We start from the raw sequence: 55,959 nt of genomic DNA on the forward strand, positions 1-55,959 counted from the left end.
GCCGATACCGCAACGCCCAATGTGATCCGCCGCGCCGATTACGCGCCGCCCGCCTTCCTGATCGACACCGTCGCGCTGGAGTTCGATCTGGTCCCCGAACGCACGGTCGTCAGGAACACGATGCGAGTTCGCCGCAACCCGGATGCGTCGCGCGCCGCGCATCTCGAACTGATGGGCGAGCAACTGGAGTTCGTCAGCGCCGCGATCGACGGCAAGCCATTCCCGAACGCGCAGCCCCACGAGCACGGCCTGCTGCTCGACGACGTGCCGGACAGCTTCGAGCTGACCCTCACCAGCATCTGCAATCCCGCGGAAAACACCACGCTGTCGGGGCTGTATGTGTCGAGCGGCAACTTCTTCACGCAGTGCGAGGCCGAGGGCTTTCGCCGCATCACCTATTTCCTCGACCGCCCCGACGTGATGGCGAGCTTCACGGTCACGCTGCGCGCGAGCAAGGCCGACTATCCGGTGCTGCTGTCGAACGGCAATCTTCTCGAACAAGGCGAGTTGCCCGACGGCCGCCATTTCGCGCGCTGGGAAGACCCGTTCAGGAAGCCGAGCTATCTGTTCGCGCTCGTCGCGGGCAAGCTCGTCGCGCTCGAAGAACGCGTGAAGACCGGCTCAGGCAAGGAAAAGCTGCTGCAGGTCTGGGTCGAGCCGCACGATCTCGACAAGACCCGTCACGCGATGGATTCGCTGATCCACTCGATCCGCTGGGACGAACAGCGCTTCGGGCTCGAACTCGATCTGGACCGCTTCATGATCGTCGCGGTCAGCGACTTCAACATGGGCGCGATGGAGAACAAGGGGCTCAACATCTTCAACACGAAGTATGTGCTCGCGAACCCCGAAACGGCCTCCGACACCGACTTCTCGAACATCGAGGCGGTGGTCGGCCACGAGTACTTCCACAACTGGACCGGCAACCGCGTGACCTGCCGCGACTGGTTCCAGCTGAGCCTGAAGGAAGGCCTGACGGTGTTTCGCGATCAGGAGTTCTCGGCCGACATGGCGGGCGGCGCCACCGACGAAGCCGCGCGCGCGACCAAGCGCATCGAGGACGTGCGGGTGCTGCGCCAGATGCAGTTCGCCGAGGACGCCGGCCCGATGGCGCATCCGGTGCGCCCGGAAAGCTACGTCGAGATCAACAACTTCTACACGATGACCGTCTACGAGAAAGGCTCGGAAGTCGTGCGGATGTATCAGACGCTGTTCGGCCGCGACGGCTTTCGCAACGGCATGGACCTGTACTTCAAGCGTCACGACGGCCAGGCCGTGACCTGCGACGACTTCCGTCACGCGCTCGCCGACGCGAACGGCCGCGACCTCGCGCAGTTCGAGCGCTGGTATAGCCAGGCCGGCACGCCGCGCGTGTCGGTGCGCACGCGCTACGACGCCGCGCAGCAGCGCTACAGCGTGACACTGCGCCAGGGCTACGGCGATGCCGTGCCGGCCGCCGCGCGCGAAACGCAGAAGGGGCCGCTGCTGATTCCGTTCGCGATCGGTCTGATCGGCAAGGACGGCCGCGATCTGCCGCTGCAGCTCGACGGCGAGGCGAAGGCGTCGGAGTCGACCACGCGCGTGCTCGAATTCACGCAGACCGAGCAGACCTTCACGTTCGTCAACGTCGGACAGGAACCGCTGCCGTCGCTGCTACGCAATTTCTCGGCTCCGGTGATCGTCGAATACGACTACACGGGCGAACAGCTCGCGTTCCTGCTCGCGCACGACAGCGATCCGTTCAACCGCTGGGAAGCCGGCCAGCGGCTTGCCACGCGCGAGTTGCTCGCGCTGGCCGCGCGCGCGGCCACGGGCGCGGCGCTGCAGTTCGACGACTCGGTCGTCGCCGCATTCGCGCGCGTTTTGACCGACGAGACGCTGTCGCCGGCGTTCCGCGAGCTCGCACTGATGCTGCCGTCCGAAGCGTATCTGGCCGAGCAGATGGCCGAATCGAATCCGGCCGCGGTGCACGCGGCACGGCAGTTCGTGCGCAAGCGCCTCGCGAATGCGCTGCGTGACGACTGGCTGAAGGTCTACGAGCAGCATCGCACGCCGGGCGCCTATGAAACGACGCCCGAGGCCGCCGGTCAGCGCGCGCTGAAGAATCTGGCGCTGTCGTATCTGACCGAACTCGACGACTCCGCGGACGCCGTGCGTCTCGCGGCCGCGCAATATGAAACCGCGAACAACATGACCGACCGCGCGGCCGCGCTGTCGGCCCTGCTCAACGCGGCCGCGCCGCAAGGCGGCAGCCCCGAGGCGCAGCACGCGCTCGACGACTTCTATCGACGCTTCGAGAAGGAGCCGCTCGTCATCGACAAATGGTTCGCGTTGCAGGCCACCCAGCGCGGCGGCGCACGACATCCGGTGATCGATACGGTGCGCAAGCTGATGACGCATCCGGCCTTCAACCTGAAGAATCCGAACCGGGCGCGTTCGCTGATTTTCAGCTTCTGCGCGGCGAACCCCGCGCAGTTCCACGCGGCAGATGGCTCCGGCTACGCATTCTGGGCCGAGCAGGTGATCGCGCTCGACGCGCTCAATCCGCAGGTGGCCGCGCGCCTCGCGCGCTCGCTCGAACTGTGGCGACGCTTCACGCCGGCGCTGCGCGACAGCATGCGCGCGGCGCTCGAGAAAGTGGCCGCCCAGGTCAAGTCGCGCGACGTGCGCGAGATCGTCGAGAAGGCGTTGGCGTGATGCCTCTCTGAGTTCTCGAGTCACATCGGAAAGCCGGCACGCGTTGCCGGCTTTTTTTCGCGTTGTTTTCAACTGCGTTCACGCGCTCGTGTCGCGCCGTTAGCCGTTTGGCCGACTGTTCATCGGACCTCGCCGGGCAGAAAGTATACGTCCAGGTTTGATGGTTTACATTTAACGCGGTACGTTATACGATTCGACGATCACGACATTCGCAGACAAGGCCACCGCAAGAATTTGCCAGGGCAGGTTCGTGCATTCGTTGCCACGCTCGATCCAGGCGCTAGCGCATCGCTAGTTGCTGATGATCGACGCCGCGAGCTCCGTCCCGAATTTGCACGCGCCGCCCGGAAACCGGCTCGAAGCCTTGCAAGGCCAGCGCAGCGGGCAATGGAGCATTCGCATCAATGCGCAGTGGCGCCTCTGTTTTCACTTCGTCGGCGAGGACGCGCTGAATGTCGAGATCATCGACTATCACTGACTACTGGGAGACCGACATGGTCATCAAACGCTCCGCGCTCAACAGCATCGATTTCTTTGACATCGATACGGGCGTGGCCATTGCCGAGATCCATCCGGGCGAAATTCTGCGCAGCGAGTTCCTCGAGCCGCTCGGCATGTCCGTCAACGCGCTCGCGCTCGCGCTGCGGGTGCCGGCACCGCGCATCAACGACGTCGTGCGCGGCCGCCGCGCAATCTCCGCCGATACCGCGCTGCGGCTCGAGCGCTACTTCGGCGCCAGCGCGCAGTTCTGGCTCAATCTGCAAATCGCCTACGACCTGCGCGTCGCCACCACCGCCGCCGGCGAGCAGATCGAACGGGCAATCGAACCGATGCCGCGCGCCGAGCGCCCGAAACTGCCCCGCGTGCCGGCCGGACACGCCCGGGCCGCAGCCCTCGCGGCCAGCGTCAGCGGCACCGTCTCGGCCAAGGCGCGCCGCAAGACCTGAAGCCGGCCGTGCGACCAAAAGCACGGAGCCGACACAAACGAGCGGTTAAAATGCCATCATTCTTCTAGCCTTCCGGAGTACAGCAATGTCTTTGCAACGTCGTACCACTCTCACGAAGTACCTGATCGAGCAGCAGCGCGAAACCAACAACCTGCCCGCCGACCTGCGCCTGCTGATCGAAGTCGTCGCGCGCGCGTGCAAGGCGATCAGCTACCACGTCAGCAAGGGCGCGCTCGGCGATGCGCTCGGCTCGGCGGGCAGCGAAAACGTCCAGGGCGAAGTGCAGAAGAAGCTCGACATCCTCTCGAACGAAATTCTGCTCGAGGCGAACGAATGGGGCGGCAACCTCGCGGGCATGGCCTCCGAGGAAATGGAACAATTCTTCCCGATTCCGGCAAACTATCCGAAGGGCGAATATCTGCTCGTGTTCGATCCGCTCGACGGCTCGTCGAACATCGACGTGAACGTGTCGATCGGTACGATCTTCTCGGTGCTGCGCTGCCCGGACGGCCATCAGGCCACCGAGCAATCGTTCCTGCAGCCGGGCACGCAGCAGGTCGCGGCGGGCTATGCGGTGTACGGCCCGCAAACGGTGCTCGTGCTGACCACGGGTAACGGCGTGAACTGCTTCACGCTCGATCGCGAGCTCGGCTCGTGGGTGCTCACGCAAAGCGACATGCGCATTCCCGTCGAAACGCGCGAGTACGCGATCAACGCGTCGAACGAACGCCACTGGTATCCGCCGGTTCAGCAATACATCGGCGAGCTGAAGGCGGGTAAGGACGGCTCGCGTCAGGCCGACTTCAACATGCGCTGGATCGCGTCGATGGTCTCCGACGTGCATCGCATCCTGAGTCGCGGCGGCATCTTCATGTACCCGGCCGACAAGCGCACGCCGGACAAGCCGGGCAAGCTGCGTCTGATGTACGAAGCCAATCCGATGGCATTCATCGTCGAGCAGGCGGGCGGCGCCGCAACCAACGGCGACAAGCGCATTCTCGACATCCAGCCGAAGAGCCTGCACGAGCGCGTCGCGGTGTTCCTCGGCTCGAAGAACGAGGTCGATCGCGTGACCCGCTATCACCTCGAAGCGAAGAAGTGATCTCGAAAGAAAAAAATGCCTCAAGGGGCTTGCCAAGGCACTAAAGTAGTCCCTATAATTTCGTTTTTCCTGATGCCGGAATAGCTCAGACGGTAGAGCAGCGCATTCGTAATGCGAAGGTCGGGGGTTCGATTCCTCTTTCCGGCACCAACAGATTCAAGCACTTAGCCCAGTCCTCACGACTGGGCTTTTTGCTTTCTGCGATCCGTGTAAGCGCTGGTGTAAGCAATTTTTGTCAATGCGCAGTGCCGATAGTGCCGTTCGCAATGTCACGGAAATTGAAGGTAGCCCATCCCGCCACTCACGCTGCCGCCGTCTAAGCGGGTACAGACGGGGGCGTTGGCATTGCGGACGCGGTTACTCATCGGATAGCGGGGTCGCCTCCCTGTGGGTCGGGCGCTCGCGCCCGTATTCGGCCAGGACGTTCCTGACAATGGCGCGGGCGTTCTCTTCGGTGCCGACCATCTCCGACCCGTTGCCCTGCTGATTGGCCGGTGTCGAGTCATTGGCATACCTCCAGCCCGCCTTGGTGCGCAGCCAGAAAATCGCCGCCTGCACGGTAGGCGACGATTCGTTGTTCGCGGTTGCGATTCGGAAGAGGTTGGCGGCCACTTCTGCATTGGTCGCCTGCAGCGCGGTTGCGATCTCTGTGTAAAACGCCGCCGCGGAAGTCTTGTATGTGACCGCCCGGCGAGTCGTCGGATTGATGACGTGCGCAAGGCAGCGGGCTATTGGCACACCGCACAGAAGCAGCGCCCTGACTGTTGCCCGGTCCTATGGCGTCGGCTCAAATCTCGGTCTTGCCACGATGCCCCCGCTAAGAGCTGCGTTGCGGTTCGATATTTCCAATCAATCTCGACCCATATATAAGGTTGGAAAAACCTCGCCAGCCCTCATAGGGGTGTCTAAAGACTCGGCCAATTGCCAATGTTAGGCTGCTGAACGCAATTCGAAGGCCGCGCAGCCTACCTCGCAAATATAGTTGCGAACGCTTGGTACCGACCCTGAGCGGTCGACTGAATTTCTACAAAGCGGTCACTCGATCGTGTCTCGGGTAAGTCCGATCCGCACATACACGTGGCGTTTCCCGAGACTTGCCGCGTTGCGATCTACGTAGTTTGTCTCGATTCGGGCACCGCAGATGCTTTGAATGCCTGGGGATATTCGTGACGAAACCAATCTTTCACCTGATCGTGGTTGAGCGCAAAGAATTCGCGCGATCGCGGAATCAGGACAAAACCAAAAGCGAGCAAACAAGTGGCAAAGCCGAAGCATGTATAGACCTCGCCCACCGCCCAATGCGTGAGCGCAGCGCCTGCGATCATTGGTCCAAGAATGCCCGCAATCTGCGTGGTCATCATGCTGGCAGCGAGAATGCGAACGCGGAAGTTCTGCGGGATAGCCAATGAACGGTGCGTCGCGCCGACGAGCCCCATCGATGCATTGGCGAAACCCACACATGTAAACGCCAGTACGAGAACGATGGGTGAGTGCGCCCAGCCCGAAGCAGCAAGCGCCAGCCCTTCGCACATGGCGGCCCCTACCCTGACATTGAATCGGCCGAAACGACTGACCAGCGCATCAGAACCACGAAAGCTGCCGAGAAGCAAACCTAAGGATAAGGCCGCTTCGCTAGCACCTAGCCAGAGACCCGATAGCCCAAGTGATTGAACTTTGAGCGGGATCAGCATGCCGACTGCAGGGCCCTGGAATATCCAAACGAAGAAATTGACAAGCGTCCAGCCGCGCTCCAACGGGACGATCCATTTAGCATGCAGTCCGGCGCGCAGGTCTTCCCACCAACGGGCTAAACCGCGATGGCGTTCGTTAGGCTGAGTATGCGATGGAAGCTGCCAGGTCACGTAGGCAGCGACGCCGAGCAAAATGCCGTTCATCCAAAGTGTTGCGGCGATACCGCCCAACGCCAGAGTCGCGCCAGCCAATGTGGGTCCTAAGGCACGGCCAGCCGCCTGCGTCGATTTACGAAGACGAAGCACTTTGGCCAAACGATCCGCCGGAACAAGTTCAGCCGAAATGGTGGAGCTAGCCGGATCGATGAAAGCTTTCGCGATAACCGTCACCATGCCTATGCAGACGATCAGCATAAGCCGGTAGTCGGACAGGGACGCGAGCGTAGCTAGGGTAAAGGCGACGACCATCAGGGCGCACAGACCCCATGCAATCTGCGGCCTCTTTGCGTAGCGGTCCCCAAGCGGCGAAAGTAGTGGCATTGCAAAAATCGTGGTGACGGCAATGCTTACGCTGTAGATCGCCAAGTCATGTGCTCCGCCCAGATGAACGATCCACCAAGGGAGCGTGATGTAGCCAACCATTTCTGCCAAGATCCTCAGCAGATCGCTGAGAAGCAGACGGGCTAGAGGGACGCCAATTGCGTTTATGTGAGACTTGATTCCCCGAAACACCGTCTTCCCCCCGTTGAGTTCGATGATGCTACCTCAACATCTTTTGCCGAAATTTAGATGCACGCCTCCAGACGCTGGCGTTTCGCTAGTGGACGACATACATGTCCGATTCGCGACTGGCGACGCTTCAGATAGCGATTGTCAGCAATTCACGGAGGTATGCCGCTTGGCCGTATATGGCCGAAGAGGGCTCGACGGGTTCGTCAGTGGCCTAGTTCAATGCGGTCGCGAAGAGACTCAGCGAGTCCATAGGCCGCCGTCTTTCGGAAGCGCTCGATCAAGACACCATTGCATGCTCCGATAACCCGCTGCGAAGCTATATTTTCGGGGTCAACCGTTAGCTCGACGTAGGACAAACCCTGTCGCCTCGCTTCGCCGAGCATCAAATTGAGCGCCTGCCTGGCGTAGCCGTTGCCTCTCTTCCACGGCACGAAAGAGAAGCCGATATGTCCGAGCACATTCGGCGGCAATTCGGTAGTCCCGGCCTGCCAACGAAATCCGATTGCGCCGCTAACATCGCCGTCCCAAATCCATCGGACAATGCTTGGTAGACAGGCGACGGTCGAGCCTCGGGCAAAGGAATCGGACCGCCCGATGCGGTTGGATCGTCCAGGCCGTCGACAAATGCCTCCGCGCTCACTTCGATAGCGTGCAATTGTTCGCGCGCAGCGACCTCTTTACGAACATTGTCAGGTGACCATCCCGTCTCAAGAGCCGAAACGTAGCTCGGCAGCAACGCGGTCGTAGGTCTCAACAGTTCAATTGCGCTCATTTTGTTCGGTGCGTGTCAGGGAGCAATGATTGTCAACAGTTTAAGCGTTGCCGTCGAACGTCCCAAATTGGCCGGAAAGAGCCCGCACGCGGTGATGGGTCAATATCGACTGGCAAGGGCCCCGGATATGGCAGCCAGGGGACTTGCAATGGTGATGGTCCTGCTATCACTATTGCGTGTACTGGGCTACAGATGCTTTTTGAGCTTCGGATTAGGACGGACGCCGTGAGTATTCTCTGCCGAGTTCAGATTGCCGTAACGATTTCCGGGGTTGTCACCGGATGCGTGTCGCAGCCAATTGGGCCGGCGGTAGCTGTGAAGCCGGGGCGCGACAAGCCATTCACCGTCTTTCTGCGGGACGATGCGCAGTGCAAACAGTATGCGAGAGAGCAGCTGGCGCGCGGCGTGGACACCCGCGATCAGCGCGATGCCAACGTGTCACGGGCACAACTGAATGTGCAGCAAAGATACTATCTCGCGTACCTGGAATGCATGCGCGCGAAGGGAAATGAGGTGTCGGACGGTGCAGCGCCAACTACGCAGTTTGAATAGGCGATCTTCAATGTGTTGTACTTTCCCAGATGCATCGGTTACGAGCCCATGCAATTTTTCTGGGAAGACTTCCTGAATTCGCTTCCCCGACTAACTGTCAGGTCCGGTCCAGGCTAATACACATAAGGCGACTTGGCGGCCGAAATACAGCCATTGAGATAAGAAGAGAATCTTTATAGCCATGTCCCTGCGACCGTGTAACCTGGACCCAGCGCGTTAGCAGCGCGGCGACAAGCGGCACAACGAGCATGGGAGCAGACAGCACGAGCCTCAGCAAGCCGGCGTCGATCTCGCTGTAGCCGTCGGCGCCGATGAAACGCAGTGGCAGCACGACGAGCAGCACGATGTAGCAGTAGCAGGTTGCGATCGGCAGCACTTGCACGCCAACGAAACACGGATAGCGGAACAACGACAAATCGAGCATTGGTCGCGCGACTCGCGTTTCGATCACCGCGAACGCGGCGACCAGCAGTGCTCAATGCCTACACGATCGCGTTCGCCTGCCTTCTGCTCAGCGCAGGCGCGCTCGGTGACCGGCTGGGGGCACGGCGCGTGTTCGTCAGTGGCTTTGCATTATTTACTTTGGCGTCGGTGGGATACGGCTTCGCAACCGGCGCGGCCATGCTGGTCATGGCGCGGGTGGCGCAGGGCGTCGGGGCTGCGTTGTGCGTGCCGTCGCCGCTATCGCTGCTCAACGCGAGCTTTCCCGACCCTCGGGCGCGAGCCGAGGCCGTGAGTATCTGGGCCGGAACGGCCGCGCTCGCGCTCGGGGCCGGTCCGATCGTGGGAGGGGGGCCGGTCGACTGTTTCGGCTGGCCGAGCATCTTTCTGATCAACGTGCCGTTCGGTGTTGCCGGCATCTGGCTGACGCCAGCCCATGCGCCCGATACTGTCCGTGACGCAGCGCGCCGCTTCGATCTGCCGGGGCAGATGTTGGCGGTGGTTGCGCTCGCCGCGCTGATGTTCGGCGTCGTCGAAAGCGGAAGCCTGGGTTGGGGAAGTCCGGCTGTGCGGACGGGTATCGCTTGTTCCGTCGTGTTCGGCCTACTGTTTGTGCTGGTGGAAAAGCGGCAACGGCATCCGATGCTGCCGCTTTCACTATTCCAGATACCCACCATCAATGTGAGTTCGGCGATAGGGCTGTCGCTCAACTTCGGCTATTACGGGCTGATGTTCGCGATGAGCCTCTTCTTCCAGAGCGTGCGGCACTATATGCCGCTCGACCGGCGTTGTGACCGTGGCGAACCTCGCGTCTGGCGCCCTCACGGCACGGTTCGGCTACCGTCTTCCGATGGCGGTCGGGCAGGCTCTGGCGGCGGCCGGCTTCCTGTCGCTCGGACTGATCGAGGTCAGCAGCAGTTACCTGGCGATTACGGCGCCATTGCTGGCGATCGGTGTCGGTGTCGCGCTAGCGGTTCCGTCGATCAATACTGCGGTTCTTGCGAATATCGATCCGCGATCCGTCGGTATTGCTTCAGGCGTGCTGAACACGGCGCGTCAAATTGGAGGCGCACTCGGAGTAGGTGTCTTCGGATCGCTCGCCATCGGAACGGCCGGCAACCTGGTCAGCGGCCTGCACGCGGCCGTCATGATGGCTGGGGCTTTCATGGCGGAGGATCGGTGGAGCGGCCGGGAGCGGCTTGCCAGGGCGTTCGACGGTGCGACCGTTGTGGATGTGATCGGCTCTAAGCGACCCTGCTCTGCCGTTTGCTTGTCCGTCGGCCGAATGGCCGCCTTGAGATGGGGATGCGACACAGCGTCCTGCCGGCATAATCAGGAAATCTGCCAGTGCCGACAAGTGGGGCCAAGCCGATTCTATCGAGCATGCACGCTGCTCGCTCGAGGCTATCGTTGACGCGTCCGCGCATTGAAGTCATTGATTAATCGGCTGATCCAGTCGTGCAGTAGTGAGCAAACTGTTCTGCGGAGAGCGCGAAACCCTTCTGCTTGGCGAGTTCCCAAGGACGTTCGCATTGGTGCGTGGATTCACACCAGGAATACCCAGCCGAACCAATACAACCATGTGCATCGCGATCTGCACCGACAACGGGTGACGGGCTGCTGGGCGGCGAGGCCGCGCAAGCGCCTAGCAAGCATGTCATCGTGACAGTGGCCAGGCAAAGAGAAAAGTAGTCTCGGCGCATAAAATGAGTCCCGGATTTGTGTGACGTCGGATTTTAGTCTTGTTGCCGTTTGCGAGTCGCGCAATAGCGCTTGTGGGCTAACCGGCAGCGAGCCGCTGCCGGTTCCGACCGCGCTCAATGCTAACGGCCAATCTGCTGTATCCCCGCCAGTCGCCAGGCCTGGTCGCCATGCCCGTGGCCCACGATGTTCCAGACCTCCTCAAACGGTTGCGCCGTCTGCGCGTCCTCGTCTTCCCGCATCTGGCCGTGAAAGCGAAGGCTAACCAGCGTTTCGCTGCCATTGTGTTCCGTGGTCAACAATTCCACGTCCAGCTGCGTGAATTCCGTATGGCTCGGCTGGTTGCCCCGATCTTCCAGGTCCCGCTTGATCACCGCGAACATTTCCGGGGTTGTCAGCTCGAAAAGGTCGCCTTGTTCGTTCTGGTCCCAGGCGCGTTGCAGACGCAGAAACAAGGTCTTGGCCGATGCCAGCAAGACCGCCTGATCGAGCCCGACAGGCAGCCCCGGCACTGTCGTTGTTTGTGCCGCTGCGGCGGGATTCATCGCTGTGCGCGGCCAGGCACCGAAATTCGTCTCAGGCGCCGCCTGCCCGCTCTGATTCATGAGCAAGGAGCCGTTCATGCGCTGCCCGTTCGCCGCGTCGTGCCCATAAGCGAGATCCGGACGGCGCCGGTTGGCAATGAAGCGGAACAGCATGATGCCGGCGACAATCACGAGGCCGATCACCACTACGCTCGACAGCATCTGGGCCAGCCCTTCACCCAGCCCCAACGACGACATCAGCGCGGCAATGCCAAGTCCTGCGGCCAGGCCGGCGAGCGGGCCCATCCAGCGGTTGGCTGGCTTCGCGGCAGCGGCCGCCGGCGCGGCCTGCTGCGCCGGTTGAGCTTGCTGGCTCCGTTGGCCTTGCCCGGACGGCGACGCCGTCTGCGACTGGCGGCCGACGCTACTGCCACCGCCAATACGCTTCGCTTCGGCATGGTTGGATGCGACAGTGCCCGCGACGAGCACTAGCGCCATGGCCAGTACAGCGGTACCGCGCGTCACGACACGCGCAAGGCGTCGCAACTGATTGATTGTTTGTGAATACATAAGAACCGCTCCTGTGTAGGGCTGAAACTCGCGAAGGTCGCCCGAATGCGTCTTCCATCGCGGACCGCAAATTGCGAGCAATACCGCTCGTACGATGCCACCGTAGCCGTGCAAGCATGGCTTGCTTAGACGGCATCAGGCTCAGCGCTCCAGGTGCACTCGCGTTGACTCGCGCGGCGCTTCGCGAGGCGCGCCTGGCGCCTCCGGACGATCGAAGAAACGGCGCGGGCAAGCGCGAGATCGAGGGCGCCGCGCCAGTCTTTCGCAATCGACGTCACCACGACCGGATTCGCACCGGGCACCTGCACCTGCACCTGGCAACGCTTATCGAGTCCGCGGCGCGGGCCGTTGACGTCGGAGAGATTGACGGTGGCCCGGGAAACCAGCCAGGCCATCCGGCGGAACACAAACTCGGTGCGTTGGCGCGCGAAGCTGCGCAAGCGTGCAGCTTCAATGTCGCAGGACTTGAACAGGACTTGCATGAGACCTCCATCAGAAACAGAAAGAAAAGACTGGTTAGCGAAACAACGACCGCCGGGGCGGAAGCCTGTGTGCTTAGTCGTTGAAGCCAGTTTATCGGTTTAACGCACCATTACAATCCCCTTTCACCCAATTGATACTTGTCGCGTCTGCAACGTCACCCCAGTGGGCGCAAAGCAATTACAAACGACAAAACGCCGGAGCGAATGACGAATTCGCGCCGGCGCAAAAGTGCAATGAAACGCTAATACTGGAAGGGGATGGAATGCCAGTCTGCGCGGCCAAGTGCAGGCTGCCGTCACGCGCGTTCGTCATGCCGCTGGCCGCGACCTGCGCAGTCGTGGTGGTCTCGTGCAAAATCCAGGCCGGTGTTGGTTATCGCCGCAAGACGTTATTCATCCTGGCCCGGCGTCCTGCGACTGCGCGCCATCGAATCGCAGCCAGTTGGGCGCACTGCCGGACAGCGGTGCGGCAACCTACAGCAAAAGCAGCGTTGCCGAGACGACGCACGTCGGCACGATGGCAGCGATCAACAGGCCGAGCAGGCTGACTGACTCATCATGGAATCCCTTGTGCACGATAGCGAGTCCTGCGGGATTCGGCGCGTTGGCGATCACTGTGAGACCGCCTCCAGCGACTGCGCCGGCCAGCAGCATGTACTTCGCCTGGTCCGGAAGGCCCGCGATCAGCGAGCCGAGATAGGTAATCGCCGCGTTGTCCATGATCGCCGTCAGGCCAAGCGCGCCGGCATAAAGTGCGTAAGCATCGAGCGATGCGACGACCGGCTGCAGCCACCATCGCTGCAAACCCCCGAGCACGACCAGGCCTCCGAGAAAGAATGCTACCAGCAGGCTCTCGCGCAACATCAGCGGCGACTGGTACTGCTCGTATGCCTGCGTGAAGCCCAAAAAGAAAAGCAGGAGACCGATGAAGATAACCGGGTGATGGGCCGACAGCACCACCGCGACGAGAAAGCCGGTGTGTATCAGCGTGACGCCCGTCGGAACAGGAACCGCGGCGGCGGGCGCGTCGTTGCGCTCTGCGTGCTTCGGGAGCTTGCGGTGCATGAATAGCAGCAGGCCTGTTGCGTTGACCAGCACCGCGATGGCCGCCTTCCAGCCAAACTGCGCCGCCATAAACGCGCTGTCCCATCCCCAGGCGGCGGCAACCATCAGCACCGGAGGCGCGGCGTAGGCGGTCAGCATGCCGCCGACCGACACGTTGACAAACAGCACCGCGAGCGTGAGATATTTCCAGTGTTCGGCGATCGGCGACCTGAAAAGCCGGTCTCGCAGGATCAGCGCTGCCAGCGTCATTGCGGCCGGCTCCGTGATGAACGAGCCGAGCAACGGAACGAGGGTCAGGGAAAGCCAGATGACGCCTGTTTCCGTCTTGACGGGAAGGACACGCGCGATGTGCGACACGAGCGCCGTGACCGCGTCGAGAATGGGCCGGCTCGCGGCGATCACCATGATCACGAAGACAAACAGGGCTTCGGTGAAGGAGCGCGATTCAGCATAGGCCACGGCCTGCGCAGAACCGGCCAGCGCGACGATAGCCAGACACAGGATCAGGGCCCAGAGGCCGAAGACGACTTCCACTTCGCCGAGAAAGTGAAACAGGCCCGCGTGGTGCGGGTGCCGGTGGGCCAGAACCTCGAAGCGTTTCGCGAGGAGCGTATGGAGCAGGGCCAGTCCGAAGATGACTGTGCCGGCGATTTCAACTGAATGTGGCATGTGTTCGCTTTGAATGGCGATGGAACGGACTCTGGAACTCACGCGGTTGGTGTTGCCGCCGGCCGGATCGCTGGCCTCGCTTTTAGGCAGCTCTCAGCGTAGCCACGACATCGTGCCGCGTATCGGTATCGACGCGGGCAAGCAGCCTGACCGTGTGGAGGCCGATCCTGAGCGCGTCGACTTCGAGAAAGTTTCCGGAGGCCGCCATGAGGTTTGTAGTGCAAATTAATTGTGTCAATCCAGAATTCTGGCGGCAGGGCCGAGCGGCGCTTGGAATTCGTTGAACTTGAATTCTTATCGAGGGGCTAGCCGGACTCAATCTCCAGTTGACAGCTTTCATTTGATCTATGACGGTTGGCGGCCGAAATTCCCCTCGATTCTGCGCGTGAAGCATGCGCGGTTGTTCAATGGAGTGTTACTCCGGCATCGTCGACGAATGGTGATTGAGGATCTTCCACTCCCCATCAACCTTCTTGTACACGAATGTATAGCGCGCATGCACCTTCTGATGCTTGCCGTTCTTCACCAAGTCGAACGTATAGACGCCCGTGTCCAGCGCCGAATCGTCGCTCAGCAAGCGGATCTCGCGGAGGTTGATCGTACCGTGCGGTTTCAGCTTCAGAAACTTCACGAAATAGTCTTTGATGCTGGCGGGAGTCGTGCGGATTTCATTGGAAACCGTTGGCTCCAGTACGGCATCGGGTGCGTACAGCCGGGCAACGGAGTCGGCGTCGCCCGTTGCGAGCGCCTCATTCCACCGATCGAACAGCGACGCGATTTCAGCTTCGCGCTGATTCGTCGGCGCCACGGCGATTTCGCGATAGACCTTCGGTACGAGGGCTTCGCCTGCAAACACGCTAGTGCTGAAAACAACTGCGGCGGCGATCAATATCTTCTTCATTTTTGCGTTCAATCCATTTAAATGAGAACCAACGAGGAGTCGGGAAACTACAGCCACCAGGCGCCTTAGGCTACAAGGGAACCTTTCAGGTATCGCCGCCTGCCAACGGCCAGCCAGCTATGTCGTCAGTCGACCTGTCCGGGACGGATTGTGATATTACACCCAATATTGATGTATTCGTCAACTATGACGTTAGAGGAAAGTTTTAGCCTCGTTGTTCGCAAACGCTTCGCGCGAACAGACGCCTGATGACGTTGCAAGCGCGGAAACTCACGCGTCGACGCGCACGACGCAACGCTACGACCAACATTCGAGCGCGATCCAGTTTGAAGAGGTTGAGCGGATTTCTTTATAGAAGTGGACAGATATTCAGCGTCAAATCCACGCCGGACTTCCGCCATTCGATCGGGCAAATCGAATGTCTCTTGATGGCCGGACGCGGCTGATGTGACAGGCCGCGCCCCGAAGCTAACGCGGCCAGTTACCGAAGGCTGGCGCAGGAACGTATCAACGGACCACCGCTAACAAGCTTCCAATCCTGTGGGGTCTCCGATGAGCTTTGAAGAATTCCTCGAAAGGTCGCGAAACAAGCCCTCTACGACATTACAGACCGCGCTTCTCATTCGGATCGCCGATGCTCTTCGAGAATCGCCTGAATGCGCCGGTGCGGTGGTTGTGGGGTCCTTTGCAAAGGACAGCGCAGACCGTCTCTCTGATATCGACCTGGTAGTCTTTTGTCTGGAAGGCGCAGGACATTCGTTACTTCAAACGATAATCAAGCAATTCGCGCCGTCAAAAATTCTTTTCACGTTCGACGGCATGCACGATTTGGACAGCCCATTCCAAAAGCTCATCTTCGAGGACTTGTCTTCTATCGAGTTTCACGTGGTGAACCGCCCCGGATTTGGTCTCAGGATTACCCATAAGTCGCTCGCGACTGTGCGATTGAAGGGCGATGGCTTGTAAACGGTGACGACCGATGTTAACTTTGATCCGGTTCGTGATCTGTGATGCCGGGCATTGTCGGACACCTCTGACCTTGATGATTGGGCAAATGAAGAGTTTGGCGCCGCCGAGCTCGGCGACGCTCGCCTGACCAGACGGCTAGTGACGCTGGCACGCAAGCTTTCGTTGGGCCCACATTGCTCTTTTCCGCAGTCGTTCAATGGTTCGGAGCTGAAGGCGGCATATCGTTTTTTCGACAACCCGCACGTGGATGTCGATGGCGTGCTGGGTGGGCACATCGGTCAAACGCTGTGTCGTATGCAACAGGTGCCAGTCGTCCTTGCTGTTCAGGACACCACCGAGTTCAATTTGTCTCATCTGCGGGCAACCGAAGGTCTGGGATATGGCTCCGATCCACATGTGCGTGGTTTCCTGATACACAGTCTGCTTGCGCTCACGCCAGAGGGTCTGCCGCTCGGGGTGATCGGGATGAAGACCTGGATACGCAGGCACGAGGAGTTGGGCAAGAAACATCTGCGCGGGCAACGAACCGTACAACAGAAAGAGAGCGCGAAATGGCTCGAAGGCATCGAGCAACTGGGCGTACTCAAGACGCACTGTCCGTGCACGCATGTCATCGGCGTGAGCGACCGTGAAGGCGACGTCTATGATGTGTTCCTGGCGCAGCGGCCTGCCGGTGTCGACTGGTTGGTGCGCGCGTCGTGGAACCGACGCGTTGCTCACCCCGATCGATATTTGTGGGAAACCGTGCTGGCCTCGCCAGCGCTTGGAGAGGCGCAACTGCAGGTGCCTGCACGCGAAAACCGCCAGGCACGCACCGCACGGCTGGTTGTGCGCTGCATGCCCGTCCGCCTTCGTCCGCCGCAAAATCGTCGTCGCGAGAAGCTTCCCGAAATTGAAGTGTTTGCAATTCATGCACAGGAAACGAACTTAGACGAAGGAGCAGAGCCATTGGAATGGCTTCTACTGACTTCGGTGCCTACGCAAACACACGCAGAGGCCCTCGAGCGTCTGGCATGGTATGCGCGCCGATGGACGATTGAATCGTGGCATCGTGTGCTTAAAAGTGGCTGTCGCATTGAAGCCCGCCAATTTGGCAATCTCGATCGATTCGTCCGCGCCACCGCATTGTTCGCCGTCGTAAGCTGGAGGATCCTGTACTCCATGTTGCTTGCCAGGCTTGATGGCAACCTGCCATGCGAAGTATTGCTGCAGCCAATCGAGTGGCGAGCCCTCTACTGTCGTACGCATGGCAGTACTGAAATACCTGATAAACCGCCATCACTGGCGCAGGTCATCTTGTGGATCGCCAGACTCGGCGGATATCTCGCTCGAAAGCATGATCGTCCACCTGGTCCTACCGTCATCTGGCGTGGATTTCTTGTCCTCCACGAAATCACGATGATGTACCGAATATTCAGGCAAAACGAATAGCACCATCACATTACTTGTGGGTAATCCTGAGGGATTTGGTGGAGGCTCCAACTCTTGATTGAATCGGATTGCCCCAACGAGCATTTGGTGATCTCCGAAAGCGCGAGAATCGGACTCTCATAGCTCTTTGTTGAACGACCCAAACTGGGCCGAAACCAGAAGCTCCTCTCCCTGCTCGCGCGAGGCCACGCAAGTACTAGTGCATGGTATGCGTGACGTGGAAATAGATTTCAGGCGCCTCATCGCGCCCCGTCCTGCGCTTCGCTGTCCGACGCATCAATGCACGCATATGCGACCCACGTACGAGATTTGCCGAAACCGCCGCATTGGTATCGCGGAGCGCAATGGCCAGTTCGTGCGCAAATACGCGTTGAACCACCGCCAGCGCTCCTTCATTTCCTCTACCACCCGTCGCGAATAGCCAGCGAGCGAGTCACGACAACCATTTGCGGTATCGCGCTCGAACAACTCATCCGCTATCCGCTGCGCCGCCGTTTGCCAGTTATCCCGATTCGCCGGTTCACCAGCCTCGGTGGGTAGTTTCGCATCGCACACTGGGAGCGCCATTTCGTCGGGCAAGTCATCCTAGATGTCCCGCGCCACGCCTGCAACACGATCCGTAGCACACCGAACGTGGTCAGCCCGACATCGCCGTCGTTATAGAGGAAGCAGTACACGCACAACGTCAGCCAGCACACCAGCACGATCACACCGAAAGTCACGCGCGACAGCCGGCTCAGCACTCTCGCGCACAGGGAAAACAGAAACAGAACGGCGAACCATTCGGCGCTGATCGACCACGACACGAAGTTCCAGCTCGCTTCGCGACGAAACATCGGCCGACGAACACCAGAAACGTCACCAGATAAAGCGGATACACGCGCGCAAACCGCTTGACGATAAACGATCGATAGTCGACCCAGCCGAACGCGGTCGCTCGCGAAAGAAGATGCGTATAGGCAAGGATGAAGCCGCGCAGCATGAAAAAGATGTCGACACCCCAGACCCAGTTATCGATGAGTTGCACAATGCCGAGTGGCAGCCCTCTTCGTTGTCGGCAAAGTGATGAACGACCGCGAGCAACGCCGCGAACGCACGCAGTCCGGTCAGGCCGTAGATCTTTCGCATTGAATTCCCCGGCGTTCACGCAAGTGAGCACGACGCAGCGCCAAGTAAAAGAGGTGCGGCCACGCGATGCGCGGCTCCCAGCGGCAAATAGTGTTGATGCAACGATGTTGCGAGACAGGCCTACCCTCCTCGCGCAGCCGGCCTTCGGTATCGGCTCTTTGCAGACTGATGCGGGTGTGGTTGCCGGTTCGCCCGACAACGGGTGAGAGGCCGACGGCAGCACGGGCAGCACGGCAGCACGGCAGCACGGCAATTGCAACGTATAAGTTCGCCGCAACGCGGTGTGTGCGCTGACACCTCACTTGATCGGTAAGGTCTCGAGGGTGCGCCGACGAGTCGCTTCGGGCCTGATACAGCCGTTTGCGGTCAACGTCGCTCCGCGTCCGGCGCGACGTCGCGGCGCAACGCATGGCCAGCCTGGTCGGGAACATGGAGCGGGTCGTACGACCGTGGCATCGCGAGGTTGCGCGCAACGACGGTATCGGCCTGTGCGCTCGGCTGCTGGCGTGGCGCGCCGTATGCGGCTATCGCTTGCGCGGGTGCCGACGCGAACCACAAGATCCTGCCGGCGCATTCGAGGCCAACCTGACGTCCGTTCCAGTAGACAGCGTTTTCCATCGCGACCTCTCCCCGAACACGAAGAACGTCATCATCCGCGCTGCGCCTCGCGTGTCCGTCTGCCAACGCACGTCGAGCCATCAGTAGTCGCCTCAATCATAGGTGGCCCGGTGCGCTGCGCATGACTTGTCACCAAATGAGGTCCTTTTGTCACAGCAATGCGGGAATGAGTTTGCCAACCCACTGTCAGTCAGTTGACTAACGACAAAAATCTTTAAATAGTGTTTTGTGCGGTCAACGCGATGGGGAATGGGTCGTTTACCAAGAATTAGACCGCGAGTTATGCAATCGGCAAATTGCGTACGTTCAGTTCAGGAAAAGCCAAAAACCTGTCGATGCGGCAATGCACAAGTTTGTCACGATTTGGTCATGCGAAAACGTTAGATGCAGCGCAGTGACAATATCGATCGGTCGTGCTGAAGCATAGGCTGAACAAGTCTCGAGAGGGACTGGCAGAAGGAGCGGGAAAGAGATGATTTCGCGCTGGCAATTAAGCGGATCAAGCAGACCGCGAAACGCAGGCGATAGTCAGACGATAAATTTTATTCAATCCCTCCGCTGGTGTGTCGGCTTGTGCCGTTAAAGCAACAGAGTGTGTATGACTCGCATCGGACACTGGTGCGATGCGGGGAACGAGGCCGATAATCGATTCGCAAAGGAGAAAGATCATGGATGCCAAACCACCGAAGATTCCGACCCCGGACAAAGTTCTTTACCCGGATCCGGAACCTGTGGCCGTCGAGTTTTTGGGAGCCGAGCTGCCCGAGCATGTTCGCGCTTTCTTTGACGAACAACGCAAGTCGTGCGATCCGAAGTAATGGTCCCTTGGCGCGGCGCAGCATTCGCGCTCGTTGATTTCATGCGCGGCGAATACTCGCGCCCTCATTACGCGTCCGACATCTCCGTCATGACGCTGGATCAGCTCGCCTGAGCACAGCAGTTGCACTGGGCCACGCGGTTCCAACGCGTGCATACGTGCTCCTTCTCTCGCCCACGTCCCCCGACGATCCGTGTGAATCTGCCCGGTGGTCGCAGTTTGCGGCGCATCATTTATTCTTCTGTTTTTCCGTCAACGGCCGCCCGGCCACGTCCACCTCATGAATCATTTGCATCGCTTCGGCGCGTCATGCGCGCTCGTCATCGCCGCCGCCTTCGCCTTCTCGCCCGCTCCCGCCCTCGCCGATGGCGACGACACGGCGCTCACGAGCCTGATCGCGCTAGTTTCGCGGCGCCTTGCACTCGCAGAGCCGGTCGCGCGCTGGAAGTGGGCGAACCACCAGCCGATCACCGATAGGCCGCGTGAAGACGCGCTGCTCGCCGAGGTGGCAAAGCGCGCCGCGGCGGCAAACGTCGACCCGGCGTTCGCCCGCGCGTTCTTCCAGGATCAGATCGATGCGAGCAAAGACGTGCAGAACGCGCTCTTCGCGAACTGGCGTCGCACCCAGCCACCGCAAGGTCCCGCACCCGATCTCGCAACCAGCACGCGACCGCAGCTCGACAAGCTGACACAATCGTTGATGGCGAGTCTGGCGCGCGTGCAGCCGCTGCGCGCGGCGGACGATTGTCCGTCACGGCTCGCGCAATCGCTGGCTAACTGGAAGGCGCTGACGCGCTATGACTCTGCGCATTCGAGCGCGTTGACGCACGCACTAGGTCACGTGTGCGAGACGGGCGGAGTCGGCGCCACCGGCTGATTCCGGTAACGCCACGGCGCGCGCACGTCGCATAAGCGTCATGCGATGATGCTCGACTCAGGGCTGTCACGCGACACGCTCAACGGCATCACGCGCAGGCCTCGCGCCAGATGGCTTTGCAGGATACGGTACGTCGAGAGTTCGAACGACCCAGCCAGCGTCGACGCATGCAGCTGCGCCGCTGCGACGAGCGACGGCGCGTGCCCGAGGTAGCGCCAGCGATCGACCACGTGGAAGATACCCTGCGCGTCCTCACGCTCCTCGAACACGATGGGCCCCTCGAACGGCCACGGCGCGTTCGCGGGATCGCTCTTCGTCATGCGCGGCAAGCGGTTGTGGCCCGGCCGCAGCGTTGCGATCCACTGCGCCTCCGCGAGCATCGCGCCGAGCTCTCCGCCAGTCGCGCGCCATTCGACGCGTCGCACGAGCTGCGCTAGCCGCATATCCTTCGACGAACGCCGCTCGCCAGTCAGATGCGAGCGCAGCCGCTGACGCACGCGCACGCTGCGACCGACATACAGCGGCGCATCGTCTTCGCCATAAAACGCATACACGCCACAGCCAGCCGGCGCGGTGTCGAGCAAATCTTCGGTGATGTCGCCGGCGAGCCGGTAGCGACGCGTCGTGCGCTCGATCTGCGCGCGCAGCGCTTCCAGCGGTACGAGCGTCGGCAGACGCTGCCAGAACTGCCAGATCAGATCGGCGTCGGCGAGCGCGCGGTGGCGGTCGGACGGCACCAGCGCATGGCGTTCGACCAGCGCATCGAGACCGTGGCGCTTTTCGCCGGGAAACAGCGCGCGCGACAGCCGCACCGTGCACAGCACGTCCGGATCGAACGCGATTCCCGCGCGACGAAATTCGCTGCGTAAAAATCCGCGATCGAAACTCGCGTTGTGCGCGACGAACAGCTTGCCGTGCAAACGCTCGAACAACGCGGGCGCGATCGACTCGAACGTCGGTGCGCCGCGCACCATGTCGTTCGTGATGCCGGTCAGCTGTTGGATGAACGACGGAATCGGCTGTTGCGGGTCGATCAGGCTGCTCCAGCGCGAGACGCCGGCCAGCCCGAGTTCGACGACGCCAACCTCAGTAATGCGGTGCTCGCTCGTGGAGCCGCCGGTCGTTTCGAGATCTACGAAAACGATGGGTGCATCGGGTGCCGGTTCCGGCGAAAGCAGTTCAGACATGGGACAAGGGATTCGGGCGCATGAATTTGCGGCAAGTATGCACCAGCTGGACGTTGCGCATCCAGACCGCGCCGCGTTCGCAACTGGAAACTGCGTCGGCATGGGCCGTCGATTTTGCGCTGAAATCCGGCAGACGCTTAAACCAGACCATTAATCCAGACGTAGTCAATTCGTTTCGATGGATTATCTTCTGATAATAATGCGTATTTTTGAACCACACAGTTACCGAAGATCCGAGCTGGGGAGACATCTAGATAAAAATAAAAACCCTCGCGCGACGGCGAGGGTTTTTCGCTCCCGACTGCGCGGGCGGTGCGCCCAGCGCAGCGCATTTACAGCGGCTGAATGTTGGCCGCCTGCTTGCCCTTCGGGCTGGTCTTGATTTCAAAAGACACGCGCTGATTTTCCTTCAACGACTTGAAGCCCTCGCTGCGGATCTCCGAAAAGTGCGCGAACAGATCCTCGCCACCCGCGTCCGACGTGATGAAGCCAAAACCCTTAGCATCGTTGAACCATTTGACGACACCAGTTTCCATTTCCTGTTTTCCCTCTGTGATTAATCCAAAGCGGGCGTTGCCCTCGAATCGATCTAACCCCGATTCAGTTGCCTATATCTGATCAAGACAGAAACAGCCAATCAAATTCGGCTTTGCCGTTATACGGGGAACAGAGAATGACCGTCAAGTAAACTTTTCATATGCGTTTAGCGTATAAAAAGGTAAGACTTCAAACTACACGGATATAGGTAGATGCGTCAAATTTACCTGAAAGAAAATAATCCGAGTCCGCAAACGGAAAAATTTGCGAAAATATGCAATACGAATGTAACAAAATCCATCTTTGCGTAAGTGTTTGTCCGACTTGTTGCGGCGCCGCCTCACTCGCATGATGCAAATCAGTTGTAGCGATGCGCTTCAGGAGGTTGCCATGCTGTCCAAGGAAATTCACCGTCTCTTCACCTGGCTCACTCATTCGCACGCAAAGGTCATATCAGACCAGCCCGCACAGACCGGGGATTCATGCACCGTTTTCGACTTCGATCCGATGTGGCACGGAGACCACTGGCAGAACCTGCTCTCCTCGCCAATGGATGCGCGCCGTTATGTGATGGAAGACTGGAGCGTGTCCGCGCAGGCGGACCGGGACGACGCGGAAGGTACCGCGCCCGCTCATTAGAGACATTCGCGAAACTCGTCCGCCATAAAAAAAGCGCGACTGGAAGGTCGCGCTGACAAAGGTTTGGAGATCTTTTTCGTCAACGAAAAAGTCTGCTTCGGAAAGCAGGAATTACAGTATAGCGGTTATATGCAAGTTCGATTATTCACACAATTAACAATCGTCTATTGCCGCACCGACAACAATCGTTTTCCCGCATTTCTTCCCGTTGTTTTTCCGCATCGTTCGGTGTCGCGAATCAGCAACGCGCTTTAGGAAAATTCAGACGGCGAATCCGCCCAGTCGGCGCAAAGCCTTTATCCATAAGGCTCGAATGGCGATTAACGATCGTTTCTTCTCGCGTAATACTTTATTGCGCGAATCGGAACGCCAACTCCTGGAAGTGTCTCTCTACACTCTGCCTAATCGGAAACCGGCGCGGATCTGGTCAACGCGCTTCTCACGCGGATTCCGCTTTTCGCAGCGCTCGCGTGAAGGTCTCCCAAGCCAGGGTTTTATACCTCTCTCGCTCTTGGAGTTATATCAATGAAGAAGACACTCATGGTCGCTGCCCTGTCGGGCGTTTTCGTAACGGCAGCGCACGCGCAAAGTAGCGTCACCCTGTATGGCCTGATCGACGCCGGTATCACTTATACGAACAACCAGCATCCGAATCCGAGTAGTAACCAGCACGGCGCCAACGTGGCGATGACGAGCGGCTCGGTGAACGGCAGCCGTTTCGGCCTGCGTGGCGCTGAAGATCTGGGCGGCGGTCTGAAGGCCATCTTCACGTTGGAGAACGGCTTCGGCATCAATGACGGCACGCTCAAGCAGAACAGCCGTCTGTTCGGCCGTCAGGCCTTCGTCGGTCTGTCGAGCGACCAGTTCGGTGCCGTGACCCTCGGCCGTCAATACGACAGCATGGTCGACTACGTCGGCCCGCTGGCACTGACCGGCACGCAGTACGGCGGCACGCAGTTCGCGCACCCGTTCGACAACGACAACTTGAACAACTCGTTCCGTATCAACAATTCGGCCAAATTCCAGAGCGCGAACTACGGCGGCTTCAAGTTTGGCGGCTTGTACGGCTTCTCGAACCAGGCTGCCGGCTTCGCCAACAACCGCGCTTACAGTGCGGGCGCGTCGTATAACTGGGGCGGCCTGAACGTTGCCGCTGCGTACATGCAACTGAACAGCAATGGCGCGAACAGCGCAGCCGCTGCGTTCAACTCGGGTGGCGCGGTGTCGGGCGACAACACGTTCTTCGCTCAGCGTCAGCAAACGTGGGGCGCAGGCGCCAACTACGCGTTCGGCCCGGCAACGGTCGGCCTCGTGTACTCGCAGACGAACCTGCATGGCTTGGCAGGTATCAGCGCGGCCTCATCGGGCATAACGGGCGGCATCGGCTTCCCGACCAACAGCGCTCAGTTCCAGAACTTTGAAGCCAACGCCCGTTACGCGCTGACGCCGGCAATCAGCATCGCTGGCGCGTACACGTACACCCGCGCCAACCTCTCCAGCACGCACGTGCACTGGAACCAGGTCAACCTGCAAACCGCGTACGCATTGTCCAAGCGTACCGACGTGTATCTGCAAGGCGTGTATCAGGCAGCAAACGAAGACTCGATCGTTAACGCCTACATCAATGGCGTGGGCGGTGCTTCGGGCAACAACAAGCAAGTCGCTGTGACCGCAGGTCTGCGTCACCGCTTCTAAGCACTGCACAAGGACTGGCAGTAGAGAAGGCGCCGTTCGCGGCGCCTTTTTTTATGTCCGTGCCGACGTGGGTTTTTGCCGCTTTGTGCGCAGGCCTGCGCGCGTGCACGTGAGCCCAGGTCCTCGCCAGAGGCCTAGCGGCCGCTATCAGGCAGCGGATACTTGACGTCGAGAATATCGATCGGCTGCGAACCGGCCGGCGTGAACAGCGTGACCGTATCGCCGACTTTAGCCTTTAGCAGCGCACGCGCAATGGGCGAAATCCAGCTTACGTGCCCGATGTCCAGGTCGACCTCGTCGACACCGACGATCGTCACCTGATGCTCTTCACCGTCCTCGGTCGCATAGTCGACCGTCGCGCCGAAAAACACCTGGTCGACGTTTTCCTGCCGGCTGCTATCGACGACCTCGGCTAGATCGAGCCGCTTGGTCAGAAAACGGATGCGCCGGTCGATTTCCCGCAGACGGCGTTTGCCGTAGATGTAGTCGCCATTCTCCGAGCGGTCGCCGTTCGACGCCGCCCACGATACGAGCTTGACAACCTCGGGCCGCTCGACATCGATCAGATGCAGCAATTCATCACGCATACGCCGATGACCGGCGGGAGTCATGTAGTTTTTGGTGCCGGCGGGCACGTCGGGCTGGGCGATGTCGAGATCGTCATCGTTGTCTTCGCTCGACTCTTTGACAAAGGCCTTGTTCATAATCATCCATTAACAGCAGCTAGCAACAATCTCATAAGAGGTTACACGATCGGGCCGGCGACACAAATCGCCGTGATGGGCTTCCGTTTTTCAAATCCGTTGGCTATAATCTCGTTTCTGTGTGCGGCTGTAGCTCAGTTGGATAGAGTACTTGGCTACGAACCAAGGGGTCGTGGGTTCGAATCCTGCCAGCCGCACCACCTTATTCGAGAGCGCTCCTTACAGGGAGTTCTCAGATTTCATCAGTTTTTACAGTAAGCATCACCGTTTTGCGTGCGGCTGTAGCTCAGTTGGATAGAGTACTTGGCTACGAACCAAGGGGTCGTGGGTTCGAATCCTGCCAGCCGCACCACCTATGAAGGGCCGTCCAACCGGAAGGCCCTTTGTTTTTTCTGGCGCACCATGCCGTGCCCGTGCACCAGCAACTCATCGCGGCGGCGACTGGATATCCCCAATTTGCCCGTCCGGGTGCGGCAAGTCCTCGACGACCCCGCCCACCGTTTGCTCGCCGATCGTCTCGGTCCGCATGCCGGTCAGTGCCTGGCGCTCGCGCAGCACGTCGTGGACGGTATCGCCGAAATGGCTCACTACAAACGCCCGCAGCAAAGCAATGCGCAGCGAGTCGCCCATTCCCTCCGAGGCTCGCTGCCCGCCCTTGAACTCAGCGACGCATACCGCGCCTTTATCGCTCTGCTCGCGCACGTCGAGCCGCATCGCGCGCTCGAGCACAACGGCAGCCGCCTCCCATGACGCGGAAGGCGTGAAACGCCCGTCCCACGGACGACCACGATCGTTGCCGCGGATCGCAACAGTCTCGCCACTATCGGTAAAGTAGATTTCGCGCACGAAATCGTGCAGGCTGCGCGCCACCCAGTAATCGAGCGCCACGCCAGCAAGGTCGGACACGTTCATCTGCGTTCCCCCTGGAGTTCAGGTGAGATCTGCCTTGAGATGTATCCTGAACCGCCGCACGAAAGATGCCTGACTGGCGTGAAGCGCCAGACCAAGCCGCGCCGACGCCCAGCCGGAAGCCGTTCAGTAATCCGCGCGCTCGCGGTCGATGCGCATGCCGCCGTCGTGGCGGTGATGCCCCTCTTCGCTCGGCCGCTCACGCGTGATGCGCATCACATCGAGATTCGTGCGCACGCGCCGCATCACGTTTGCCAGATGCACCCGGTCGCTGACCTGGATCACGAAGCGCAGAATCGTGGATTCCTGCGACAGATCTTCGTCCATCGCGATATGGACGATGTTCGCGTCCGCCGATGTGATGTCGGCCGCTACGCGGGCGAACACGCCCTTGGTGTTCTTGACCAGTACCTTGACCGCGACATCGAACAGCCGCCCCGGCTGCGGTGCCCACGCGACGTCGATCCAGCGGCCCGGATCGCGCCGGTGGATACGCTGCGCGACGCGGCAGTCGGTGGTATGAATCGCCATGCCGAGACCGATGCCGATATAGCCCATGATGTCGTCGCCCGGAATCGGACGGCAACACGCGGACAGCTGCACCGACATGCCCTCGGTACCGGTGATGACGACCGGCGGCGCGTGCGGCGTCGAACCGGACTCGGAGCGCGAGCCGTCGTCGTCGGCGTCGCGCCCGCTCATCAGCACTTCGATGCGCTTGGCCATCACCGCGGCGACCCGCCGGCCGAGACCGATGTCCGCGAAAATTTCCTGACGGTTCTTGTTGCCCGTCCACTGCACGAGCTTTTCCCACGCCTCCGGCGTCACATCCGATAGCGCAAGGCCATAGCCCTTCAACGCCTGATCGACGAGACGCTCGCCGAGCTGCACCGACTCGTTCAGACGCATCGTCTTCAGATAATGACGGATCGCCGAGCGCGCCTTGCCGCTGCGCACGAAGCCGAGCCATGCGGGGTTCGGCTTCGAATACGGCGCCGTGATGACTTCGACGATGTCGCCGCTCTTCAGCTCGGTACGCAACGGCAACAGCTCGTTGTTGATCTTCACCGCGACGCACTGGTTGCCGAGGTCGCTGTGGATCGAGTACGCGAAGTCGAGCGCGGTGGCGCCGCGCGGCAGCGCCATGATCTTCGACTTCGGCGTGAACACGTAGACCGCATCCGGGAACAGGTCGATCTTCACGTGCTCGAGGAATTCGCTCGAATCGCCCGCTTCGCTCTGAATGTCGAGCAGCGACTTCAGCCACTGGTGCGCGCGCTTCTGCACGTCGTTCAGATCCGCGCTGCCGTTCTTGTACAGCCAGTGCGCGGCAACGCCCGCCTCGGCGATCTCGTGCATCTTGCGCGTGCGCACCTGAAACTCGATCGGTGCGCCGAACGGGCCGACGAGCGTGGTGTGCAGCGACTGATAGCCGTTCACCTTCGGGATCGCGATGTAATCCTTGAACTTGCCCGGAACAGGCTTGAAAAGCGCATGCAACGCACCGATGCAGGTATAACACTCGAGCGCGCTCTCGACGACCACGCGAAAACCATACACGTCGAGCACCTGCGAAAACGACAGCTGCTTGTCGCGCATCTTCTTGTAGATGCTGAAGATGGTTTTCTCGCGACCGGTGACTTCGGCGTCGAGCTTCGCGTCCGCAATCGCGCGCTGCACCGACTCGAGAATCTTGCCGACCACCTCGCGACGATTGCCGCGCGCCGCCTTCACGGCTTTTTCGAGTGTCGCGTAACGGTGCGGGTTGAAGTTCGCGAAGCTCAGGTCCTGCAGCTCGCGATAGGTATTATTCAGGCCGAGCCGGTGAGCGATCGGCGCGTAAATGTCTAGCGTTTCGCGCGCGACACGGCGACGTTTCTCCGGCGGCACCGCGCCGAGCGTGCGCATGTTGTGCAGCCGGTCGGCGAGCTTCACGAGGATCACGCGCACGTCGCGCGCCATCGCGAGCAGCATCTTGCGGAAGTTCTCCGCTTGAGCTTCCTCGCGATTGCGAAACTCCATCTTGTCCAGCTTGGACAACCCGTCGACCAGCTCCGCGACCTTCGCGCCGAAGCGCTCGGCGAGCTCCGCCTTGGTCACGCCCTGGTCTTCCATCACGTCGTGCAGCAGCGCCGCCATGATCGCCTGGGCGTCGAGATTCCAGCCCGCGCAGATTTGCGCGACGGCGACCGGATGCGTGATGTAGGGCTCGCCGCTCTGGCGATACTGGCCGAGGTGGGCTTCGTCGCTGAAGTGGAACGCCGCCTTGATGTCCTTGATCTCTTCCGGCTGCAGATAGCCGGACAGCGCAGACGTCAGATTGGCGATGGAGACGACGTCATGCCGGCGCGGCTGCTCCGGCGTGGCGGTCGGCCCGAACAGATGGCGAAACGATTGCTCGAGGACCGCGTCGATGTACTTGCGTGCAGAGGACGGCGAGTCGGTGTCGTGCTCCGCTTCCGGGGCGGCGGGCGGGGTAGCACTCATGGTCGCCTCCGGTAGCGGTCAGGGTTGGACGCAGTTCTGCACGTTGAGCAATCCGGTGTGGCGAATACCGGCAAGTCGAAAACGAAAATCCGTGGGCCTTAGACCGGCACCTTCTTCAGCATTTCGACGCCGACCTGACCCGATGCGATTTCACGCAGCGCGAGGACGGTGGGCTTGTCGCGGCTTTCGATTTTCGGCGTGTGGCCTTGAGCGAGCTGACGCGCGCGATAGGTTGCGGCAAGCGCGAGTTCGAAACGGTTCGGGATCTGTTTGAGGCAGTCTTCGACGGTAATGCGGGCCATGTTGGGTTCCTTCTCAGTATGTTGCTTATTCTACCTTATGTGCTTGACACCACACCGCGCTCACGCGTGCGGCAGGTGGATGCCGAGCTGCATGAAAAGCTGCGTGTGACGCGCGTACTGCGACGCGAAGCGCGAGCGCGTCGCGCCGACGAGGCACTGCAACTCCGCCAGCGCGCGATCGAAGTTCTCGTTGATCACGACGTACTCCGCTTCGGCCGCGTGCGCGATCTCGCCGCCCGCCGCGAGCAAGCGTCGCGTGATTACGTTCGGCTGGTCCTGGCCGCGCTTTTTCAGACGCTCTTCGAGCGCTTCGAGCGACGGCGGCAGAATGAAAATCTCCACCGCGTTGTGGAATTGCTTCTTCACCTGCTGCGCACCCTGCCAGTCGATTTCGAGCAGCACGTCATGGCCGTTTTTCATCTGCTCCTCGATCCACACGCGCGACGTGCCGTAATAGTTGCCGTGCACTTCCGCGCTTTCGAGAAACTCGCCCGCGTCGTGACGCTGCATGAAATCTTCGACGGTCGTGAAGTGATAGTGCTCGCCGTCCTGCTCCTTCGGACGCGGCGGGCGCGTCGTGTAGGAGATCGACAGACGGATCGCGTCGTCGCTCGCGAGCAACGCGTTCACGAGCGTCGACTTGCCCGCGCCCGACGGCGCGACGACCATGAACAGGTTGCCGGGATAAGCGCCGGCGTACGAATGGCGCGCCGCGCCGGTTTCGCGTGGATGGTGGTCGGTCATGATGTGTCGTGCTCCAGCCTTATTCGAGATTCTGTACCTGCTCGCGCATCTGTTCGATCAAGAGCTTCAGCGTCATCGACGAATCCGCGAGTTCCTTCGCCGCCGCCTTCGAACCGAGCGTGTTCGCTTCGCGGTTCAGCTCCTGCATCATGAAGTCGAGCCGCTTGCCGACCTTGCCGCCCTTCTCGATCACGTGACGCGTTTCGTTCAGGTGCGCGGTGAGGCGCGACAGCTCTTCGGCGATGTCGATGCGAATGCCGTACATCGTCACTTCCTGGCGAATCCGCTCGTTGATCTCTTCGCGCGACACGATCGTCGCGGCCGCATCCGGCGCGGCGATGCCGAGCGCTTCCTGCAGACGCTCGACGATTTTCTGCTGATGTCGCGCAATCAGCTCGGGCACGAGCGGGGTGATCTTCACGACGATCGTCTCCATTTCGGTGACGTTGGCTAGCAGCATCGTCGCGAGTTGCGCGCCTTCGCGCGCGCGCACGTCGATCAGGTCCGCGATCGCCTGCTTGCCGCATCCGAGCACCGCGTCGCGCAGCGTCTCGGGCGCGATGCCGCTTTCGGCGAGCACGCCCGGCCAGCGCAGAATTTCGCCGGTACGCAGACGGCCGGCTTCAGGAAACGTCTCGAGCACCGTGCGTTCCAGCTGCGCGAGTTGCGCGAGCGCGTCGCGGTTGATCGCGCCCGCGTTCGCCGACTGCTCGCTGCGCTGCAGATTCACGCGAATGTCGACCTTGCCGCGCGACAGCTTGTTCATCAGCATCTCGCGCAGCGTCGGTTCGACGACGCGCACGTCTTCCGGCATGCGGAAGTTCAGATCGAGAAAGCGCGAGTTCACCGTGCGCAATTCGACCGACACGCTGACGCCACCCGTGCCCGAGGCTGCCACGAGTTCGCGCGTGGCGCTCGCATAGCCAGTCATGCTGTAGATCATCGTATTTCTCGCGATTGCGGCCAAGCGGTAGACGATGGCCTGAGAAGCGGATCGCCCGGCGTGTACGAGACGCGGGGCGGGGAATCGGCATTATCCCATTTTTGTCGCAGCCATCCCCTCGCGAGCGAGCAGGGATGCGGCTCGGCGCGCGGTCGCCATATCACTACAGATTGCCGCTCGTCGTTAAGATGCCCCTTACGTACGGATGCCGCACGCGTCGCCCACAACTTGGCGCGCCATCCGTATGGGCAACCGCCCTACCCGATCGGCGGTAAAATTACAGTTTTGCCTCTGCCCTCTTCCGGCCCATCCCGATCCATCCCGACCCATTCCGACATGAGCAACGACACCCAACGCCCCAGCGGCCGCCAGCCCCACCAGTTGCGCGACGTGCGCATCACGCGTCACTACACGAAGCATGCGGAGGGCTCGGTGCTGGTCGAATTCGGCGACACCAAGGTGATCTGCACCGCGAGCGTCAGCGAGAGCGTACCGCCGTTTCTGCGCGATCGCGGCCAGGGCTGGCTCACCGCCGAATACGGCATGCTGCCGCGCGCCACGCATACCCGCAGCGACCGTGAAGCCGCGCGCGGCAAACAGACCGGCCGCACGCAGGAAATCCAGCGGCTGATCGGCCGCGCGCTGCGCTCGGTGTTCGATCTCGAGAAGCTCGGCGCGCGCACGCTCAATCTCGACTGCGACGTGATCCAGGCCGATGGCGGCACACGCACCGCGAGCATCACCGGCGCGTTCGTCGCCGCGCATGATGCGGTCGCCAGATTGCTTGCCACGGGCCGCATCGAAAGCTCGCCGATCCTGGATTACGTCGCCGCGATTTCGGTCGGCGTGTACGACGGCGTGCCGGTGCTCGACCTCGACTACGACGAAGACTCGCAGTGCGACACCGACATGAACGTCGTAATGACGGGGGCGGGCGGCTTCGTCGAAATTCAGGGCACCGCGGAAGGCGTGCCGTTCTCGCGCGAAGAAATGAATGCGCTGCTCGATCTCGCGAGCGACGGCATCAGCACGCTGATCGCGAAGCAGAAAGAGGCGCTGGGAGTGCAGCAGTGAATGCGGTTCGTCAGGACGGTGGCGGGAACAATGCTCACGGCGTAACGTCGGGAATGCCGCTGAAAAAGGTCGTGCTCGCGTCGAACAACGCGGGCAAGCTGCGCGAATTTGCGGCGCTGCTCGGCGCGGCCGGCATCGAGTTGATCGCGCAAGGCGAGCTCAACGTGCCGGAAGCGGAAGAACCGCATCCCACCTTCGTCGAAAACGCGCTGACGAAGGCCCGTCACGCTGCGCGGCTCACCGGCCTGCCCGCGCTCGCCGACGACTCGGGCCTTTGCGTGCGCGCGCTGCGCGGCGCGCCGGGCGTCTGCTCGGCCCGCTTCGCGCAACTCGCCGGCGGCGAGAAAAGCGACGCGGCGAACAACGCGCGCCTTGTCGACGAACTGCGCGACGTGAGCGACCGCCGCGGCTATTACTACTGCGTGCTCGCACTCGTGCGTCACGCGGACGATCCCGAACCGCTGATCGCCGAAGGCCGCTGGCATGGCGAAATCCTGGACGCGCCGCGCGGCGAGCATGGCTTCGGTTACGACCCGTACTTCTATCTGCCGTCGCTGAACGCGAGCGCCGCCGAACTCGAGCCGGCGTTCAAGAACGCGAGCAGCCATCGCGCGATCGCGCTGCGGCAACTGCTCGCGCGTCTGTCGGAGGAAGCGTGATTCCGATCCGATCGACGCCGGCGGACATCGGCAAGGGTGTCGTCAGTGCGTTCACGTCGCCGGGCAGCATCCGTTTGACGTCGCTGCCGCCACTTGCGCTGTACGTGCATTTCCCGTGGTGCGTGCGCAAGTGCCCCTACTGCGACTTCAATTCGCACGAGTGGAAAGGCGAGACGTTCCCGGAGAACGACTACCTCGACGCGTTGCGCGCCGACCTGGAAATGGCCTTGCCACTGATCTGGGGCCGCCAGGTGCATACGGTGTTCATCGGCGGCGGCACGCCTAGTTTGCTGTCGGCGGCGGGGCTCGATCGCATGCTGTCGGATATTCGCGCGCTGCTGCCGCTCGACGCCGACGCGGAAATCACGCTCGAAGCGAACCCCGGCACGTTCGAAGCCGACAAGTTCGCGCAGTTTCGCGCGAGCGGCGTGAACCGGCTGTCGGTGGGCATCCAGAGTTTCAACGAAACGCATCTGAAGGCGCTCGGCCGCATTCACGACGCGGCGCAGGCACGCCACGCGGTCGAAGTCGCCGCGACCACGTTCGACAACTTCAACCTCGACCTGATGTTCGCGTTGCCCAAGCAAACGCTCGCCGAATGCCAGACCGACGTGGAGACGGCGTTGTCGTTTGCGCCGCCGCATCTGTCGCTGTATCACCTGACGCTCGAACCGAACACGCTATTCGCCAGGTTTCCTCCCGCGTTGCCCGACGACGACGCGTCCGCAGACATGCAGGACTGGATTCATCAACGCACCGCCGAGGCCGGCTACGGGCGCTACGAGGTGTCCGCGTATGCGCAGCCGCATCGGCAGAGCAAACACAATCTGAACTACTGGCGCTTCGGCGACTATCTCGGCATCGGCGCGGGCGCGCATACGAAGCTGTCGTTTCCTAATCGCATCGTGCGCCAGGCGCGCTACAAACATCCGACCACGTTCATCGAGCAGGCCAGGGCTGGCACAGGCGTGCAGGAAGAGCATGAGGTCGGGCCGCGCGATCTGCCGTTCGAGTTCATGCTGAACGCGCTGCGCCTGGTGGAAGGATTTCCGGTGCATCGGTTCATCGAGCGCACGGGCCTGTCGATCACGACGATCGAGCCGGCGTTGCAGGAAGCCGAACAGCGCAAGCTGATCACACGCGACCACGAACGGATCGCGCCGACGCCACTCGGCCAGGCGTTCCTGAACGACTTGCAGGCGCTGTTCCTGAAAGATCCGCAGTGATGGCGGGTCACCTAGACTCGGCAGCGAAGTCTTTTCGGGTTACAATTTGCGGCTTGGAGGTGTGGCCGAGTGGTTTAAGGCACCGGTCTTGAAAACCGGCGAAGGAGCAATCCTTCCGTGAGTTCGAATCTCACCGCCTCCGCCAGACATCCAATGAATACGGGCCTTTCGGCCCGTATTTCGTTTCTGCCCCCAAAGAACCCGCCGAATTCGATCGCGACGCAGATCAACCTGATGCGCCACAGCGGCGAACAGGTGCGGCTGGCGGCGTCGCGCCAACTGTTGGATCGCGCTGTTGGTCGCCCGGCGCTTCACGCTGAAATCAAGACCGAGATAGAAACGAAGGCAATACAGACGCGATCGATAGAGTGCGACTGAGCGCGCTGCCGCCCTGCTTACGAGATCGGATCGGCCTTGCTTTAGGAGTTCGCCCATAGCACCTATGGCAGCCGCAACGCTAGAGTTCAATGATCCCGTGGCCGCGCGCGCGGCAACTGAGCTTAATCGAGCCAGGAATCTTGCGGGACATACTCATGGATAGACGCAAGTGCACCTATTTTTTGACGCGTCTCATGGGTGTGGTCGCCTTCATTGCACTAGCGTGGATGCCGGTTGCGTATGGCAAAACCTGCACGGAGCGTGAGGCAAGTGCGGCGGATGCCGCAATCGATCACCTCGACACGTGGGCAAACGTGAATGAGGCGTTCAACAAGTACGCGCAGCGTGACGATGGCGAAATCGCGGAAGGCAACTCAGAAGCTGTTGCGCGTCTGCTAGTGGATCACTGGCACACTTTGCCGCAACTAGGTGTATTGATAAAACGTAATCCGTCGTTGAAAGCCTTTGTGCTCCGCCACATCGATACGACGCTAGACACCGACGATCTTTCCAGAATCGCCAAGCTTTCAACGTCATCTTGCCCGATCGGCATGAGTTCTCTATGTCGAGAATTAGCGGCCGCCACAGAGAAAGTCATGCCGTAGTTGCTATATGGCTGTAATGTCGAATTCAAACCACCGCCACCGCCTCAACCTCGATCTTGAACCCATAGTGCAACTGCGGCACCGGCACGACCGCGCGCGCCGGCCTTGCCTCGCCGGCCCAGCCCGCATAGATCTGATTGAAGCTCGCCCAATGTTCGACATCGACGACATACACGCGCACCTGCACCAGTTGCGCGACGCTGCTGCCGACGCTTTCGAGCGCCGCCTTCACATTGGCCAGAACCTGTTCGGCCTGCGCGTCGAACGACGCATCGGCGAGCTTTTCGCCTTGCGCGTTGATCGGCAATTGCCCGGACACGAAGACGAAGCCATTCGCGACCGCGACATGACTGTAGTGGCCGCCGGGTTTCGCCAGCGCGGCGGGATTGTCGGTGTGGGGCAAACGTGAGGCGTGCGTGCTATCGGTCATCAACCACTCCAGAAGTGAAAATCTCGGAGCGATTCATCGCCATGCTTCATTCAGCACGAACCCGCGCACGACTCAACACGCATCACGCGTCCGCCATCTCGAGCTTTTCGCGCGCATCCGCGCAACGACGATTCAGATCGCGGTGCATCAACTGGCTATCGAGCAGAGCCGATACATCCGTCAAACCGTGATCAAAGCGCAAGACGTATTCGATGTCGGTGTAATCGTAATAAGCGCCGCTGTCGGCCAGCCGTTGCGCTTCGGCGAATGCGGCAAATTGCCGTTCGCCGTTCATCAGGTCTTTGATCGCCATGAGTGCCGCTCCGAGGAACAGTGACTTCATCATAGCAATGCAAACCGCGACGCACGGTGGTGCGCGCGCAACACCAGGTGTTTTCCGGAGACGCGTCCGATGAACTCACGCGTCGGCCGATGCCCACAGCCGGAATAGCACGATCGTCATCCAGTTTTCACGCCGTTTTCACAGCGCTCGCGCAGTGCTCACCCTCGATATCCGAACAACACGCTCACACAGCCGCAACCGGCGACTTCGTCCCGTGCCAACGCATCACGAGCATGCGTCCGACAAAGCACAAACAGCCCGCCACGCCGACCACGATACCCATGCCCTTCGGCGTGCCGTCCTGCCACAGTCCGACCGCGAGGCTCGACAGTGCGCCGAGCGCGAGCTGCACCGCGCCGAACACGGCCGCCGCGGCGCCCGCGTTGGCGGGATAGCGATGCATCAGATCGGTCGTGCAGTTGGCGGACAACACGCCCACCACGCTGACGACGAAGAACAGTCCGAACACGATCGACCATAAGCCGCCCCACCCCGTCAGCGACACGACGGACACGAACAGCGACGCGACGAAGCTCACGGTCGCCGCGAACGAGATGATCGGCACCGGCCCGAGCCGGCCGACGAGCCGCGTGTTCAGGTAATTGCCGAACATGATGCCGACGATGTTCAGCGCGAACAGGAATCCATAGTGCTGCGCGGACACGTGGAAATACTCGATGTATACGAACGGCGTCGCCGTGATGTACGCGAACATCGACGCGAACGCCATGCCGCCGCACAACATGTGTCCCCAGGCGACCGGATCGCGCAGCAGCGTGCCATACGCGCCGAACGACTTCAGCAGCGCCGACTGCGCGCGCATCTCGCGCGGCCACGTCTCCGGCACCTTCAGGAATGCGGTCACCGCGCACACGGAACCGAACAGCGTCAGCGCGACGAACACGGCGCGCCAGCCGCCCAGCAGCAGCAACTGTCCGCCGATCAGCGGCGCGAGCAGTGGACCGATCGCCGTGACGATCGCGATCATCGACAGGACGCGCGCCGCGTCGCCCGGCTCGTGCGCGTCGCGCGCGATCGCGCGAGCCAGCACCGACGCCGCGCCCGCGCCCAACGCCTGCACGAAGCGGAAACCGACCAGCGAGCCGATCGAGACCGACAGCGAGCAGGCGATGCTCGCGAGCGCATACATGATGATGCCGCCAAGCAGGATCGGCCGACGGCCATAGGTATCGGACAGCGGACCGTACAGCAGCATGCCGATCGAAAAGCCGAACATGAAGCTCGTCAGCGTCGATTGCGCGGCGCCCGTGCCGACCGCGAAGGCCTGCGCGATGGTCGGCAGGCTCGGCAGATACATGTCGATGGAAATCGGCCCGCACGCGGCCAGCGCGCCGAGCAACAGGATCAGCCGGCCATCGGGCCGGCGTCTGACGACGTGAGACATGGGAAATCCGGATGGAACGCCGCGCCGGCATCGGCAGCGGAACGGGTGAAGCGGGAACGACCATCAGTTGACCGGCTCGATTGTACGCGACGGTTAATCCGCTGACGGCGCTCGTGGCCCGCTGCGTGGACGTTGCGCGACAGCGCGGCGCGGCGCAATCCGCCTCGATCGGTTAAGCTGCCGCCAGCATGCCCAACGCGCTTCCGTATGCGCAGCCTGACGGCCCGACATAAAAGCTCGACGTCGCGCAACAGCCTTCCCCTGATCCCGTTCGAACCCGCGATGACCGCCTTCCTGCTGATCTGGAGCCCCAAAAAATGGCCGTGGCCCGAGTTGCCCGACATCGCGAAACGCGTGGCGGCCGGCGACGCGGTGGCCGACGTGTGGGGCTGCGGCTTTGCGCGCGGCATCCTGCCCGGCGATCGCGTGTTCCTGCATCGCGTCGCGCAGGAGCCGAAGGGCATCTTCGGTTCTGGCTACGTGACACGCGCGCCCTACGAAGTCCCCGACGCGTCGACCAAACGCGGCTACCGGCTGTGCATCGATTTCGTCTACGACTGGCTCGTCGATGCGCATCACGCGCCGGTCATCACGCGCGATCAACTGCGTGTGCATCCGTTCTCGGTGCAGACGTGGGATGCGCAAAGCTCGGGCACGATCATCAAGCCGATCGCCGAAGGCGCGCTGGAGAAGCGCTGGGCCGAATTGACCGGCAGGCGCAAGCCGCCGACGATACCCGCACCGGGCAGCTAGGCGAAACACGCGCCGCCGCGACCGCCCGCCCGCACAGCCCGCCGGCGCCGACTCCGGTACAATTTCTCGATCCATCCCAGCATCGCGCGAAGTGTCCGCGGGAATCGTCCGAGGCCCTTTGCGCCGCTGCGCAACCCCTGCTCCCTATTCCAGCCATCGCCATGTCCAGAAACGAAACCCTCTTCGAACGCGCGCAACGCACGATCCCCGGCGGCGTGAATTCGCCGGTGCGCGCTTTCCGTTCCGTCGGCGGCACACCGCGTTTCATCGAGCGCGCGCAAGGCCCGTACTTCTGGGACGCGGACGGCCAGCGCTATACCGACTACATCGGCTCGTGGGGCCCCATGATCCTCGGCCACGTTCATCCCGAAGTGCTGGAAGCCGTGCAGCGCGCGCTCGTGAATGGCTTTTCGTTCGGCGCGCCGACCGAGTCGGAAGTCGAGATCGCCGAGGAAATCTGCAAGCTGGTGCCGTCGATCGAACAGGTGCGCATGGTGTCGAGCGGCACCGAGGCGACGATGAGCGCGCTGCGTCTCGCGCGCGGCTTCACGAACCGCAGCCGCATCGTCAAGTTCGAAGGCTGCTATCACGGCCACGCGGACAGCCTGCTCGTGAAGGCCGGCTCGGGCCTCCTGACCTTCGGCAATCCGACCTCGGCGGGCGTGCCGGTCGATATCGCGAAGCACACCACCGTGCTCGAATACAACAACGTCGCCGAGCTCGAAGAAGCGTTCAAGGCGTTCGGCAACGAGATCGCCTCGGTGATCGTCGAGCCGGTCGCGGGCAACATGAACCTCGTGCGCGCGACCCCTGAATTCCTGCAGGCGCTGCGGCGCCTGTGCACCGAGTACGGCGCGGTGCTGATTTTCGACGAAGTGATGTGCGGCTTCCGCGTCGCGCTCGGCGGCGCGCAGCAACTCTACGGCATCACGCCGGACCTCACCTGCCTCGGCAAGGTAATCGGCGGCGGCATGCCGGCGGCGGCGTTCGGCGGCCGGCGCGACATCATGGCTCACCTCGCGCCGCTCGGCGGCGTCTATCAGGCGGGCACGCTGTCGGGCAATCCGATCGCGGTCGCGGCCGGCCTGAAGACGCTGCAGCTGATCCAGGCGCCCGGCTTCTACGACACGCTCGGCGCGCGCACCACGCGTCTCGCGCAAGGGCTCGCGCGGGCGGCACGCGAAGCGGACGTGCCGTTCGCGGCCGATGCGCTCGGCGGCATGTTCGGCATCTACTTTCGCGAATCGATCCCGACGAGCTTCGCCGACGTCACGAAGAGCGATGTGCCGCGCTTCAACGCGTTCTTCCACAAGATGCTCGATGCGGGCGTGTACTTCGCGCCGTCCGCGTATGAGGCCGGCTTCGTGTCGAGCGCGCACGACGACGCGGTGATCGACGCGACGATCGACGCCGCGCACGGCGCGTTCGCAGCATTGAAGGGCTGAAGCCGGGCCCGAAGCAAAGGCCGCAACTCGCACGACCCAGACACCGCACCACAACGGACACCGATGTTCTCGCAAACCGATTTCGTCCACATGGAACGCGCGCTCGCGCTCGCGAAGCACGGCATGTACACGGCCGACCCGAATCCGCGGGTCGGTTGCGTGCTCGTCAGAAACGGCGAGGTGATCGGCGAAGGCTTCACGCAGCCGGCCGGCCAGGATCACGCCGAAATTCGCGCGCTGAAGGACGCGCGCTCGCGCGGCCACGACCTGCGCGGCGCGACCGCCTACGTGACGCTCGAACCGTGCAGCCATTTCGGCCGCACGCCGCCGTGCGCGAACGCGCTGATCGAAGCGCAGATCGGCCGCGTGATCGCGGCGATGGAAGATCCCAACCCGCAGGTCTCCGGCCGCGGTCTCGCGATGCTGCGCGAAGCTGGTATCGAAGTGCGCTGCGGGTTGCTCGCGAACGAAGCGCGGGAGCTGAACATCGGCTTCGTGTCGCGCATGACGCGCGGCCGTCCGTGGGTGCGCATGAAAGTGGCGGCGTCGCTCGATGGCCGCACCGGCTTGCCGTCGGGTGAGAGCCAGTGGATCACGAGCGCGGCCGCGCGGGCCGACGGTCATGCGTGGCGTGCGCGCGCGTCGGCGATCCTGACCGGCATCGGCACTGTGCGTGAGGACAATCCGCGCATGACCGTGCGCGCGGTCGATACACCGCGCCAACCGCACCGCGTGCTGATCGACAGCCAGCTCGACGTGCCGCTCGACGCGCAGATCCTGGCCGGCGCGCCGACGCTGATCTTCTGCGGCGAGCTCGACGCGCGCCTCGAAAAACGCGCGAGCGCGCTGCGCGAGCGCGGCGCCGAGATCGTGCCGCTGCCGAACGCGTTCGGCAAGGTGGATCTCCCGCGCATGCTGAGCGTGCTCGGCGAGCGTCACGTCAACGAGCTGCACGTCGAAGCCGGCTACAAGCTCAACGGCTCGCTGCTGCGCGAAGGCTGCGTCGATGAACTGCTGGTCTATCTCGCGCCGAGCCTGCTCGGCGTGGACTCGATGAGCATGTTCAATCTGGACGCGCCTGACCAGCTCGAAGACCGCGTGAAGCTGAATTTCCACACGGTCGAGCGGATCGGCGACGATCTGCGGATCCTCGCGCGTTTCGCGCCGACAGCCTTACCCGGGACCGACACTGTGTCTCCCACCGTTTCGAAATGATCAAGGACTAGCACGATGTTTACAGGAATCGTCGCGGCAGTGGGCCGCATCGAATCAGTCAAGCCGCTCGGCACGGGCGGCGACGCGGGCGTGCGCCTGAACGTCGAGGCGGGCGGGCTCGACCTCGCCGATGTGCAACTCGGCGACAGCATCACGATCCAGGGCGCCTGCATGACGGTGGTCGCGAAGACCGCTCATTCGTTCGAGGTCGACGTCTCGCGCGAGAGCCTGAACCGCACGGCCGGTCTCGGCGAAACCGGCGAGGTCAATCTCGAGAAAGCGCTGCGCGCGCACGACCGGCTCGGTGGACATATCGTGTCCGGACACGTCGACGGACTCGGTATCGTCACGCGTTTTGCGCCAGTCGGCGAATCGCACGAGCTGCGCATTCTCGCGCCGCGCGACATCGGTCGTTATCTCGCGTACAAGGGATCGATTACGGTCAATGGCGTGAGCCTGACCGTGAACTCCATCGTTGATCGCGACGACGGCTGCGAGTTTTCGATCAATCTGATTCCGCATACCGTGCAGGTGACGGCGCTCAAGCATCTGCACGACGGGGTAAAAGTGAATCTGGAGATCGATCTGATCGCGCGCTATGTGGAGCGGATGCTCAATGCGCCGCGCGATGGCGATCCATCCTCGACGTAACCTGCACACTTGCCTCGAGACCGTTACGCGATACCAGGAGCGCATGCTCGGTGCGTATCGGGAAAGCGATCGATCTGCGCGGCAAGCCGGTTTGAGCGAGGCGAATCCGGGGCCGTGACCCAGCGCGCGTGCACGATCCGAAGCTGACAAACACAATGAAAGAGCCGCACCTGCTCCGTCGCTGGAATCCGCTGCGTGTGCACCTGACGAAAGCGTCGCTGATCCTTGCCTGCATCGTCGGTACGGGCGCAGCCAGTGCCACGATCACGTCGGCACCGCACTTCGTGTCCGCGCGGAGCCTGGCCTGCACCTACGGTTTGTCCAACGACGATCTGAAGTCCGCCGGCGCTGCGGTCGCGCAGGCGCCGCGTCCCAATGCGATCCTGCGTGCATGGGTCGACGAACGTGGACAGATCAGCGACGTGGTCGTCGAAGTCTCGTCCGGCAATCCGGCGTTCGACAACCTCGCCCTTCAGGCATCGCGGCGTGCCCAGTGCAGTCCCCTCACGGGCATGGACAATCAGCCTGTGGCGGTCGAAACGAATTTCGTTTTCAATCTACCGCACGCGAGCGGCGATACGGCTCGCTCCGGCGCAGGCGTCGCGGCGACCGCAAGCAACGCGGACTCCACACGACCGCCGTCTTCTCCCGCGGGCGCGACCGGTTCTTCGCTGCTGTCGACCGCCTTGCCGTTTCTACCCGGCCAACCGCTCGATGCCGCCGAACTGGCCAACCGCTTAGGCATCCCGGCCCGCTCGTCCAAAGCGAAGCTGATCGCGGACTGGGCGCAGAAACTGACAGCCGATCCGGACATTCAGCGCTACTACTTTTCGTCCGACAGCAATGCGGCTACGGCGGGTCCCGCTGTGCTCGCTCGCGCGCTAGGCGTGCTGGACGGCATGGCGCGCATCTCGCAGCAGGACCGCGAACGGCTGATGAGCCTGACGACGCGCGCGCTGAACAACGCACCGCCCGATTGCGGCGGGCTCAAGAATCTGCAGCTGATCACGTCGCGCTATCTGTCGATGGATAAGGAGACCGACGCGGAACTGCAGGCGCAACTGCAGGCGATGTTCAACCTCGTCAAACAGTCGACGCAGACCACGCCGCTGCCGCAAGTCACGCCAAGGACAACGGCTGCGCGGGCAACTGGCGCTGTCGGCGTCGCTCGCGGACGCGCTGAATCGCGCCCCTTCCGAGGCCGATGATCTGGGGCTGTTGACGAGCGGCCGCCAAGGCGAGCTTTCGCCCGAGGCGTGGTGCAAGGCCATGCGCTTTTACCGCCAGGCGTTCGATAAAACGCCACAACCCGCGCGCGAATGGATCACGCTAGCGGAACTCGACAGCAGCAGACGTTCGGCGGCGTCACTGATCTCGGCGCTGAAAAATTTCGCTTCGGCGGCGCCTCGACAACCGGCGTCCGCGCCGAAAGTATTCGACTACGCAGAACTCGTCCGGCAACGCGTGCAGCCCAATATCGTCTGGAATGGCAAGACCGGGAATCGCGAAACCGTGGTCGAAGTGCACTGCACGTCGTCTGGCAGCCTCCAATCGGTAAAGATCGTTCGATCGAGTGGCGATCGGGCGTGGGACAAGGCCGCCATCGAGGCGGTCAAGCGCTCCGACCCGATGCCGCGCGATGAAAACGGTGAGACACCACGGTCGTTCACGATCACGCTGAGGCCTGGCGTTTGAAGGGCGCTTCAGATAGTTTCCGACCGCACCTGCGACTTCAGATCGAGCAAGCCTTCCTCATGCGTCGCCATCGACGCCTCGAGACGCCGCGCGAGCATCGTCAGCTGAGCGATCGACGCCCACCACTTCGCGCACCGGTCCATTTTGCGCCCGCACGCTCGACGACGATATCGTCGAAACCCACATCGTCAGCGAGTTCGATGGTCGCGACCGAAGCGTCGGGCTTGATCAGATAATCGCCCAACAGCCTGTCTGCCTCGCGACGATACAGCTCGAAGATCGACTGCGACAGCGCGTTGCACAGCCCGATCACGTCATGCGTCGCCGCATGCGCATCGAGCAACGCGGGCAGCGTCGGCACGATGCCGCGCCACACCACGTTGGCAAGCTGCTCCTGCTGTTGCTCGAGCCTTGCGAGCGCCCCTTGCGCGACTCGCCCAGATCGCCAAGCAACGGCAGCACGTCGCTTTGCAGGCTGCCGAGCACGTTCTCTTCCAGATGATGCAGCAGCACCTCGGCCCGCTTGCGCCGTTTATGTGCGAGCGCCGGTCCGGTGATGTCGAGCAACGCGGCGTCGTCGAGGAACTGGTCGACTTGCGACAGCACGAACAGCGTTTGCCGCCCGGTCCTGACGCGGCCGGCGTCGAGCTCGGTCAACAGCGTCAGTTCTTTCGCGTCGAGTTCGCCCTCTTTCGCGGCATGCACGAACAGGCGAATGTCGGACTTCAGCCACGCGGCGCGCAACGCTTCGCGGTCGTCTTCGCTGCCGACGTCGGCGTCGAGTCCGGGTGCGTCGAGCCAGCGCACGCCCTGATGCACGCTGTCGGACAGGCGCACCGTTTCGCGCCGGTCGGACACCGCGAACGCATCGCGGCCCAACAGCTCGTTGAGCAGGCTGCTCTTGCCGTGGTTGTATTTGCCGACGACGGTGACGACCGGTTCACTGTCGTCGATCAGAATCAGCAGACGCGCCAGCTCGTGGGCCCGATCGGGCAGCACGGACGCGACATCGTGTGCTGCCTGCTCACGAAGTTTGCTAGACACCGTCGACTCCTCGACGCTTCCGGGATTCGGCCGGCAGGACCGCCGGCCGTTGGCAACGAAAGACGGCGGCCGTGTCGCCACGGCGCCGCCTCGTGCGATCACGCTTCGGCCGAAGCGCGCAGACGATGGACGAGCTGGTTGTCCTTACCCTGGACCAGCGGCGTGATCGTGAAGTTGAACTCGATGTCCTTGTACGTATCGGCCTTCAGGCCCAGCGCCGCGCCACCGCTTTTCTCGACGACCGGCGGAATCAGCTCTTCGCGCGTTGCATACGCGAAGTCGTCCCAGATCAGCGGATCGCCTTCGATGTTGAACTGCGTGGTCAGCTTGCGATGGCCGTCGCTGCTGACGAAGAAGTGCACGTGCGCCGGACGGTTGCCGTGACGGCCCAGCACGTTCAGCAGCTGCTGCGTCGAGCCGTGCGGCGGGCAGCCGTAGCCTACCGGCATCAGCGTGCGGACCTCGTACTTGCCGTCGGCGCCGGTCTTCACCGCGCCGCGCAGGTTGAAGTCGCTCTGCGCGCCGGTCGGATCGAAGTGCGAGTAGAAGCCCTTCGAGTTCGCGTGCCAGCACTCGACAATCGCGCCGGCGACCGGCTTGCCGTCCAGATCCTTGACCGTGCCGCGAATCACGAGCGGGCCCGCGTCTTCGTCCGGGTTGATGTCGATCTTCGAGACGCCCTCGCGCACCGTCGCGCCCGCGACGTACAGCGGGCCTTCGATCGTACGCGGCGTGCCGCCTTCGAGACCGATCTTCTTGTCCTCGGCGTCCATGCGGATGTCGAGATACTTCTCGAGACCGAGGCCGGCCGCGAGCAACGCCGCTTCGCCGTCCTGACCGAGCTTGTTCAGATAGTTGACGCCGGCCCAGATTTCGTCGGGCGTGATGTCGAGGTCGTCGATTGCCTTGAACAGGTCGCCCAGCAGACGGAATACGATCTGCTGGAAACGCGCGTTGCCATTCCCGGCATCGACGTTGGAAGCGGCTTTCAGCAGATCCTGCACTTCTTTCGTTTCAAATACTTTGACGCTCACGATGACTGTCTCCAGTTGGTATAGGGGGAAAAGATGGCTTTGGATGCGCTCGCCGTCAAAAGCGCCTGGCCCCTGGGCTCAGATGTCGCCGTCCCGAATCGACGACGGGTGACGACACAGAGGCGTCACCGAAATCTTCATGTACGGGAACAGAGGCAAGCCGGACAGAATGTCGTGAAGTTCGGCATTGCTCTCTACATCGAAGATGCTGTAATTCGCGTACTCGCCAACGAGGCGCCAGATATGACGCCACTTGCCGCTACGCTGGAGCTCCTGCGAGTAAGCCTTCTCGCGGGTCTTGATTTCGTTCGCCACTTCGGCCGGCATGTCGACCGGCAGGTGCACGTCCATTCGCACATGGAAAAGCATCGTTGAATCCTCTTGTTCTAAATCCGTTTAGCGGGTGACCTTCATCAGCCCGTCTCGCGTGAATCGCTTGACCTTCGCCTCGTCGAGTTCGATGCCGAGACCCGGGCCGTTCGGCACGGTCAGTTCGAAGTCGCTGTAGTCGAGCGGCGTGGTCAGAATTTCTTCGGTGATCAGCAGCGGCCCGAACAGCTCGGTGCCCCATTGCAGATTCGCGAAGCTCGCGAACAGATGCGCCGACGCCACCGTGCTGAACGCACCTTCGAGCATCGTGCCGCCGTACAGCTCGATGCCGGCGGCATCTGCGATCGCGGCCACGCGCTGCGCGGCGAACAGGCCCCCGCTCTGTTCGATCTTGATCGCGAACACATCGGCGCCGCCGTTCTTCGCGATCTCGAACGCGCTGTCCGGGCCTTGCAGGACTTCGTCGGCCATCAGCGCGACCGGGAAGCGGCGCATCAGTCGCGCGAGTGCCGCGGCGGACGCGACCGGCTGCTCGACCAGATCGCAGCCCGCGTCGGCCAGCGCCGGAATCGCCCAGGTGGCCTGGGTCTCGCTCCACGCCATGTTCACGTCGACGCGCACCGCGGCGCGCTCGCCGACCGCTCTCTTGATCTCGGCGACGTGCTTGATGTCGGTCTTCAGTTCCTTCGCGCCGATCTTCAGCTTGAAGACTTTGTGGCGGCGCACGTCGAGCATGTGCTCGGCTTCGGCGATGTCCTTCGCGGTATCGCCCGACGCGAGCGTCCACGCAACCGGCAGGCGCTCACGACGACGGCCGCCGAGCAGCTCGCTCACCGGCACGCCGAGACGTTTGCCTTGCGCGTCGAGCAGCGCGGTTTCGAGCGCGCTCTTCGAGAAATGATTGACCTTGACCAGCTTGCCGAGGTGCGCCATCAGCGACTGGATCTGCGTCGCGTCCTTGCCGATCATCGCCGGGGCGAAGTAGGCGTCGATCGCGAGCTTCATGGCTTCGGGGCTTTCCGGGCCATAGGCCATGCCGGCGATCGTGGTGCCTTCGCCAATCCCGACGATGCCGTCGCTGCAGTACACCTTGACCAGCATCAGCGTCTGCCCGTACATCGTGGCGACCGACAGCTTGTGAGGGCGGATCGTCGGCAGATCGACGAGGCGGGTTTCGATACGTTCGATGGTCGCTTGGGTCATGGCGGCTGCGGCGAGAAGTGAGTTCATTGGATGTTTTTATACCCTTCGCCCGTTTGGCCCGTCCAATACTTTTCCTGTCCTTTTTCATACCTGCAGGGTATGGTGAGGTCAGCAAGCCCGGCCTTTCTATGAATTTTGCATTGCACCATGCAGGTGGGGCATCGAAAAAGAGGCCGTTTTTGCGCCTGAAACATGACTTGGGTCAATGTTCGATGCATGCAGAGCATGTTGTGTAACCATCCGGATCGCGCAGTGAGTACTCCATCGTTTCGGACTGCGGTTCATGCGCGCGGGCAACACTCCCCCTACAACTCGCCGCGCGCGGCTAGCGCGGCGATGCGCTCGGCGGTGCGACACGCGATCGCCTGAATCGTCAGCGACGGATTCACGCCGCCGACGGTCGGAAACACCGAGCCGTCGCACACCCACAGGTTGCGGATGTCCCAACTGCGGCAGTCCGCGTCGACGACGCTCGTCGACGGATCGTCACCCATGCGCGCGGTGCCGTTCAGGTGGCAGGTGTCGTCGGTCTCGCGCCAGATCTCCTTGCCGCCGGCGGCCGCGAGCGCCTGCTCCATGAAGTCGAGCGAATGCGCGATGAGTCGCTTGTCGTTGTCGCACCATGAATAGGTGACGCGCGCGATCGGCAGCCCGTACTGGTCCTTCTCGTCGGCAAGCGTCACGCGGTTGCGCTGCTGCGGCAGCATCTCGCCGACGATCTTCAGCCCCGCCTGGTGGTTGTACTTGAGCATCTCCGCGCCGAGCGCGTCGCCCCACAAGCCGCGGCCATTCTGCACCGCGACCCATCCGTTCGGCAGCGGCCCCTGGCTCATGTAGCAGTAGCCGCCGAAAAAATCTTTGCCCTTGTCTTCGTAGTTCCAGTGCTCGGTGAGCGCGAGCGACGGCGGCCCCTTGTACCAGCGGATGTCTTCATCGAAGGTGCCGTAGACGGCTTGATTCGACTGCGCCATCAGGTATTTGCCCACGAGTCCCGAACTGTTCGCGAGTCCGTCGGGAAAGCGGCTGTTGGCCGACATCAGCAACAGGCGCGGCGTTTCGATCGCGTAGCCGGCCACCACCACGTGATTCGCGCGCTGGAATCGCCAGCGTCCTTCGCGCAGATATTCGACGCCGGTGGCGAGCCCCGCGTCGTTGGTGACGACGCGGCCGACCATCGCCAGATCGCGTACCTCGGCGCCGGCTCGCAGCGCACGCGGGATCCACGTGACGAGCGCGCTTTGCTTCGCGTTGGTCGCCCAGCCGGACACGCAAAAGCCGCGGTACACGCACGGATGCGCGCGGCCACGGGGCGCGGAGAGGGTCGCGAGCGGCGTCGGGCTCCAGCCGATGCCGAGCGCCTCGGCGCCGCGCGCGAGCACCAGCGCCGCCGCGTTCAGCTCATGCGCGCGATACGGATAGCGCGGCCGCTGCGGCCCCCACGGATAGTTCACCGGTCCGGAGATTTTCAGCGCGTCCTCGACCTCGCCGTAGTAGTGCCACATCTCGCGCCAGTCGAGCGGCCAGTCGGCGCCATAGCCGAGCACGCTGCGCGACTTGAACCACTCGGGCCGAAAACGCAGCGACACCATCGCGAAATGGACCGTGCTGCCGCCCACCGCCTTGCCGCTGTTGTTGTTGCCGAGCTTCAGCGGATTGTCGCCGTCGCAGATGCGCTCGTCGGTCCAGAACAGTTTTTCCTGATGCGCTTCGTCAGACGCGAACTCTTCGAGCGGACGCCACCACGCGCCGGCATCGAACGCGACGACCTTGAAGCCTTTTTCCGCAAGCCGGCACGCAAGCGTGCCACCGCCGGCGCCGGTGCCGACGATCGCGAAATCGACTTCCTCGCCGTCAGCGTACGCGCGCATCGGCACCCAGCCGCCGCGCTGGAACACATCGGGTGCGCGGCCGTCCTTGCCGCGCGGCCGTTGCTGCGCGTCATCGGACACGGCGGTTCTCCTTCGCGGCCTGCTCATGGGTGTCGGGCGTCGCTTCGACCGCCTCCCACGGATCGCGGCGATTCAAGTACATGCGCACATAGCCGCGCGGATTCGCCGGGCCGCCGAAGCCGATCTCGCTCCACGCGTGCGGGTGCGAGTAGTAGAGGCCGCAGATGTCGTGCAGCACGCGCTCGCCGAAGAACAGCTTCGACGGCATGCCGCGCCACGCGGGGTTCGTCAGTTCGCCGCGCTGCATCTCGCCGAGCAGCGCGATCTGCGTGTCCTCCGCGAGGCTCGCGAACGGCAGGCCGCCGCGCTCGCGGCACTCGGCATCGAGCGCGGCGAGGCCGATGCGCCAGGCGTCGCGCATCGGCGGCAAACGGGCGTCGCGGTAGCCGTCGTTGCCATTGCCGGCGAGCCGCGCGTCGAGCAGCGCGGCGAGCGGCACCACCGGTTGCGCATTCGCTTGCGGCACGATGCGGGCGCACAGCGACGTGACCGCGAGCCATTCGACCGCGTTGAAAAAGCGCGGCTCAAGCGGTGTCGCGAGGCGCTCGGCGATCACCGCGCGGGTGTGCGCGTCCCACGACGGCGTCGTGCGTTTGTCGAGCACGTCGTAGCCGGGATAGCGGGTGGTTCGGGTCGAGCGTGGTCGGTTCGTCATTTTTCAGTCTCCCGCAGACGCAGTGCGGCGAGCCCGGCGAGCGCCAGCGCGGAAAAGCTCGGCGGCGCGGGCAGCGGCGGCCCGTCGAACAGATTCTGGCTCCAGTTGCGCCAGCCGCCCTGGCGACGCGCGATCCCGCGCGCGTGAAAACCCGCGCCGACAAAGCCGAGCACGGTCGTGATGCGTAACCAGAGCCGCGTGTACCAACGCTCGCGCGGAGCGGACAGCGCGGCATGCGCGAGCAGCGCGGCGGTGATGGGCGGAATGCTGACCGGCGCGTACATCGCGCGATGCTGAAACGCGCCACGAAAATGCAGCAGCGCGGCCTCCCCCACCGTGCCGACGAGACCCGCCGCGACCAGCAGACCGAGCGCCTGACCGGCCGGCATGCCGAGCAGTTGCGGGTCGTCCGCGGGCTCGTCGCGCAAGCGTTCGGCGACCGCACCGAGCGCGCCTGACAGCAGCAACGCGCTCGGCGCGCCGAGCGGTGCCGCGTGAAACAGGTTGTTCCAACTCCAGCCGCCCGGCCGGTTCATCACGTTGTGGAAATGGAAGCCCGTGCCGGCGATGGCCGTCGCCGCCGCGGTCAGATAGATCGCATGGCGCGCGCGATGCGTCTGGCCGCGACGATCCGCGCCACCATGCAGGCCCGCGGCGAGCGACAGACTCGCGCTGACGAGTGGCGTGAACATCGCGGGGTTGTCGAACGAGCCGCGGTAATGCTCCATCGCGCTGTCGGCGAGCACCGACAGCGCGAGCAGCGCGGAGCTGTGGTTGAAGGTGCGGGCCGCTTCGACGTGTGCCTCCACCTTGGCGGTGGGTTCGCTCGCGTGCACGCGCGCCGGCGCGCGCTGATGGCTGCGGGCGGCACACGTCGGGAACGTCACGGATGCCCGACGCTCATGGTGTTGCGGGCCGCTCTCACGCCGTTCGCGGTGCGACTCAGGTCTTCCCGCGCCGCGCGCGGCCAACGCCGCGACGGCCGTCACGGCCGCCGCCGTGTACAGCAATCCGGTAAGCGCGAAGAGCCCATCGATATCGGTTCCTTGTCGTGGCCTGCTTTATTTGATGAGGTAACGCTCGGCGTCACCATGCTTGAACTCGAGCCCGCAACCGGGCCGCGACAGATCCGGCTCCATCTGGCCGTCGCGCAAACGCGGCGCACCGTCGAACAGCATGGCTTCGATCCGGACGTGGTCATGGAACCACTCCTGATGGCGCAAGCGCGGCGCCGCGCACGCGACGTGCAGATGCAACGCCGGTGCGCAATGCGCGGACAGCGGCACGTGATACGCGTCGCACAGCGCGGCGGCCTGCAGAAAACCGGTGATGCCGCCGCAACGGCTCGCGTCGGCCTGCAGCACGTCGACGGCCCCCGCCGCGAGCAGGTGGCGGAAGTCGTCGAGCGTGTAGCCGTATTCGCCGGCGGCGATCTCCATGCCGGCCGGCACGCGCTCGCGTACGCCGCGCAGGCCCGCTTCGTCGTCCGAAGACACGGGCTCCTCGAACCAGCTCACCTGGTGCTCGGCGAAACGTTGCGCGTAGTACAGCGCCCGTTGCGGCGTGAACGCGCCGTTCGCGTCGACGAACAGGCCCGCGCCGCCGATCGCCGCGCGCGCCGCCGCGACGCGCGCCGGGTCCTTGTCCGGCTCGCTGCCGATTTTCATCTTTACCCACCGGCAGCCGTCCTGCGCGACCCAGCCGGCGAACTGCTGCTGCAAGCGCTGGTTCGTATACGTGGTGAAGCCGCCGCTGCCGTAAGCCGGCACGGCCGGGCGCAACGCGCCGAGCAGCCTGACGAGCGGCACGCCGAGCAGCTTCGCCTTCAGGTCCCACAGCGCGCAGTCGATTGCCGAAATGGCTGTCGCGGCCAGTCCCGCGCGGCCGAGATTGCGCACCTGGCGTTGCAACCGTTGCCAATGCGCGCCGACGTCCAATCCGTCGTGATTCAGCACGCAGGCGGCGAGCGCGCCCTGGATCAGCGCGACGATGCAAGCATCGCTGTACGTGTAGCCGATGCCGGTGTCGCCGCCCGCGTCGATCTCGACGACGACCAGCGTGGTCGCGTCCCACGCGAACGTGCCGTCGGCCTCCGGCGCGTCGGTCGGAATGCGGTACGCGCTCGCGCGCAGCGCGCTCACGGGCGCTTGCGACGAGCCCCCGCTCGTGGCGCCGCGCTTCATCGACGCGCTCCTTGCGCGCACGCGTTACGCCCTTCATTGATGCAACAGCCGACGGTTCCCGACATTCCGGTCTCCGGGTGGTAGTGAGACGAAACTGCCTGCTGCGCCGCAAGTACCGTTCCGCACTATTGCCATCCGTAAAGCGGGCCGCGCTGGAGCATACTTCGCGTTGCCGCCAACGCCAGTCGCGCGCTCGCCCACCGTTTCGACGAGCATGGCAACCCCGCCCGGCTCGTCACAGTCGGCCAAACGGCCTATGTCGTCTGGCGGAGGCGACTTGGGCCCGCGCGTGGCGTAAAATACGCGCTTTCCCGAAAAACTCGCCAACATGACGCTCGCCTCCACCCAAGAGATCATTGCCGAACTGAAAGCCGGCCGGATGGTGATCCTCGTCGACGAAGAAGACCGCGAGAACGAGGGCGACCTCGTGATCGCCGCCGAGTTTGTCACTCCGGAAGCGATCAATTTCATGGCTCGCTACGGCCGCGGCCTGATCTGCCTGACGCTGACCCAGGATCGCTGCAAGCAGCTGAACCTGCCGCTGATGACCTACCGCAACGGCACGCAGTACGGCACCGCGTTCACGGTCAGCATCGAAGCGGCCGAAGGCGTGACGACCGGCATCTCGGCAGCCGACCGGGCCCGCACGATCGCGGCCGCGGTCGCGCCGGACGCGAAAGCCGAGCACATCGTGCAGCCGGGTCATATCTTCCCGATCATGGCCCAGCCGGGCGGCGTGCTGGTGCGCGCCGGCCATACCGAGGCCGGCTGCGACTTCACGAGGCTCGCGGGCCTCACGCCTGCCGCGGTGATCTGCGAAGTGATCAAGGACGACGGCACGATGGCGCGTCTGCCGGACCTGCTCGAGTTCGGCAAGGAGCACGGCCTGAAGACCGGCACGATCGCCGATCTGATTCACTATCGCAGCCGCACCGAGTCGATCGTCGAGCGTGTTTGCGAACGTACGATGCAAACCGCGCACGGCGCGTTCCGCGCGGTCATGTATCTCGATCAGCCGAGCGGCCAGCCGCACATCGCGCTAGTGCGCGGCACGCCGATGCCCGATCGCGACACGCCGGTGCGCGTGCACGAGCCGCTGTCGGTGCTGGATCTGCTCGAAGTCGGCGAATCCACCCATTCGTGGACGCTGGACGCGGCCATCCAGGAAATCGCAGAACGCGATCTCGGCGTGGTCGTACTGCTGAACTGCGGCGACTCGAAAGACCATCTGATCGACGTCTTCAAGGCGTTCGACTCGAAGGAAAAAGCGGACGCGCTGAAGCGCCGGCCGGTCGACTTCAAGACCTACGGCATCGGCGCGCAGATTCTGCGCGAACTCGGCGTCGGCAAGATGCAGGTGCTGTCGAACCCACGCAAGCTCGGCAGCATGTCGGGTTATGGTCTCGAAGTCACGGGCTTCATTCCGATGCCCGGCAGCAAAACGCAAGCCCCACAACTCTGATCCGGCCACTCACGCGCCTCGCGCCCACTCAAACACTACGGAATTCATATGGAAATCGGACAATACCAACCGAATCTCGACGGCGACGGACTGCGCATCGGCATCGTCCAGGCGCGCTTTAACGAACCCGTCTGTAACGGCCTCGCCGACTCCTGCATCGAAGAACTCGAACGCCTCGGCGTGACCGGCGAAGACGTGCTGCTCGTCACGGTGCCGGGCGCGCTGGAAATCCCGCTCGCGCTGCAAAAGCTCGCCGAAAGCGCGCAATTCGACGCGCTGATCGCGCTCGGCGCGGTGATCCGCGGCGAGACCTACCACTTCGAGCTGGTTTCGAACGAAAGCGGCGCGGGCATCACGCGCATCGGCCTCGACTTCGGCATTCCGGTCGCGAACGCGGTGCTTACCACCGAGAACGACGAGCAAGCCGTCGCGCGCATGACCGAGAAGGGTCGCGACGCCGCGCGCGTGGCTGTCGAAATGGCGAACCTCGCGGTCGCGCTCGAGCAGCTCGGCGGCGATGACGACGAAGATGAAGACGAAGATGACGAGGAAGAGGCATGAAGAGCGCACGCCGACGCTCCCGCGAACTGGCTACGCAGGGGCTTTACCAGTGGCTGCTGTCGGGCTCGCCCGGCGGTGAGATCGACGCGCAACTGCGCGGCGCGCAAGGTTACGACAAGGCCGATCACGAGCACCTGGACGCGATCCTGCATGGCGTGATGCGCGATTCCGAAGCACTTTCCGCCGCGATCGCGCCGTGCCTCGACCGTCCGATCGATCAACTGTCGCCGGTCGAACGCGCGGTGCTGCTGGTCGCCGCGTTCGAACTGAAGAATCACGTCGACATTCCGTATCGCGTGGTCATCAACGAAGCAGTCGAGCTGACCAAGACGTTCGGCGGCTCGGACGGCTACAAGTACGTGAACGGCGTGCTCGACAAGCTCTCGGCGCAACTGCGCGCCACCGAGACGCAGGCGGCTCGCAAGAGCTGAGCGCGGCGCCGGTGGGGCCATGCCGCGCATCGGCTCCCTGCCACGTCGCACTGCACAGGGCGAAGCACCTCGATCGCCCGCAAGGACGGCGCTGCGCGCATCGATGAACGCATCATTTGATGGGTAGGCGCCGTTCTGCTTCTGAACTGGACTGACCGTATGAACTCCGTGACCGAACCTCTCGTGCGGCTTGCCGCGCGCGTCGATGCCATCCAGCCTTTCTATGTGATGGAACTGGCCAAGGAGGCCGTGCTGCTCGAACGCGCGGGGCGCGACATCATTCACATGGGCATCGGCGAGCCGGATTTCACGGCGCCCGAGCCGGTCATCGAGGCGGCCGCGAGCGCGCTGCGCCGCGGCGTCACGCAGTACACCAGCGCGCTCGGCGTGCACGCGCTGCGCGATGCGATTTCCGCGCATTACGCCGAGTTCTACGGCATCGACGTCGATCCGGCGCGGATCGTGGTGACCGCGGGTGCATCGGCCGCGCTCTTGCTGGCGTGCGCGGCGCTCGTCGATCGCGACGACGAAGTATTGATGCCCGACCCGTGCTATCCGTGCAACCGCCATTTCGTGATCGCCGCCGAAGGCAAGCCGGTGATGGTGCCGAGCGGGCCGGCCGAGCGCTTCCAGCTGACCGCCGCCGACGTCGAACGCCTGTGGGGCGAGCGCACCCGCGGCGTGCTGCTCGCGTCCCCGTCGAATCCGACCGGCACGTCGATCGAGCCGGCCGAACTCGAGCGCATCGTCAAGGCCGTGCGCGCGCGCGGCGGCTTCACGATCGTCGACGAGATCTACCAGGGCCTCAGCTACGACGCCAAGCCGGTGTCGGCGCTGTCGTTCGGCGACGACGTGGTCACCGTCAACAGCTTCTCGAAGTACTTCAACATGACCGGCTGGCGCCTCGGCTGGCTCGTCGTGCCGCCCGCGATGGTCAGCGCGTTCGAAAAGCTCGCGCAGAATCTGTTCATCTGCGCGTCGGCGCTCGCGCAGCACGCGGCGCTCGCCTGTTTCGAGCCGGAGACAATCGCGATCTACGAAGCGCGGCGCCTCGAATTCAAGCGACGCCGCGACTTCATCGCGCCGGCGCTCGAATCGCTCGGCTTCTCCGTGCCAGTGATGCCGGACGGCGCGTTCTACGTGTACGCAGACTGCCGTGGCGTCGCGCATCCGGCGGCCGGCGACAGCGCGGCGCTCACGAAGGCGATGCTGCACGATGCCGGGGTCGTGCTGGTGCCGGGCATGGACTTCGGCACGCACGCGCCGAAGGACTACATCCGGCTGTCGTATGCGACCGCGTATCCAAAGCTCGAAGAGGCGGTCGAGCGGCTGGCAAAGCTGTTCGGGCGGCATTGACGCAACGGGATTGATTCGGCAGCAACCGGCCTGCCAGACGCAAAAAAGGACACCCGAGGGTGTCCTTGTTTTCATGCGGCACGGCAACGTCTAACTCAAGCCCCCAGCTCCGAGGCCGACGCCACGTGGCGCGTCGTCGAATTGGCGCTCGCGTCGTCCTGATCGGCCGGCTGCGTGTGCTCCGCCGACGTCGCCGGGCTCAGCGCGTGACCGCCTTGCAGCGTCACCTGAACGCGCTTGCCGTTGCCACCGCTCGTCGCCGCGACTGGCGCCGGCGTGGCCGACGCGGTCAGCACCGGAGCCTGCGGCGCATTGATCGGCACCTTACGGCCGCGAGCGACGTCGCGCAGACGACCGCGCTCGGCCATCACCTTCGCGCCGTAGCCGCCGTCATCCGGCGTGGTCGAGCCGACGTACAGACGCAGGCCGCCCGGCAGCGAGCCGCCACGCGCGATGCAATCCTTCAGCACGAGCGCGCCGACCTTGATGTTCGCGAGCGGTTCGAGCGCCGCGCTTTGGCCGCCGAAATACTGGAATTTGTCCGAATGCACCTTCGACATCACCTGCATAAGGCCCTGCGCGCCCACGCCGCTCTCGGCGTACGGATTGAAGCCCGATTCGATCGCCATCACTGACAGCAGCAGCAGCGGATCGAGGCCGACTTCGCGGCCGGTGTCGAACGCGGCTTTTACGAGCTCGCCGACGGGCTCCTGAGCGACGCGATAACGCCGCGCGAGGTACGACGCGACCAGGTCCTGCTCGTGGCTCGACACGAGCACGCGGTCATCGCGTGCATCGGCGGACACGCGCTGCTGCGGAATCAGACGTGCGAGCGCGCTGACGCCCTGCATCGTGCGTGGATCGAGGCCGTTGAGCGCGGCGGCGCTCGCGCCCGACGTGCCGGCGCCGTCGAACGCGCCGTCGAAGCTGGTGGTGGCCGCGGTGAGGGTCATGCTGCCGTCGTTCGAGCCATCGGTGGGACTCGGCGTGGTCAGCGTGTTCGGTGAATTGGCCGACAGCGATTCGTCGGAGGATGCGT

57 protein-coding genes, 4 tRNA genes and 4 pseudogenes (2 of these 65 only partly in view) are annotated in these 55,959 nt (G+C 62.9%); 32 read left to right on the plus strand and 33 right to left on the minus strand.

Annotated features, from left to right (window positions below):
- From pepN to OKW28_RS31010, 5 genes and pseudogenes are all read left to right on the plus strand, one after another.
- Positions 1–2,697, plus strand: partial view of an aminopeptidase N gene (gene pepN / locus OKW28_RS30990; protein WP_429451236.1) — the 3' portion only. Its footprint begins 3 nt before the window's first position; only the last 2,697 of its 2,700 coding nucleotides appear in the window; its start codon lies off the left edge, out of view; its stop codon occupies positions 2,695–2,697.
- 199 nt (positions 2,698–2,896) lie between these two features.
- Positions 2,897–3,175 (plus strand): annotated as a pseudogene (locus OKW28_RS30995) (type II toxin-antitoxin system RelE/ParE family toxin).
- 16 nt (positions 3,176–3,191) lie between these two features.
- Complete coding sequence (locus OKW28_RS31000; protein WP_429451237.1) at positions 3,192–3,644, plus strand: HigA family addiction module antitoxin; 453 nt, start codon at positions 3,192–3,194, stop codon at positions 3,642–3,644.
- An 85-nt stretch (positions 3,645–3,729) separates the two neighbouring features.
- Positions 3,730–4,746, plus strand: a complete 1,017-nt coding sequence (locus OKW28_RS31005) for a class 1 fructose-bisphosphatase (RefSeq protein ID WP_429451239.1) — start codon at positions 3,730–3,732, stop codon at positions 4,744–4,746.
- A 74-nt stretch (positions 4,747–4,820) separates the two neighbouring features.
- A tRNA-Thr gene (locus tag OKW28_RS31010) sits at positions 4,821–4,896 on the plus strand.
- Between the two features lie 207 nt (positions 4,897–5,103).
- On the opposite strand, the gene OKW28_RS31015 is transcribed toward OKW28_RS31010, so the two are convergent.
- From OKW28_RS31015 to OKW28_RS31025, 3 genes are all read right to left on the minus strand, one after another.
- Complete coding sequence (locus OKW28_RS31015; RefSeq protein ID WP_429451241.1) at positions 5,104–5,484, minus strand: hypothetical protein; 381 nt, start codon at positions 5,482–5,484, stop codon at positions 5,104–5,106.
- Positions 5,485–5,855: 371 nt separating this feature from the next.
- A complete protein-coding gene (locus OKW28_RS31020) occupies positions 5,856–7,145 on the minus strand; it encodes an MFS transporter (protein ID WP_429454512.1) in 1,290 nt (429 codons plus the stop codon).
- A 227-nt stretch (positions 7,146–7,372) separates the two neighbouring features.
- On the minus strand, positions 7,373–7,825 hold the full coding sequence (locus OKW28_RS31025; protein ID WP_429454514.1) for a GNAT family N-acetyltransferase: 453 nt from the start codon (positions 7,823–7,825) through the stop codon (positions 7,373–7,375).
- A gap of 341 nt (positions 7,826–8,166) precedes the next feature.
- On the opposite strand from OKW28_RS31025, the gene OKW28_RS31030 reads away from it, so the two are divergent.
- Positions 8,167–8,493, plus strand: coding sequence for a hypothetical protein (locus OKW28_RS31030; RefSeq protein WP_429451243.1), 327 nt, complete (start codon positions 8,167–8,169; stop codon positions 8,491–8,493).
- A gap of 178 nt (positions 8,494–8,671) precedes the next feature.
- Here OKW28_RS31030 and OKW28_RS31035 read toward each other — a convergent pair.
- A pseudogene (locus OKW28_RS31035) lies at positions 8,672–8,968 on the minus strand (MFS transporter); the annotation flags it as partial.
- Here OKW28_RS31035 and OKW28_RS31040 point away from each other — a divergent pair.
- A pseudogene (locus tag OKW28_RS31040) lies at positions 8,965–9,645 on the plus strand (MFS transporter); the annotation flags it as partial. The pseudogenes OKW28_RS31035 and OKW28_RS31040 sit on opposite strands and share 4 nt — an antisense overlap.
- Before the next feature lie 85 nt (positions 9,646–9,730).
- Positions 9,731–10,348, plus strand: a complete 618-nt coding sequence (locus OKW28_RS31045; RefSeq protein WP_429454516.1) for an MFS transporter — start codon at positions 9,731–9,733, stop codon at positions 10,346–10,348.
- A gap of 25 nt (positions 10,349–10,373) precedes the next feature.
- Here the strand turns inward: OKW28_RS31045 and OKW28_RS31050 are convergent, their stop codons facing one another.
- The 6 genes from OKW28_RS31050 to OKW28_RS31075 form a co-directional block, all read right to left on the minus strand.
- Positions 10,374–10,637: a hypothetical protein gene (locus OKW28_RS31050; protein WP_429451245.1), complete on the minus strand. Its 264-nt coding sequence runs from the start codon at positions 10,635–10,637 to the stop codon at positions 10,374–10,376.
- 120 nt (positions 10,638–10,757) lie between these two features.
- Positions 10,758–11,729 (minus strand): Tim44 domain-containing protein, encoded by a 972-nt coding sequence (locus OKW28_RS31055; protein WP_429451247.1) that lies wholly within the window; start codon positions 11,727–11,729, stop codon positions 10,758–10,760.
- 125 nt (positions 11,730–11,854) lie between these two features.
- Positions 11,855–12,211, minus strand: coding sequence for an HPF/RaiA family ribosome-associated protein (locus tag OKW28_RS31060; protein ID WP_429451248.1), 357 nt, complete (start codon positions 12,209–12,211; stop codon positions 11,855–11,857).
- Between the two features lie 474 nt (positions 12,212–12,685).
- Entirely contained in the window at positions 12,686–13,945 is a 1,260-nt protein-coding gene (locus tag OKW28_RS31065; RefSeq protein ID WP_429454518.1) for a putative Na+/H+ antiporter, read from the minus strand.
- 82 nt (positions 13,946–14,027) lie between these two features.
- The gene (locus OKW28_RS31070) at positions 14,028–14,339 is read right to left on the minus strand and encodes a PliI family lysozyme inhibitor of I-type lysozyme (protein WP_429451250.1); all 312 of its coding nucleotides are present in this window, start codon (positions 14,337–14,339) and stop codon (positions 14,028–14,030) included.
- A 21-nt stretch (positions 14,340–14,360) separates the two neighbouring features.
- The gene (locus tag OKW28_RS31075) at positions 14,361–14,903 is read right to left on the minus strand and encodes an SgcJ/EcaC family oxidoreductase (protein WP_429451252.1); all 543 of its coding nucleotides are present in this window, start codon (positions 14,901–14,903) and stop codon (positions 14,361–14,363) included.
- Between the two features lie 495 nt (positions 14,904–15,398).
- Here OKW28_RS31075 and OKW28_RS31080 point away from each other — a divergent pair, with 495 nt between their 5' ends.
- Together OKW28_RS31080 and OKW28_RS31085 are read left to right on the plus strand one after the other, a co-directional pair.
- Positions 15,399–15,812 (plus strand): nucleotidyltransferase domain-containing protein, encoded by a 414-nt coding sequence (locus tag OKW28_RS31080; protein ID WP_429451254.1) that lies wholly within the window; start codon positions 15,399–15,401, stop codon positions 15,810–15,812.
- A 54-nt stretch (positions 15,813–15,866) separates the two neighbouring features.
- Positions 15,867–17,246: an IS4 family transposase gene (locus tag OKW28_RS31085; RefSeq protein WP_429451256.1), complete on the plus strand. Its 1,380-nt coding sequence runs from the start codon at positions 15,867–15,869 to the stop codon at positions 17,244–17,246.
- 476 nt (positions 17,247–17,722) lie between these two features.
- Here the strand turns inward: OKW28_RS31085 and OKW28_RS31090 are convergent, their stop codons facing one another.
- A complete protein-coding gene (locus OKW28_RS31090; RefSeq protein WP_429451258.1) occupies positions 17,723–18,052 on the minus strand; it encodes a hypothetical protein in 330 nt (109 codons plus the stop codon).
- 688 nt (positions 18,053–18,740) lie between these two features.
- The gene (locus OKW28_RS31095; protein ID WP_429451259.1) at positions 18,741–18,992 is read right to left on the minus strand and encodes a hypothetical protein; all 252 of its coding nucleotides are present in this window, start codon (positions 18,990–18,992) and stop codon (positions 18,741–18,743) included.
- Between the two features lie 668 nt (positions 18,993–19,660).
- Between OKW28_RS31095 and OKW28_RS31100 the strand changes: the two genes are divergently transcribed.
- Together OKW28_RS31100 and OKW28_RS31105 are read left to right on the plus strand one after the other, a co-directional pair.
- Complete coding sequence (locus OKW28_RS31100; protein WP_018421453.1) at positions 19,661–19,810, plus strand: hypothetical protein; 150 nt, start codon at positions 19,661–19,663, stop codon at positions 19,808–19,810.
- A 279-nt stretch (positions 19,811–20,089) separates the two neighbouring features.
- Positions 20,090–20,686, plus strand: a complete 597-nt coding sequence (locus tag OKW28_RS31105; RefSeq protein ID WP_429451261.1) for a chorismate mutase — start codon at positions 20,090–20,092, stop codon at positions 20,684–20,686.
- Positions 20,687–20,724: 38 nt separating this feature from the next.
- On the opposite strand, the gene OKW28_RS31110 is transcribed toward OKW28_RS31105, so the two are convergent.
- Positions 20,725–21,873 carry an exonuclease domain-containing protein gene (locus OKW28_RS31110; protein ID WP_429451263.1) on the minus strand — a complete coding sequence of 383 codons (1,149 nt, stop codon included), beginning with the start codon at positions 21,871–21,873 and terminating at the stop codon, positions 20,725–20,727.
- Positions 21,874–22,205: 332 nt separating this feature from the next.
- Positions 22,206–22,409, minus strand: a complete 204-nt coding sequence (locus OKW28_RS31115) for a cold-shock protein (protein ID WP_008921209.1) — start codon at positions 22,407–22,409, stop codon at positions 22,206–22,208.
- Between the two features lie 391 nt (positions 22,410–22,800).
- Here OKW28_RS31115 and OKW28_RS31120 point away from each other — a divergent pair, with 391 nt between their 5' ends.
- Both OKW28_RS31120 and OKW28_RS31125 read left to right on the plus strand, forming a co-directional pair.
- A complete protein-coding gene (locus OKW28_RS31120; RefSeq protein ID WP_429451265.1) occupies positions 22,801–23,049 on the plus strand; it encodes a hypothetical protein in 249 nt (82 codons plus the stop codon).
- A gap of 525 nt (positions 23,050–23,574) precedes the next feature.
- Positions 23,575–24,744, plus strand: coding sequence for a porin (locus tag OKW28_RS31125; protein WP_429451266.1), 1,170 nt, complete (start codon positions 23,575–23,577; stop codon positions 24,742–24,744).
- A gap of 134 nt (positions 24,745–24,878) precedes the next feature.
- Here the strand turns inward: OKW28_RS31125 and greB are convergent, their stop codons facing one another.
- Positions 24,879–25,448, minus strand: a complete 570-nt coding sequence (gene greB, locus OKW28_RS31130; protein ID WP_429451268.1) for a transcription elongation factor GreB — start codon at positions 25,446–25,448, stop codon at positions 24,879–24,881.
- Between the two features lie 123 nt (positions 25,449–25,571).
- On the opposite strand from greB, the gene OKW28_RS31135 reads away from it, so the two are divergent.
- Positions 25,572–25,648, plus strand: a tRNA-Arg gene (locus OKW28_RS31135).
- Between the two features lie 75 nt (positions 25,649–25,723).
- A tRNA-Arg gene (locus tag OKW28_RS31140) sits at positions 25,724–25,800 on the plus strand.
- A gap of 74 nt (positions 25,801–25,874) precedes the next feature.
- Here OKW28_RS31140 and OKW28_RS31145 read toward each other — a convergent pair.
- The 5 genes from OKW28_RS31145 to OKW28_RS31165 form a co-directional block, all read right to left on the minus strand.
- The gene (locus OKW28_RS31145; protein WP_429451270.1) at positions 25,875–26,360 is read right to left on the minus strand and encodes a phage protein NinX family protein; all 486 of its coding nucleotides are present in this window, start codon (positions 26,358–26,360) and stop codon (positions 25,875–25,877) included.
- A 123-nt stretch (positions 26,361–26,483) separates the two neighbouring features.
- The gene (locus OKW28_RS31150) at positions 26,484–28,844 is read right to left on the minus strand and encodes a RelA/SpoT family protein (RefSeq protein ID WP_429451272.1); all 2,361 of its coding nucleotides are present in this window, start codon (positions 28,842–28,844) and stop codon (positions 26,484–26,486) included.
- 98 nt (positions 28,845–28,942) lie between these two features.
- Positions 28,943–29,146, minus strand: coding sequence for a DNA-directed RNA polymerase subunit omega (gene rpoZ / locus OKW28_RS31155; RefSeq protein WP_008921215.1), 204 nt, complete (start codon positions 29,144–29,146; stop codon positions 28,943–28,945).
- Between the two features lie 60 nt (positions 29,147–29,206).
- Positions 29,207–29,890 (minus strand): guanylate kinase, encoded by a 684-nt coding sequence (gene gmk / locus OKW28_RS31160; protein ID WP_429451274.1) that lies wholly within the window; start codon positions 29,888–29,890, stop codon positions 29,207–29,209.
- A gap of 19 nt (positions 29,891–29,909) precedes the next feature.
- Positions 29,910–30,833 (minus strand): YicC/YloC family endoribonuclease, encoded by a 924-nt coding sequence (locus OKW28_RS31165; RefSeq protein WP_429451276.1) that lies wholly within the window; start codon positions 30,831–30,833, stop codon positions 29,910–29,912.
- A gap of 336 nt (positions 30,834–31,169) precedes the next feature.
- Here OKW28_RS31165 and rph point away from each other — a divergent pair, with 336 nt between their 5' ends.
- The 6 genes from rph (at position 31,170) to OKW28_RS31195 (ending at position 34,775) form a co-directional block, all read left to right on the plus strand.
- On the plus strand, positions 31,170–31,907 hold the full coding sequence (gene rph / locus OKW28_RS31170; RefSeq protein WP_090801456.1) for a ribonuclease PH: 738 nt from the start codon (positions 31,170–31,172) through the stop codon (positions 31,905–31,907).
- Positions 31,904–32,566, plus strand: coding sequence for an RdgB/HAM1 family non-canonical purine NTP pyrophosphatase (gene rdgB, locus OKW28_RS31175; protein WP_429451278.1), 663 nt, complete (start codon positions 31,904–31,906; stop codon positions 32,564–32,566). The genes rph and rdgB overlap by 4 nt, the downstream gene beginning before the upstream one ends.
- On the plus strand, positions 32,563–33,792 hold the full coding sequence (gene hemW, locus OKW28_RS31180) for a radical SAM family heme chaperone HemW (RefSeq protein ID WP_429451280.1): 1,230 nt from the start codon (positions 32,563–32,565) through the stop codon (positions 33,790–33,792). Before rdgB ends, hemW begins: the two co-directional genes overlap by 4 nt.
- Positions 33,793–33,847: 55 nt before the next feature.
- Positions 33,848–33,937, plus strand: a tRNA-Ser gene (locus tag OKW28_RS31185).
- Positions 33,910–34,170: a hypothetical protein gene (locus OKW28_RS31190; RefSeq protein WP_429451282.1), complete on the plus strand. Its 261-nt coding sequence runs from the start codon at positions 33,910–33,912 to the stop codon at positions 34,168–34,170. Before OKW28_RS31185 ends, OKW28_RS31190 begins: the two co-directional genes overlap by 28 nt.
- Positions 34,171–34,325: 155 nt before the next feature.
- Positions 34,326–34,775 (plus strand): hypothetical protein, encoded by a 450-nt coding sequence (locus OKW28_RS31195; protein ID WP_429451283.1) that lies wholly within the window; start codon positions 34,326–34,328, stop codon positions 34,773–34,775.
- 25 nt (positions 34,776–34,800) lie between these two features.
- Here the strand turns inward: OKW28_RS31195 and OKW28_RS31200 are convergent, their stop codons facing one another.
- The 3 genes from OKW28_RS31200 to OKW28_RS31210 form a co-directional block, all read right to left on the minus strand.
- Complete coding sequence (locus tag OKW28_RS31200) at positions 34,801–35,205, minus strand: RidA family protein (protein ID WP_090801464.1); 405 nt, start codon at positions 35,203–35,205, stop codon at positions 34,801–34,803.
- Positions 35,206–35,287: 82 nt separating this feature from the next.
- Positions 35,288–35,518: a hypothetical protein gene (locus tag OKW28_RS31205; protein ID WP_090805429.1), complete on the minus strand. Its 231-nt coding sequence runs from the start codon at positions 35,516–35,518 to the stop codon at positions 35,288–35,290.
- A 214-nt stretch (positions 35,519–35,732) separates the two neighbouring features.
- Complete coding sequence (locus OKW28_RS31210; protein WP_090801465.1) at positions 35,733–36,953, minus strand: Bcr/CflA family multidrug efflux MFS transporter; 1,221 nt, start codon at positions 36,951–36,953, stop codon at positions 35,733–35,735.
- 282 nt (positions 36,954–37,235) lie between these two features.
- Between OKW28_RS31210 and OKW28_RS31215 the strand changes: the two genes are divergently transcribed.
- The 6 genes from OKW28_RS31215 to tolA all read left to right on the plus strand — a co-directional run bounded on the left by OKW28_RS31215 (position 37,236) and on the right by tolA (position 42,712).
- Positions 37,236–37,706, plus strand: coding sequence for a hypothetical protein (locus OKW28_RS31215; protein ID WP_090801467.1), 471 nt, complete (start codon positions 37,236–37,238; stop codon positions 37,704–37,706).
- A 161-nt stretch (positions 37,707–37,867) separates the two neighbouring features.
- Positions 37,868–39,151 (plus strand): glutamate-1-semialdehyde 2,1-aminomutase, encoded by a 1,284-nt coding sequence (gene hemL, locus OKW28_RS31220; protein WP_429451285.1) that lies wholly within the window; start codon positions 37,868–37,870, stop codon positions 39,149–39,151.
- 63 nt (positions 39,152–39,214) lie between these two features.
- Positions 39,215–40,366: a bifunctional diaminohydroxyphosphoribosylaminopyrimidine deaminase/5-amino-6-(5-phosphoribosylamino)uracil reductase RibD gene (gene ribD / locus OKW28_RS31225; RefSeq protein WP_429451286.1), complete on the plus strand. Its 1,152-nt coding sequence runs from the start codon at positions 39,215–39,217 to the stop codon at positions 40,364–40,366.
- A 15-nt stretch (positions 40,367–40,381) separates the two neighbouring features.
- Positions 40,382–41,017 (plus strand): riboflavin synthase, encoded by a 636-nt coding sequence (locus tag OKW28_RS31230; RefSeq protein ID WP_429451287.1) that lies wholly within the window; start codon positions 40,382–40,384, stop codon positions 41,015–41,017.
- Positions 41,018–41,172: 155 nt separating this feature from the next.
- The gene (locus OKW28_RS31235; protein WP_429451289.1) at positions 41,173–42,225 is read left to right on the plus strand and encodes an energy transducer TonB; all 1,053 of its coding nucleotides are present in this window, start codon (positions 41,173–41,175) and stop codon (positions 42,223–42,225) included.
- A gap of 61 nt (positions 42,226–42,286) precedes the next feature.
- A complete protein-coding gene (gene tolA, locus OKW28_RS31240; protein WP_429451290.1) occupies positions 42,287–42,712 on the plus strand; it encodes a cell envelope integrity protein TolA in 426 nt (141 codons plus the stop codon).
- Positions 42,713–42,812: 100 nt separating this feature from the next.
- Here the strand turns inward: tolA and OKW28_RS31245 are convergent, their stop codons facing one another.
- The 9 genes and pseudogenes from OKW28_RS31245 to OKW28_RS31285 form a co-directional block, all read right to left on the minus strand.
- Entirely contained in the window at positions 42,813–43,073 is a 261-nt protein-coding gene (locus tag OKW28_RS31245; protein WP_429451292.1) for a hypothetical protein, read from the minus strand.
- Between the two features lie 194 nt (positions 43,074–43,267).
- Positions 43,268–43,756: pseudogene (locus OKW28_RS31250) on the minus strand (GTPase); the annotation flags it as partial.
- A 98-nt stretch (positions 43,757–43,854) separates the two neighbouring features.
- Positions 43,855–44,790, minus strand: coding sequence for a catechol 1,2-dioxygenase (gene catA / locus OKW28_RS31255; protein ID WP_429451294.1), 936 nt, complete (start codon positions 44,788–44,790; stop codon positions 43,855–43,857).
- A 78-nt stretch (positions 44,791–44,868) separates the two neighbouring features.
- Positions 44,869–45,159, minus strand: a complete 291-nt coding sequence (gene catC / locus OKW28_RS31260) for a muconolactone Delta-isomerase (protein ID WP_090801477.1) — start codon at positions 45,157–45,159, stop codon at positions 44,869–44,871.
- A 27-nt stretch (positions 45,160–45,186) separates the two neighbouring features.
- Positions 45,187–46,323, minus strand: a complete 1,137-nt coding sequence (locus OKW28_RS31265; RefSeq protein WP_429451296.1) for a muconate/chloromuconate family cycloisomerase — start codon at positions 46,321–46,323, stop codon at positions 45,187–45,189.
- A gap of 305 nt (positions 46,324–46,628) precedes the next feature.
- Positions 46,629–48,272, minus strand: a complete 1,644-nt coding sequence (locus OKW28_RS31270; RefSeq protein WP_429451298.1) for a GMC family oxidoreductase — start codon at positions 48,270–48,272, stop codon at positions 46,629–46,631.
- Entirely contained in the window at positions 48,262–48,927 is a 666-nt protein-coding gene (locus OKW28_RS31275) for a gluconate 2-dehydrogenase subunit 3 family protein (protein ID WP_429451300.1), read from the minus strand. The genes OKW28_RS31270 and OKW28_RS31275 overlap by 11 nt, the downstream gene beginning before the upstream one ends.
- Entirely contained in the window at positions 48,924–49,937 is a 1,014-nt protein-coding gene (locus tag OKW28_RS31280; RefSeq protein ID WP_429451302.1) for a hypothetical protein, read from the minus strand. The genes OKW28_RS31275 and OKW28_RS31280 overlap by 4 nt, the downstream gene beginning before the upstream one ends.
- A gap of 51 nt (positions 49,938–49,988) precedes the next feature.
- Entirely contained in the window at positions 49,989–51,110 is a 1,122-nt protein-coding gene (locus OKW28_RS31285; RefSeq protein WP_429451304.1) for an enolase C-terminal domain-like protein, read from the minus strand.
- A gap of 328 nt (positions 51,111–51,438) precedes the next feature.
- Between OKW28_RS31285 and ribBA the strand changes: the two genes are divergently transcribed.
- From ribBA to OKW28_RS31305, 4 genes are all read left to right on the plus strand, one after another.
- Complete coding sequence (ribBA, locus tag OKW28_RS31290; RefSeq protein ID WP_184053257.1) at positions 51,439–52,572, plus strand: bifunctional 3,4-dihydroxy-2-butanone-4-phosphate synthase/GTP cyclohydrolase II; 1,134 nt, start codon at positions 51,439–51,441, stop codon at positions 52,570–52,572.
- 48 nt (positions 52,573–52,620) lie between these two features.
- Positions 52,621–53,133 (plus strand): 6,7-dimethyl-8-ribityllumazine synthase, encoded by a 513-nt coding sequence (ribH, locus tag OKW28_RS31295; RefSeq protein ID WP_013090228.1) that lies wholly within the window; start codon positions 52,621–52,623, stop codon positions 53,131–53,133.
- Positions 53,130–53,564: a transcription antitermination factor NusB gene (gene nusB / locus OKW28_RS31300; RefSeq protein ID WP_090801489.1), complete on the plus strand. Its 435-nt coding sequence runs from the start codon at positions 53,130–53,132 to the stop codon at positions 53,562–53,564. Before ribH ends, nusB begins: the two co-directional genes overlap by 4 nt.
- Before the next feature lie 159 nt (positions 53,565–53,723).
- Positions 53,724–54,920: a pyridoxal phosphate-dependent aminotransferase gene (locus OKW28_RS31305; protein WP_184058097.1), complete on the plus strand. Its 1,197-nt coding sequence runs from the start codon at positions 53,724–53,726 to the stop codon at positions 54,918–54,920.
- 95 nt (positions 54,921–55,015) lie between these two features.
- On the opposite strand, the gene OKW28_RS31310 is transcribed toward OKW28_RS31305, so the two are convergent.
- Positions 55,016–55,959 carry the 3' portion of a transglycosylase SLT domain-containing protein gene (locus OKW28_RS31310; RefSeq protein ID WP_429451307.1) on the minus strand. The gene runs 271 nt beyond the window's last position, so only the last 944 of its 1,215 coding nucleotides appear in the window; its start codon lies beyond the right edge, outside the window; its stop codon occupies positions 55,016–55,018.

Origin of the sequence: Paraburkholderia sp. 40 (assembly GCF_050434105.1) — a bacterium.
Lineage (GTDB): Bacteria > Pseudomonadota > Gammaproteobacteria > Burkholderiales > Burkholderiaceae > Paraburkholderia > Paraburkholderia tuberum.

Excerpts from the sequence above, each read along its gene's own strand:
- OKW28_RS31000 (WP_429451237.1), top strand. The coding sequence starts at position 3,192 with ATGGTCATCAAACGCTCCGCGCTCAACAGCATCGATTTCTTTGACATC.
- OKW28_RS31005 (WP_429451239.1), top strand. The coding sequence starts at position 3,730 with ATGTCTTTGCAACGTCGTACCACTCTCACGAAGTACCTGATCGAGCAG.
- OKW28_RS31050 (WP_429451245.1), bottom strand. The coding sequence starts at position 10,637 with ATGCGCCGAGACTACTTTTCTCTTTGCCTGGCCACTGTCACGATGACA.
- OKW28_RS31055 (WP_429451247.1), bottom strand. The coding sequence starts at position 11,729 with ATGTATTCACAAACAATCAATCAGTTGCGACGCCTTGCGCGTGTCGTG.
- OKW28_RS31060 (WP_429451248.1), bottom strand. The coding sequence starts at position 12,211 with ATGCAAGTCCTGTTCAAGTCCTGCGACATTGAAGCTGCACGCTTGCGC.
- OKW28_RS31065 (WP_429454518.1), bottom strand. The coding sequence starts at position 13,945 with ATGCCACATTCAGTTGAAATCGCCGGCACAGTCATCTTCGGACTGGCC.
- OKW28_RS31070 (WP_429451250.1), bottom strand. The coding sequence starts at position 14,339 with ATGCTTCACGCGCAGAATCGAGGGGAATTTCGGCCGCCAACCGTCATA.
- OKW28_RS31080 (WP_429451254.1), top strand. The coding sequence starts at position 15,399 with ATGAGCTTTGAAGAATTCCTCGAAAGGTCGCGAAACAAGCCCTCTACG.
- OKW28_RS31095 (WP_429451259.1), bottom strand. The coding sequence starts at position 18,992 with ATGGAAAACGCTGTCTACTGGAACGGACGTCAGGTTGGCCTCGAATGC.
- OKW28_RS31100 (WP_018421453.1), top strand. The coding sequence starts at position 19,661 with ATGGATGCCAAACCACCGAAGATTCCGACCCCGGACAAAGTTCTTTAC.
- OKW28_RS31105 (WP_429451261.1), top strand. The coding sequence starts at position 20,090 with ATGAATCATTTGCATCGCTTCGGCGCGTCATGCGCGCTCGTCATCGCC.
- OKW28_RS31110 (WP_429451263.1), bottom strand. The coding sequence starts at position 21,873 with ATGTCTGAACTGCTTTCGCCGGAACCGGCACCCGATGCACCCATCGTT.
- OKW28_RS31115 (WP_008921209.1), bottom strand. The coding sequence starts at position 22,409 with ATGGAAACTGGTGTCGTCAAATGGTTCAACGATGCTAAGGGTTTTGGC.
- OKW28_RS31120 (WP_429451265.1), top strand. The coding sequence starts at position 22,801 with ATGCTGTCCAAGGAAATTCACCGTCTCTTCACCTGGCTCACTCATTCG.
- OKW28_RS31125 (WP_429451266.1), top strand. The coding sequence starts at position 23,575 with ATGAAGAAGACACTCATGGTCGCTGCCCTGTCGGGCGTTTTCGTAACG.
- greB (WP_429451268.1), bottom strand. The coding sequence starts at position 25,448 with ATGAACAAGGCCTTTGTCAAAGAGTCGAGCGAAGACAACGATGACGAT.
- OKW28_RS31145 (WP_429451270.1), bottom strand. The coding sequence starts at position 26,360 with ATGAACGTGTCCGACCTTGCTGGCGTGGCGCTCGATTACTGGGTGGCG.
- OKW28_RS31150 (WP_429451272.1), bottom strand. The coding sequence starts at position 28,844 with ATGAGTGCTACCCCGCCCGCCGCCCCGGAAGCGGAGCACGACACCGAC.
- rpoZ (WP_008921215.1), bottom strand. The coding sequence starts at position 29,146 with ATGGCCCGCATTACCGTCGAAGACTGCCTCAAACAGATCCCGAACCGT.
- gmk (WP_429451274.1), bottom strand. The coding sequence starts at position 29,890 with ATGACCGACCACCATCCACGCGAAACCGGCGCGGCGCGCCATTCGTAC.
- OKW28_RS31165 (WP_429451276.1), bottom strand. The coding sequence starts at position 30,833 with ATGATCTACAGCATGACTGGCTATGCGAGCGCCACGCGCGAACTCGTG.
- rph (WP_090801456.1), top strand. The coding sequence starts at position 31,170 with ATGAGCAACGACACCCAACGCCCCAGCGGCCGCCAGCCCCACCAGTTG.
- OKW28_RS31195 (WP_429451283.1), top strand. The coding sequence starts at position 34,326 with ATGGATAGACGCAAGTGCACCTATTTTTTGACGCGTCTCATGGGTGTG.
- OKW28_RS31200 (WP_090801464.1), bottom strand. The coding sequence starts at position 35,205 with ATGACCGATAGCACGCACGCCTCACGTTTGCCCCACACCGACAATCCC.
- OKW28_RS31205 (WP_090805429.1), bottom strand. The coding sequence starts at position 35,518 with ATGGCGATCAAAGACCTGATGAACGGCGAACGGCAATTTGCCGCATTC.
- OKW28_RS31210 (WP_090801465.1), bottom strand. The coding sequence starts at position 36,953 with ATGTCTCACGTCGTCAGACGCCGGCCCGATGGCCGGCTGATCCTGTTG.
- OKW28_RS31215 (WP_090801467.1), top strand. The coding sequence starts at position 37,236 with ATGACCGCCTTCCTGCTGATCTGGAGCCCCAAAAAATGGCCGTGGCCC.
- hemL (WP_429451285.1), top strand. The coding sequence starts at position 37,868 with ATGTCCAGAAACGAAACCCTCTTCGAACGCGCGCAACGCACGATCCCC.
- ribD (WP_429451286.1), top strand. The coding sequence starts at position 39,215 with ATGTTCTCGCAAACCGATTTCGTCCACATGGAACGCGCGCTCGCGCTC.
- OKW28_RS31230 (WP_429451287.1), top strand. The coding sequence starts at position 40,382 with ATGTTTACAGGAATCGTCGCGGCAGTGGGCCGCATCGAATCAGTCAAG.
- OKW28_RS31235 (WP_429451289.1), top strand. The coding sequence starts at position 41,173 with ATGAAAGAGCCGCACCTGCTCCGTCGCTGGAATCCGCTGCGTGTGCAC.
- tolA (WP_429451290.1), top strand. The coding sequence starts at position 42,287 with ATGCGCTTTTACCGCCAGGCGTTCGATAAAACGCCACAACCCGCGCGC.
- catC (WP_090801477.1), bottom strand. The coding sequence starts at position 45,159 with ATGCTTTTCCATGTGCGAATGGACGTGCACCTGCCGGTCGACATGCCG.
- OKW28_RS31265 (WP_429451296.1), bottom strand. The coding sequence starts at position 46,323 with ATGACCCAAGCGACCATCGAACGTATCGAAACCCGCCTCGTCGATCTG.
- OKW28_RS31275 (WP_429451300.1), bottom strand. The coding sequence starts at position 48,927 with ATGACGAACCGACCACGCTCGACCCGAACCACCCGCTATCCCGGCTAC.
- OKW28_RS31285 (WP_429451304.1), bottom strand. The coding sequence starts at position 51,110 with ATGAAGCGCGGCGCCACGAGCGGGGGCTCGTCGCAAGCGCCCGTGAGC.
- ribBA (WP_184053257.1), top strand. The coding sequence starts at position 51,439 with ATGACGCTCGCCTCCACCCAAGAGATCATTGCCGAACTGAAAGCCGGC.
- ribH (WP_013090228.1), top strand. The coding sequence starts at position 52,621 with ATGGAAATCGGACAATACCAACCGAATCTCGACGGCGACGGACTGCGC.
- nusB (WP_090801489.1), top strand. The coding sequence starts at position 53,130 with ATGAAGAGCGCACGCCGACGCTCCCGCGAACTGGCTACGCAGGGGCTT.
- OKW28_RS31305 (WP_184058097.1), top strand. The coding sequence starts at position 53,724 with ATGAACTCCGTGACCGAACCTCTCGTGCGGCTTGCCGCGCGCGTCGAT.